The sequence below is a fragment of the Streptomyces mobaraensis NBRC 13819 = DSM 40847 genome (assembly GCF_017916255.1).
Taxonomy (GTDB): Bacteria; Actinomycetota; Actinomycetes; order Streptomycetales; family Streptomycetaceae; genus Streptomyces; species Streptomyces mobaraensis.
Map to the genome: position 1 here is coordinate 7,330,713 of NZ_CP072827.1, position 57,671 is coordinate 7,388,383.

43 protein-coding genes and 4 pseudogenes (2 of these 47 cut by a window edge) are annotated in these 57,671 nt (G+C 75.9%); 22 read left to right on the plus strand and 25 right to left on the minus strand.

Annotated features, from left to right (window positions below):
- Window positions 1-2,354 carry the 3' portion of an AfsR/SARP family transcriptional regulator gene (locus tag J7W19_RS31715; RefSeq protein WP_078588153.1) on the plus strand. 1,417 nt of this gene lie to the left of the window's left edge, so the window shows 2,354 of its 3,771 coding nt (coding positions 1,418-3,771); its start codon lies off the left edge, out of view; its stop codon occupies window positions 2,352-2,354.
- Window positions 2,355-2,417: 63 nt separating this feature from the next.
- Here the strand turns inward: J7W19_RS31715 and J7W19_RS31720 are convergent, their stop codons facing one another.
- The gene (locus J7W19_RS31720; RefSeq protein ID WP_004949762.1) at window positions 2,418-3,377 is read right to left on the minus strand and encodes an aromatase/cyclase; all 960 of its coding nucleotides are present in this window, start codon (window positions 3,375-3,377) and stop codon (window positions 2,418-2,420) included.
- Between the two features lie 609 nt (window positions 3,378-3,986).
- Here J7W19_RS31720 and J7W19_RS31725 point away from each other — a divergent pair.
- Entirely contained in the window at window positions 3,987-4,775 is a 789-nt protein-coding gene (locus J7W19_RS31725; RefSeq protein ID WP_004943521.1) for a hypothetical protein, read from the plus strand.
- A gap of 157 nt (window positions 4,776-4,932) precedes the next feature.
- Window positions 4,933-5,184, plus strand: a complete 252-nt coding sequence (locus tag J7W19_RS31730) for a hypothetical protein (protein WP_152264675.1) — start codon at window positions 4,933-4,935, stop codon at window positions 5,182-5,184.
- A 323-nt stretch (window positions 5,185-5,507) separates the two neighbouring features.
- Here J7W19_RS31730 and J7W19_RS31735 read toward each other — a convergent pair whose 3' ends face one another.
- Together J7W19_RS31735 and J7W19_RS31740 are read right to left on the minus strand one after the other, a co-directional pair.
- Window positions 5,508-6,011, minus strand: coding sequence for a helix-turn-helix transcriptional regulator (locus J7W19_RS31735; protein ID WP_004943514.1), 504 nt, complete (start codon window positions 6,009-6,011; stop codon window positions 5,508-5,510).
- Window positions 6,012-6,298: 287 nt separating this feature from the next.
- A complete protein-coding gene (locus J7W19_RS31740) occupies window positions 6,299-7,030 on the minus strand; it encodes a TetR/AcrR family transcriptional regulator C-terminal domain-containing protein (protein ID WP_004943511.1) in 732 nt (243 codons plus the stop codon).
- A 345-nt stretch (window positions 7,031-7,375) separates the two neighbouring features.
- Between J7W19_RS31740 and J7W19_RS31745 the strand changes: the two genes are divergently transcribed.
- Together J7W19_RS31745 and J7W19_RS31750 are read left to right on the plus strand one after the other, a co-directional pair.
- The gene (locus J7W19_RS31745; protein WP_004943507.1) at window positions 7,376-8,848 is read left to right on the plus strand and encodes an MFS transporter; all 1,473 of its coding nucleotides are present in this window, start codon (window positions 7,376-7,378) and stop codon (window positions 8,846-8,848) included.
- A 168-nt stretch (window positions 8,849-9,016) separates the two neighbouring features.
- Window positions 9,017-9,250, plus strand: a complete 234-nt coding sequence (locus J7W19_RS31750; RefSeq protein WP_004943504.1) for a hypothetical protein — start codon at window positions 9,017-9,019, stop codon at window positions 9,248-9,250.
- Here the strand turns inward: J7W19_RS31750 and argF are convergent.
- The gene (argF, locus tag J7W19_RS31755; protein WP_004943502.1) at window positions 9,222-10,214 is read right to left on the minus strand and encodes an ornithine carbamoyltransferase; all 993 of its coding nucleotides are present in this window, start codon (window positions 10,212-10,214) and stop codon (window positions 9,222-9,224) included. The genes J7W19_RS31750 and argF overlap by 29 nt on opposite strands.
- A gap of 309 nt (window positions 10,215-10,523) precedes the next feature.
- Complete coding sequence (locus J7W19_RS31760) at window positions 10,524-11,345, minus strand: LysR family substrate-binding domain-containing protein (protein ID WP_040889386.1); 822 nt, start codon at window positions 11,343-11,345, stop codon at window positions 10,524-10,526.
- Between the two features lie 53 nt (window positions 11,346-11,398).
- Here J7W19_RS31760 and J7W19_RS31765 point away from each other — a divergent pair, with 53 nt between their 5' ends.
- From J7W19_RS31765 to J7W19_RS31780, 4 genes are all read left to right on the plus strand, one after another.
- Window positions 11,399-11,800, plus strand: a complete 402-nt coding sequence (locus tag J7W19_RS31765; protein WP_004943495.1) for a DUF5997 family protein — start codon at window positions 11,399-11,401, stop codon at window positions 11,798-11,800.
- Window positions 11,801-12,139: 339 nt separating this feature from the next.
- On the plus strand, window positions 12,140-13,240 hold the full coding sequence (locus J7W19_RS31770; RefSeq protein ID WP_004943491.1) for a mechanosensitive ion channel family protein: 1,101 nt from the start codon (window positions 12,140-12,142) through the stop codon (window positions 13,238-13,240).
- Between the two features lie 222 nt (window positions 13,241-13,462).
- Complete coding sequence (locus J7W19_RS31775; RefSeq protein WP_004943488.1) at window positions 13,463-16,270, plus strand: helix-turn-helix transcriptional regulator; 2,808 nt, start codon at window positions 13,463-13,465, stop codon at window positions 16,268-16,270.
- Window positions 16,271-16,581: 311 nt separating this feature from the next.
- Window positions 16,582-17,127 (plus strand): hypothetical protein, encoded by a 546-nt coding sequence (locus tag J7W19_RS31780; RefSeq protein ID WP_004943486.1) that lies wholly within the window; start codon window positions 16,582-16,584, stop codon window positions 17,125-17,127.
- A gap of 20 nt (window positions 17,128-17,147) precedes the next feature.
- On the opposite strand, the gene J7W19_RS31785 is transcribed toward J7W19_RS31780, so the two are convergent.
- The 9 genes from J7W19_RS31785 to J7W19_RS31825 form a co-directional block, all read right to left on the minus strand.
- Window positions 17,148-17,957, minus strand: a complete 810-nt coding sequence (locus J7W19_RS31785) for a hypothetical protein (protein WP_004943483.1) — start codon at window positions 17,955-17,957, stop codon at window positions 17,148-17,150.
- Between the two features lie 174 nt (window positions 17,958-18,131).
- Window positions 18,132-19,325 (minus strand): thiopeptide maturation pyridine synthase, encoded by a 1,194-nt coding sequence (locus J7W19_RS31790; RefSeq protein ID WP_004943480.1) that lies wholly within the window; start codon window positions 19,323-19,325, stop codon window positions 18,132-18,134.
- Complete coding sequence (locus tag J7W19_RS31795) at window positions 19,322-20,341, minus strand: lantibiotic dehydratase C-terminal domain-containing protein (RefSeq protein ID WP_004943476.1); 1,020 nt, start codon at window positions 20,339-20,341, stop codon at window positions 19,322-19,324. Before J7W19_RS31795 ends, J7W19_RS31790 begins: the two co-directional genes overlap by 4 nt.
- Entirely contained in the window at window positions 20,328-22,925 is a 2,598-nt protein-coding gene (locus J7W19_RS31800; protein ID WP_004943473.1) for a lantibiotic dehydratase, read from the minus strand. The genes J7W19_RS31795 and J7W19_RS31800 overlap by 14 nt, the downstream gene beginning before the upstream one ends.
- Before the next feature lie 15 nt (window positions 22,926-22,940).
- Window positions 22,941-24,884, minus strand: coding sequence for a TOMM precursor leader peptide-binding protein (locus J7W19_RS31805; protein ID WP_004943471.1), 1,944 nt, complete (start codon window positions 24,882-24,884; stop codon window positions 22,941-22,943).
- 127 nt (window positions 24,885-25,011) lie between these two features.
- Window positions 25,012-25,194: a hypothetical protein gene (locus J7W19_RS31810; protein ID WP_004943468.1), complete on the minus strand. Its 183-nt coding sequence runs from the start codon at window positions 25,192-25,194 to the stop codon at window positions 25,012-25,014.
- Window positions 25,195-25,353: 159 nt separating this feature from the next.
- Window positions 25,354-27,285: a nitroreductase family protein gene (locus tag J7W19_RS31815; protein ID WP_004943465.1), complete on the minus strand. Its 1,932-nt coding sequence runs from the start codon at window positions 27,283-27,285 to the stop codon at window positions 25,354-25,356.
- The gene (locus tag J7W19_RS31820; protein ID WP_004943462.1) at window positions 27,278-29,188 is read right to left on the minus strand and encodes a YcaO-like family protein; all 1,911 of its coding nucleotides are present in this window, start codon (window positions 29,186-29,188) and stop codon (window positions 27,278-27,280) included. Before J7W19_RS31820 ends, J7W19_RS31815 begins: the two co-directional genes overlap by 8 nt.
- Before the next feature lie 232 nt (window positions 29,189-29,420).
- Complete coding sequence (locus J7W19_RS31825) at window positions 29,421-31,790, minus strand: chitinase C-terminal domain-containing protein (RefSeq protein WP_040889396.1); 2,370 nt, start codon at window positions 31,788-31,790, stop codon at window positions 29,421-29,423.
- Window positions 31,791-32,179: 389 nt separating this feature from the next.
- Between J7W19_RS31825 and J7W19_RS31830 the strand changes: the two genes are divergently transcribed.
- Complete coding sequence (locus J7W19_RS31830; RefSeq protein ID WP_004943457.1) at window positions 32,180-32,470, plus strand: GlsB/YeaQ/YmgE family stress response membrane protein; 291 nt, start codon at window positions 32,180-32,182, stop codon at window positions 32,468-32,470.
- 365 nt (window positions 32,471-32,835) lie between these two features.
- Here the strand turns inward: J7W19_RS31830 and J7W19_RS31835 are convergent, their stop codons facing one another.
- From J7W19_RS31835 to J7W19_RS33310, 3 genes and pseudogenes are all read right to left on the minus strand, one after another.
- A complete protein-coding gene (locus J7W19_RS31835) occupies window positions 32,836-34,077 on the minus strand; it encodes an MFS transporter (protein ID WP_004943454.1) in 1,242 nt (413 codons plus the stop codon).
- 87 nt (window positions 34,078-34,164) lie between these two features.
- Window positions 34,165-34,386 carry a hypothetical protein gene (locus J7W19_RS33305; RefSeq protein ID WP_004943451.1) on the minus strand — a complete coding sequence of 74 codons (222 nt, stop codon included), beginning with the start codon at window positions 34,384-34,386 and terminating at the stop codon, window positions 34,165-34,167.
- Window positions 34,387-34,478: 92 nt separating this feature from the next.
- Window positions 34,479-35,165, minus strand: a pseudogene (locus J7W19_RS33310) (SDR family oxidoreductase); the annotation flags it as partial.
- Between J7W19_RS33310 and J7W19_RS31845 the strand changes: the two are divergent.
- Together J7W19_RS31845 and J7W19_RS31850 are read left to right on the plus strand one after the other, a co-directional pair.
- Window positions 35,164-38,472, plus strand: a complete 3,309-nt coding sequence (locus J7W19_RS31845; RefSeq protein ID WP_051072567.1) for a BTAD domain-containing putative transcriptional regulator — start codon at window positions 35,164-35,166, stop codon at window positions 38,470-38,472. The pseudogene J7W19_RS33310 and the gene J7W19_RS31845 sit on opposite strands and share 2 nt — an antisense overlap.
- Window positions 38,473-39,058: 586 nt before the next feature.
- Window positions 39,059-40,234 carry a PP2C family protein-serine/threonine phosphatase gene (locus J7W19_RS31850; RefSeq protein WP_004943445.1) on the plus strand — a complete coding sequence of 392 codons (1,176 nt, stop codon included), beginning with the start codon at window positions 39,059-39,061 and terminating at the stop codon, window positions 40,232-40,234.
- Window positions 40,235-40,258: 24 nt separating this feature from the next.
- Here J7W19_RS31850 and J7W19_RS31855 read toward each other — a convergent pair whose 3' ends face one another.
- The gene (locus tag J7W19_RS31855) at window positions 40,259-42,286 is read right to left on the minus strand and encodes a CASTOR/POLLUX-related putative ion channel (RefSeq protein WP_040889394.1); all 2,028 of its coding nucleotides are present in this window, start codon (window positions 42,284-42,286) and stop codon (window positions 40,259-40,261) included.
- A gap of 524 nt (window positions 42,287-42,810) precedes the next feature.
- Here J7W19_RS31855 and J7W19_RS31860 point away from each other — a divergent pair.
- Both J7W19_RS31860 and J7W19_RS31865 read left to right on the plus strand, forming a co-directional pair.
- Window positions 42,811-44,195, plus strand: a pseudogene (locus J7W19_RS31860) (amidase family protein).
- Window positions 44,196-44,229: 34 nt separating this feature from the next.
- Window positions 44,230-45,144 carry a tetratricopeptide repeat protein gene (locus tag J7W19_RS31865; protein WP_004943437.1) on the plus strand — a complete coding sequence of 305 codons (915 nt, stop codon included), beginning with the start codon at window positions 44,230-44,232 and terminating at the stop codon, window positions 45,142-45,144.
- Window positions 45,145-45,175: 31 nt separating this feature from the next.
- Here the strand turns inward: J7W19_RS31865 and J7W19_RS31870 are convergent, their stop codons facing one another.
- Window positions 45,176-45,592: an ArsR/SmtB family transcription factor gene (locus tag J7W19_RS31870; RefSeq protein ID WP_004943434.1), complete on the minus strand. Its 417-nt coding sequence runs from the start codon at window positions 45,590-45,592 to the stop codon at window positions 45,176-45,178.
- Window positions 45,593-45,755: 163 nt separating this feature from the next.
- On the opposite strand from J7W19_RS31870, the gene J7W19_RS31875 reads away from it, so the two are divergent.
- The 7 genes and pseudogenes from J7W19_RS31875 to J7W19_RS31905 all read left to right on the plus strand — a co-directional run bounded on the left by J7W19_RS31875 (window position 45,756) and on the right by J7W19_RS31905 (window position 51,963).
- Complete coding sequence (locus tag J7W19_RS31875; protein ID WP_004943430.1) at window positions 45,756-47,198, plus strand: MFS transporter; 1,443 nt, start codon at window positions 45,756-45,758, stop codon at window positions 47,196-47,198.
- A 274-nt stretch (window positions 47,199-47,472) separates the two neighbouring features.
- Complete coding sequence (locus J7W19_RS31880) at window positions 47,473-48,063, plus strand: DsbA family oxidoreductase (RefSeq protein WP_004943427.1); 591 nt, start codon at window positions 47,473-47,475, stop codon at window positions 48,061-48,063.
- Window positions 48,064-48,218: 155 nt separating this feature from the next.
- Window positions 48,219-48,845, plus strand: coding sequence for a hypothetical protein (locus tag J7W19_RS31885; protein ID WP_004943423.1), 627 nt, complete (start codon window positions 48,219-48,221; stop codon window positions 48,843-48,845).
- A 290-nt stretch (window positions 48,846-49,135) separates the two neighbouring features.
- Window positions 49,136-49,450, plus strand: a pseudogene (locus J7W19_RS31890) (AAA family ATPase); the annotation flags it as partial.
- Window positions 49,428-49,968 (plus strand): annotated as a pseudogene (locus J7W19_RS31895) (VWA-like domain-containing protein); the annotation flags it as partial. The pseudogenes J7W19_RS31890 and J7W19_RS31895, both read left to right, overlap by 23 nt.
- Window positions 49,965-50,837, plus strand: a complete 873-nt coding sequence (locus J7W19_RS31900; RefSeq protein WP_004943417.1) for an endo alpha-1,4 polygalactosaminidase — start codon at window positions 49,965-49,967, stop codon at window positions 50,835-50,837. The pseudogene J7W19_RS31895 and the gene J7W19_RS31900, both read left to right, overlap by 4 nt.
- A 142-nt stretch (window positions 50,838-50,979) precedes the next feature.
- On the plus strand, window positions 50,980-51,963 hold the full coding sequence (locus J7W19_RS31905) for an LppY/LpqO family protein (RefSeq protein WP_004943414.1): 984 nt from the start codon (window positions 50,980-50,982) through the stop codon (window positions 51,961-51,963).
- A 21-nt stretch (window positions 51,964-51,984) separates the two neighbouring features.
- Here the strand turns inward: J7W19_RS31905 and J7W19_RS31910 are convergent, their stop codons facing one another.
- The gene (locus J7W19_RS31910; protein ID WP_004943412.1) at window positions 51,985-52,488 is read right to left on the minus strand and encodes a metallophosphoesterase family protein; all 504 of its coding nucleotides are present in this window, start codon (window positions 52,486-52,488) and stop codon (window positions 51,985-51,987) included.
- Between the two features lie 118 nt (window positions 52,489-52,606).
- On the opposite strand from J7W19_RS31910, the gene J7W19_RS31915 reads away from it, so the two are divergent.
- Entirely contained in the window at window positions 52,607-52,867 is a 261-nt protein-coding gene (locus J7W19_RS31915) for a DUF6332 family protein (RefSeq protein ID WP_004943408.1), read from the plus strand.
- Between the two features lie 63 nt (window positions 52,868-52,930).
- Here the strand turns inward: J7W19_RS31915 and J7W19_RS31920 are convergent, their stop codons facing one another.
- The 5 genes from J7W19_RS31920 to lanL all read right to left on the minus strand — a co-directional run.
- Complete coding sequence (locus J7W19_RS31920) at window positions 52,931-53,842, minus strand: glycoside hydrolase family 19 protein (protein WP_040889390.1); 912 nt, start codon at window positions 53,840-53,842, stop codon at window positions 52,931-52,933.
- Window positions 53,843-54,197: 355 nt separating this feature from the next.
- Window positions 54,198-55,283: a lanthionine synthetase LanC family protein gene (locus J7W19_RS31925; RefSeq protein ID WP_004943402.1), complete on the minus strand. Its 1,086-nt coding sequence runs from the start codon at window positions 55,281-55,283 to the stop codon at window positions 54,198-54,200.
- A gap of 260 nt (window positions 55,284-55,543) precedes the next feature.
- Window positions 55,544-55,675: a hypothetical protein gene (locus J7W19_RS33580; RefSeq protein WP_260630472.1), complete on the minus strand. Its 132-nt coding sequence runs from the start codon at window positions 55,673-55,675 to the stop codon at window positions 55,544-55,546.
- 32 nt (window positions 55,676-55,707) lie between these two features.
- Window positions 55,708-55,863: a hypothetical protein gene (locus J7W19_RS31930; RefSeq protein WP_158688768.1), complete on the minus strand. Its 156-nt coding sequence runs from the start codon at window positions 55,861-55,863 to the stop codon at window positions 55,708-55,710.
- Between the two features lie 44 nt (window positions 55,864-55,907).
- On the minus strand, window positions 55,908-57,671 hold the 3' portion of the coding sequence (lanL, locus tag J7W19_RS31935; RefSeq protein WP_004943399.1) for a class IV lanthionine synthetase LanL. It continues 1,020 nt past the right edge of the window; the window shows 1,764 of its 2,784 coding nt (coding positions 1,021-2,784); the start codon falls outside the window, past its right edge; the stop codon is at window positions 55,908-55,910.

Below are 57,671 nucleotides of genomic sequence, written 5' to 3' on the forward strand. Positions count from 1 at the left end.
GCACGTACCCGGCGTCGCCCCCGTCCGCGGGCCTGCGCCCCGCAACCGACCCGCACCCGGCCGCGCACCCCGTGCCCATCCCGTATTCGGGCCCCGCGCCCGCCCCGTACCCGGGCCCCGCGCCCGTCCCGCCCCCGGGCGCGTACCCCCTGCCCGTGCTGCCGCCGGCCCCCTACCCCGCGTCCGTGCCCCCGCGTTCCCTGCCGCATGATCTGCCCGACTTCACCGGGCGGGAGGAGGAGACGCGCCGGCTGCTGTCGCACGCCGGACGGGAGGCGGAGCGGCCGGCGGCGGTGATGGCGGTGGACGGCATGGCCGGGGTCGGGAAGACCGCTCTGGCCGTGCACGCCGCGCACCGTCTCGCCCCGCACTACCCGGACGGGCAGATCTTCCTCGATCTGCACGGCTTCACCGCCGGCCGCGCCCCGTTGACCGCCCACACCGCCCTGGGCGTCCTGCTGCGGGCGGTCGGCGTGCCCGACCGGCAGCTGCCCCCGGGGCGCACGGACCGGGAGCAGCTGTGGCGGGCCGTCACCGCCGGCCGGCGCCTGCTGCTGCTGATCGACAACGCCGCCGCCTCCGAACAGGTGCGCCCCCTCGTCCCCGGCACCCCCGGCTCCCTGGTGCTCGTCACCAGCCGGCCGCGCCTCTCCGCCCTCGACGGCGCCGTCCACCTCAGCCTCCAACTGCCCCCGCCGGGCGACGCCCTGCGCCTGCTGGGCGCCGTCCTCGGCCGCGAACGGCCGCGCGCCGAGCCCGAGGCGGCGGCCGACCTCGTGACCCTGTGCGGACGCCTCCCGCTGGCCCTCCGCGTCGCCGCCGGTCGGCTGCGCAACCGCCCCCAGTGGACGATCGCCGCCCTCAACGACCGGCTCCGCGACGAGTCCGCCCGCCTCGCCGGCCTGGTGGCCGAGCACCGTGCCGTCGCCACCGCCCTGGACCTGTCGCGCACCGCCCTGCCCACCCCCCACCGGCGCTTCTTCCACCTGCTCGGCCTGCACCCCGGGCCGGACTTCGACGCGCGGACCGCCGCCGTCCTCACCGGCACGTCCCCGGCCGCCGCCGAGGCGCTGCTGGAGGACCTCCTCGACGCCCACCTGCTCACCCAGCACACCCCCGGCCGCTACGCCTTCCACGAACTGGTGCGACTCCTCGCCCGCCACCACCCCGACGCGCCGCCGCCCGCGACCGTCCACCGGGCGGTGCACCGGCTCCTCGACCACTACCTGCGCACCGCGACCCGGGCCGCCGAACTGATCGACGCCCCCGCCCGGCCCGCCCTCCCGGCGGAAGCCGCGCCTGCCGACGAGCCGCTCGCCGACGAACCCGCCGCCCTGGCCTGGTTCCAGGCCGAGCGGCCCGGCCTGCTGTCCGCCCTCGCCCTCGCCGAGGAGCGGGGCCTCGACCGGCACGCCGTCCGGCTGGCCCTCGCGCTGGCCCCCTGCCTCCGGCTGCGCGGTCACACCGAGGACGAACGCCAGGTGCTCGGCGTCGCCGCGGCCGCCGCCCGCCGCCTGGGCGACCACGAGCGGCGGCTGACCGCCCTGACCGACCTGGCCGCCGCGTGCTGGCACCTCGGCCGCGTCGCCGAGGGACTGGAGAGCGCCCAGGAGGCCCTGGCCCTCGCCGAGGAGCTGGACGACGGTCCCGGCACCGCCCTGTGCCTCAGCCGGATCAGCATGTTCTCCACCACCCTCGGCCGGTACGAGGAGGCCATCGACTTCCTGCACCGCGCCCTCGCGCTGCTCAGCGGCACCGGCGCCGACGGCGAGGAGGGCACCGCCCTCGCCTGCCTCGGCACCGCGCAGAGCGCCCTGGGCCGGCACGCCGAGGCGCTGCAGACCAGTCGTCTGGTCACCCTCGGGAGCAGGACGGCCGGCGACGCGCACGGCGAGATCACCGGCCTCACCGGCGAGGCCGCCTCGCACGCGGCGGCCGGTGCCTTCGACACGGCGCTGCGCCGGCTGGCCGAGGCGTCCGCGCTGGCCCACCGCATCGTCACCCCGCACGGCCAGGCCGTCGTCCTCGCCCGCTACGCCGACGTCTACCGCCGCCAGGGCCGCCACGACGAGGCGTTGCGCGCCGGCCACGCCGCCCTGGGGCTGCTGCGCACCGTGCGCCGCCCGGCCCTCGCCGCCACCGTGCACAACGTCCTGGGCGCGGTGCACCGCGCCCGCGGCGACCTCGACCTGGCCCGGCGCCACCACCAGCAGGCCCGCAGGCTGGCCCGGTACACCGGGCTGCGCAGCGAACTGGTCCTGGCCCTGGACGGCATCGCCAAGTCCCGCGCCCCCCGGGCCGGTCACCGGCCCGGCAGGCCCCGCACCGCCCCCTTTGTCTCTTCTCCCAACTGACACCCCTCTCTCAACTGACGTGCCTCTCCCAACCGACGCCCCTCTTCCTACGCCGCCGGCCGCTCACCGGAGACAGCGCGCCTCCGCGTACTCCTTGGCGTACCGCAGCGTCAGCCGGCTGTCCGTGCGCAGCGCGGTCCGGACGACGTCCTTGGCCTGCGCCACGCCGGCGCCCTCGCCCAGCACCGCGCCGATGGCCGCCGGGTCGACCGCGACGGTGTGCCGGGAGGTGACCGTCACCGCGTCCCCGCACGGCGTGAACAGCCAACTGCCCGTGTGCAGGCTGAGCAGCGCGGGCAGCCGCGTCTGCTTGAAGACGATGCGCCGCGGCGGGAAGCACACCCGGACCGTGCCGTTCCGCCCGGCGTTCCGGCCGTCGGCACCCGCCCGCCCCCGGCCGCACGGAGTCCGCCCCCACGCCCGCGCGGCCAGCGCGGCCGCCGAGCCGCCGGCCGACGGCAGCCGGTCCGACCACAGTTGGGCCTCGCGGACGAAGGCGTAGGCGTCGGCGGCCGAACCGGCGATGCGGACGCTGTCCTCGAACGACAGCAGCAACTCATGCCCCCGCAGCCCCAGTTCGGCGCTGCGCCGCAGCGCCTCCAGCTCGGCGCGGGCCCGGCGCACCACCGTCCGGCCGATCCGGGCGAGCTGCCGCGGATCGTCGTCGACGGCGCGGTACTCGTGCCACAGCCGCACCCGGCACTCGCGGGCGGAGACCGGTTCGAACTCCCACCGGCCCCCGAGGAAGGCCAGCGGAGGCGCCGGCACCTCCTGCCGGAAGCCGATGCAGCGCCGGTCCGGCGCCAGGACGCGGCGCGAGACGCAGCCGCGCGGCTCGCCGTCCGCGACCGCCCACACCCGGATCACGTCCCGGCGGCCGGTCCGTTCGAGGCAGTCGACGTGCACCAGCGGCGGGAAGACCCGCGGCCAGTCCTCGGCCGCGGCCACCAGCCCGTAGACCCGGTCGACGGGAGCCCGCACGGTCATGGTGTGCTCGGCTCCGCGCCGGTCCTCTCCTGCCATCGTCGTCAGTCTCCTTCGAGTCCGTGGACGGCCGGCGCCCGGCCCGCCCGCGCCGGTGGACCGGGGCGGGCGGGCCGGGCGCCGGCCGCCGGGGTGCCCGCCCGCGCGGCGGCGGGCGCGACGGCGCGCGGCCGGACGCGGCCGGGGCGCGGGCGTCGCCGCGGGCGAGGGGCGGTACGGGTGCGGTGCCCGGTGTGAACAGGGGTACGGGACGCGGTCCCCGGGCCGGCGAACGGGCGGCGGGGGCCGGGCCCGGCACGTCCGCCCCGCGCCGACCGGTGGAAGGGCGCGGCCGGGGCGGGAGGGGCAAGAGGGGGCAGTCCGTCCTCGTCCCGGTGCGGAGGGTGCAGGGGCACCAGTGTGGTGGGCATCGTCTTGGCTCCCTCACCCGGTGTCAAGACCGCCTCGGCGCGGAGGAGACGCTTCCGCGGGGCGGCGCCGACAGCCGGGGACGGACGCGAGGGACGGCCGCGGGACCCCGGGGGAGCGGGGCCGGGAACCGGCCGGGAACGGCGGGAACGGGGCGGGAACGGACCGGTACCCGCCCGGTAACCGGCTCCGGCAGGCTCGGGCCCGGTCGCACAATCCACCCGCCCCATGGAGCCCCGGATGACGCACGCACCGATGCCACACGCCCCGATGTCACACACCTCGGCCCCGGTCGACACCACCCCGGCCCGCCGCCGCCTCCTCAAGGACCTGGCCGTCCTGCGGTGGCTGTACGACGAACTGGCCGGCGCCCTCACCCGGCCCCGCAGAGTCGTGGAAAAGGTCAGCGAGCGCGGCTCGCCCGGCATCCCGCTCGACACCCGGGTCCTGGACGCCAGGTCCGACATCCGGTCGGTGCTGACCGGGTGGGCGGCCCTGGTCCGCGAGCAGCGCGGCGTCGTCGCCCCGGAGCGCGACACCGCCGCGCTGACCGCCTTCCTCGCCCGGCACGCCGACTGGCTGGCGGCCCATCCGGCCGCCGCCGACCTCGCCGCCGAGACCGGGGAACTGATCCGGGCCGCCTGGTCCGCGCTCTCCGGCCACCGCGACCGGCACGTCGTCGTCGGCGCCTGCGTCCGGCCGGGGTGCCCCGGCCGGCTGGCCGCCCGCCTGGGCACCCGCGCCGCCGCCGGCGAGGCCGCCATCGTCTGCTCCGCCGACACCGGCCACACCTGGTCGCCGGAGCTGTGGCACACCCTGGGCCCGCGCGGCGAACGCCCGGGCCCGGGCGCGGGCTTCACGGCCCAGGAGATCTCCGTCCGCTGGGGCGTCGCCTCCGGCACCGTCTACTGGCTGGCCAGTACGCACGGTTGGGGCCGGCGCAAGGAAGGGCGGCGCGTCCTGTACGACCGCGCCGACGTCGTCGCCACCATGCGGGCCCGCGCGACGGACCAGGCCCTGGCCGGCTAGCGCCGGGCGCGGGATCCCTCCGAATGGCCGCCTCTCTTCGAACGGAACGGCCGGGCGAAGCGTTTCCCCGCCCGGCCGGGCTCGTTGAGCGGTGACGGGTCACCCCCTGTTCAGGCTGTTCAGGAAGACGAAAAGCGGAGGAATGCCTGTGTACCGGATGAGTGTCGTATCGGCCGCGGTCGTCGTGCTCGGAGCCCTGTCCCTGCCGGCCGTCGCCCAGGCCCGACCGGCCGCCGCGCCGATTCCGTCGGCCGGACCGGTCGTCCACGCCGTACCGGCCGACCAGCCCCCCTTCCCCTACGCCGACTGCATCAGCGCCGCGAGGAAGAAGGGCGAGTCCGCCTCGTACGCCAAATGGCACTGCGACGAGCTCGTGAAGAAGGGCTGGGTCAAGCCGCCCAAGCGCTGACACCGCGTCGCCCGCGCCCTCCCGCCCCTCCGGAGCGGGAGGGCGCGCGGCGTGCGGGCCGCGGCCGGTTCTCAAGGAGCCCGGCGGCGGAAACCGGCGGGTGACACCGGCCGTCCCCGGGGAAATCGGCGGGCCGCCACGGTCCGGCACCCGCGGACGGAATTCATGGTGGGCGGCGGTGCCGGTCCTGACAAGGGAATCTGCGGCGCCCTCGGCCGGGGTGGCGGGAATCTGGCAGGAACGCCTGCCATCCCGCGCGGAGCGGGAAAACGCCTGCCATTTCCGCGCGTACGGCGACTGGGGCGGGCTCTCACCGCGCCGCTTCAGGAGATCCCGTACGGCATGCGGGTGCACAGCTCCTTGCGGTTGGCGACGCCCAGCGCCTCGTACACGCGCCGTATCCGGCGGTACATCGACCGCTCGGAGCAGTAGAAGCGGCGGGCCATCTCCCCGACCGGGACCCGTTCGCGGAGCATGCCCAGCAGCGCCCGCTCCTCGTCGGAGAGCGCGCTCACCGGCGCCTCCGCGCCGCCGGGCGCGTGGGCGGCCGACGCGGGCCGGGCGGGCGGGGCGCCGACGGCCGCGGCGTGCTGGAGCAGCGGCCCCCGCAGGACCCGGAACGACTCGGAGGGCTGCACCAGGACGCACGGGTCGGCCGCCGGGCCGGGGACCGCGCGGCGCCGTCCCGGCGGGGAGTGGTACGACGAGCAGATCCGCGGTACATGCCGGTTTCCTTCGTCGGCCGACAGCAGGCGCCCGCTCCGCGCACGGGGGCCGGAAGCGCGGCCCGCCGGGCGGACCCGGGAGCCGTATTCCGTCCGGCGCATACTGAAAACCAGCGCCAGGATTCCAATATGCTGTCACTGCATGGCAGTTGAAGGCAAGTGGCCGTCGCGGGCGCCGGCGCCGCGCACCGCATGGCCCCCCTGTCGGGGGCCGTTAGGCGTCGAGCCCGGGCGTCGGCCGTATTCGGCGCATTTACCCGCACGGTTTCCCTGTTTCTCCGGGCGGCCCGGTTTCCGGCCGGGCGGCCCGGTTTCCGCCGCGCGGCGCGCCCCGGCGGAAAAGCCGCCCGCGATTCACCAGCGTTTACGCCGGGCGGCGCGGACGGCCGTCAGGGCCGCCCCGCCCCCTGCCGCGCTCCCATGCCGTCGAGCAGGTACTCCAGGCCCGCCGCGAAGTTCCCGTCCCAGTCGTCGTCGGTGATGTAACTGTGGGCGGCGACGGTCGGGTACCGCTCCCGCCGGCCTTCGAGGTAGTCCCGTCCGGCCCGTGCCTCCTCGGCGGAGAGCCGCAGGCTCGACTGGGCGGCGGTGGCGCCCATCACATGGTTGTACAGCGCCCAGGTGGCGGCGTTCAGCCGGTCCTCGCCCAGCCCGGCCCGGAGCAGCGCCGACTGCAGGAACTCCATCCAGGCCAGGAAGTTCGGCCCCAGCAACGGCCGTCGCCGCGACGGCAGTTCGGCCGACCAGGGGTGGCGCAGCACGGCCCGCCGCCAGTCGTGGAGCAGCCGCGCGATGTCGTCCCGGGGGCGGTCGGTGGGCCGGTCGGGGACCGGCGTCTCGCCGAAGATGGCGTCGACGGCCAGGTCGACGACGTCGTCCTTGGTCGTCACGTGCCAGTAGAGCGTGGTCGCCCCCGCCCCGAGCCGTTCGGCCAGCCGGCGCATCGTCAGCCGGTCGAGGCCCTCCTCGTCCAGCAGCGCCACGGCCGCCCCGACGATCCGCTCCCGTGTGAGTGGCGCCTCCGTGCTCCGGCCGGCCCGCGCGGGCCGGAGCCAGACGCTCCCCACGCCGCGGTGGGCCCGGCCGTCCCGCGTGTGCTCGCTGTCGGTGATGGCCTCCACCTCCCCCTGTGCATGACCACCCCTGGGTGATCACCCCGAAAAACGCGCACAACGTATCACCCGGCGCCGCGCGTCCGGCCACCGCCGCCGGGCGCTCCGCGCGCGGCCGCGGCCTGTTCCGGAATGCGACGGGACGGCCGGTGCGGACCCCGCTCCGGAAGCCTCCGCGTCCGCCGCGACCAGGGCCGACGCCCTCCCGCCCGGCCTTGTCCACCTCCGCCGTCCACTCCGCAACTCCCGTTCTGAGTACGGCATTTCGACCTTGTCCGCCCGAACGACGGTGTAGTACGCTCGCCGCCCGCTCGACCAGCGTTCCAGTAACTCGACCGATGTACGAGGTGACGCATGGTGCTGCCCGAAGTCCCGGTGTCCCCGGCCGACTCCAAGCGCTGGCGGACCCTGCCGGTGGTGAGCCTCGCCCAGCTGATGGTCGTGCTGGACGCGACGATCGTGAACATCGCCCTGCCCTCGGCACAGCACGACCTGGGCATGTCCGACACCGACCGGCAATGGGTGATCACGGCCTACGCCCTCGCCTTCGGTGGACTCCTGCTCGTCGGCGGCCGGGTCTGCGGCGCCCTCGGCCGCCGCCGCGCCTTCCTCACCGGCCTGGTGGGGTTCGCCGCGGCCTCCGCCCTCGGCGGAGCCGCCGGCGACGCCGGCACGCTCTTCGCGGCCCGCGCCCTCCAGGGCCTGTGCGCCACACTCCTCGCCCCGGCGGCCCTCTCCCTGCTCGCCCTGACCTTCACCGACGCCCGCGAACGCGGCCGGGCGTTCGGGGTGTTCGCCGGCGTCGGCGCCGGCGGCGCCGCCCTCGGCGTGGTCGCCGGCGGCCTGCTCACCCAGTACGCCGACTGGCGTTGGTGCCTCTACATCAACGTCCCCATGGCCGCCCTCGCCCTGGCCGGCACCCCGTTCCTGCTCCGCGACCGGCCCGACCGCGGCCTGCCGCGCGTCGACGTGCCCGGCGCGCTGCTCAGCGCCGCCGGTCTGGTCGCCCTGGTCTATGCCTTCGCCCAGGCCGAACCGCGCGGCTGGACCGACCCCGTGGTCCTCACGCTGCTGACCGGAGGCGTCCTGCTCCTCGCCCTCTTCGCCGCCGTCGAGACCAGGGCACCCCACCCGCTGCTGCCGCCGCGCGTCCTGCTGCACCGCGCCCGCGGCACCGCCTTCTCGTCGGTCTTCCTCATGTTCGTCGCGATGTTCGGGTTCTTCCTGTTCGTCAGCTACTACACGCAGACGATCCTGGGCTACTCCGCCGTCCGCGCGGGCATGGTCCTGCTCGTCAACGCCGTCGGCGGGATCGTCGGTTCGGTCGGCGTCGCGGGGCGGCTGCACCGGCGCACCGCTCCCCGCGTCCTGATCGTCGTGAGCCTGCTCTCCGCCGCCGCCGGGATGCTGGTCCTCACCCAGCTCACCGCCACCAGCTCCCACGTCTTCCTCGTCTACCTGCTGCCCGCCCAGATCCTTACCGGCCTCGGCCTCGGCTGCCTCCTGGCCACCGCGACCGACCTGGTGACCGCCGGCATGGGCCCGGCCGACGCCGGCATCGCCTCCGCCGCCTACAACGCCGTCCAGCAACTGGGCGCCGCCCTCGGCACCGCCCTGCTCAACTCCGTCGCCACCAGCGTCACCGCCGGCTACCTGGACCGCCACGGACGCGGCCGCGACGCCGTCGACGCCGGGACCGTGCACGGTTACACCGTGGCCCTCTGGGTCGCCTTCGCCGTCCTCGTCTGCGGCGCGCTCACCGCCGGCGCGCTCTCCCCGAGCGGACCGGCCGGCAGCGGCGCCCACGCCACCGGACCGGCCTCCTGAACCGCCAACAAGGCGTGACCACCGAGGAGTTGACAGATGCAGCCGGCCCGCCGTGGCCGTCCCGCGCGGGCCGCGGCTACCGTCGTCCGGCGCCGCCGCCGGCCGGTCCGCGCCGGGAGAGCGCGCACCGACGGATCCACGTACTGTCCGGCAGGAGGGCGAGGGACCATGCGGAAATCGGCGCACCACGACACGATCAGCGCGCGGTACCAGTCCGTGAGCAGCCGCTACGACCTGGTGAAGAACCTTCCCTACGCCTTCGCCGAACGGGAGACCCTCCTCGCGGCGCTGCCCGACCTCACCGGCCGGTCCGTCCTGGACGCGGCGTCCATGCGGCCATTCTCACCGCCCCCCGGTCCCGTCCCGCCTCCGCTCAGACCGCCCGCCGGCGGGCCGCGGTGATCAGGGCGTGGAGCACCGCCTGGGCGGTGGGGAGCCGGTTGGCGGCCTGCTGCCAGGCGAGGCAGCGGGGGCCGTCGAGGACCTCCGAGGTGATCTCCTCGCCGCGGACGGCGGGCAGGCAGTGCAGCACCACGGCGTCGCCGGGGGCGTGGGCCAGGAGCCGGTCGTCCACCCGGTAGCGGGCCAGGCGCCGACGGCGCTCGTCGGCCTCGTCGCGCCGGTCCATGGGCACCCACACCTCGGCGTAGACGGCGTGCGCGCCCCGGACGGCGTCCTCCGGTTCCTCGGTCACGGAGACGGACCCGCCCGTGCGCCGCATCGTCTCGCGGGCCTCGTCCAGCAGGCCGGGATCCGTCGCGTAGCCGGCGGGACGGGCGATGGTCAGGTGCATGCCGGTGGCGGCGCAGGCGGAGAGGAAGGAGTTGCAGGTGTTGCTCCCGCCGTCGCCGACGAAGGCGGCCCGCAGGCCCTTCAGCGTCCCGAAGTGCTCCCGCAGGGCGAGCAGGTCGGCGAGGGACTGACACGGGTGGTGGCTGTCGCTCAGCGCGTTGACGACCGGCACCTCGGACACCTCGGCCATCCGCTCCAGCACGCGGTGTTCGAAGGTGCGCACGGCGACGGCGTCGAGGTACGACGAGAGGACCCGGGCCGTGTCGGCGACGGTCTCGCCGCGGCCGAGCTGGAGCTCGTCCCGGTTCAGCACCACGGCGGCCATGCCGAGCCGCTGGGCGGCGGCGGCCAGCGACACCCGCGTCCGCGTGGACGGCTTCTCGAAGACGCACCCGACGGCCCCGCCCCGCAGACCGTCGGCCCACCCCAGTGGCTCCCGCTTCATCGCCTCCGCCCGGTCCAGGAGGGTCCGCAGGGTCTCCGGGGCCAGGTCGCCGACGCGCAGCAGGTGGTCCGGAATCTCGCCGTCCGCGGCGGGGGCCGCCCGGCGGGCCGCCGGTGGCGGTCGGGTCATCGCGCGCCTCCGGGGGCAGGGGTCCGGCGACACGGGTCCGCCGACGGGGGCGTCGACGGGGTCCGCCGACGGGCTCCCCCCGAGTCTGGCCCGGGGGCGGGGGACCGGCACCCCGCCCGTGCCGCGCGGGTGAACCGTCCGCGGGCGCTCTCGGGCACGGGGGGTCGCGGGCGCGGCGCGCTTTCGGGTCGCGGGCGCGCTTTCGGGCGCGGGCCCGTTCCGGCTTCCGACGCGGGTCCTTTCCGACGAGGGCTCTGTCGGACGGCGGCCCTTTCGTCGGACGGCGGCCTACTCAGGCGACGAGGACGGTCAGCGGCCTCCGCGCCGCCGGCCGCCGGTGCCGCGCTGGGCGCCGCCCTTGCCCGCGCCCTTCGCGGTGTTCTTCCCGGCGCCCTTCTTACCGCCCTGCCCGACGGTCTTCCTGCCGCTCTGCCCGGCGGCGGCCTTCCGGGGCGCGCCGCCGCCCTTCCGCCCGGCGGTCCCCGCCCCGCCCGTCCGGCGCTCCTGGGCCGCGGGCAGCTGGGGCCCGCGCGTGCTGTTGGGGGTACGGCCGCGGACGACGCCGATGAAGTGCTCGACGAGCTCGGTGGTCCGCTCCTCGGGCCAGGACAGGGCGACCCGCGACTGCGGGGCGTCGGTCAGCGGCCGGTAGGTGAGGTCCTTGCGGTGGTGCAGTCGGGCGAGGGACTGCGGGACGACGAGGACGCCGATGCCGGCCGCGACCAGCTCGACGGCGTCGGCGGTCGTGGCGGGCCGCTCCAGCGCGGGCCGCCCCGGCAGCCGCTCCCAGCCCAGGGCGTCGTCCAGCGGGTGCAGGACGATCTCGTCGGCGAGGTCGGCGACCGCCGCCTCGTCCACCGCCGTGAGGAGGTGGTCCTTGGGGACGATCACCACGGTGGTCTCGGTGTACAGCGGGATGGCGCTGAGGTCCGTACCGTCCACCGGGAGCCGGAGCAGCGCGGCGTCGGCGCCGCCGGCGCGGAGCACGCCGGGCGCCTCGTGCGGGGGCACCGACAGCAGGGTCAGCGGCACCTCGGGCAGGCGTTCGTTCCAGATACGCACCCATTTGTCGGGTGTCACTCCCGGGACGTAGGCGAGCCGGAACGTGGGGGAGTCTTGCGAGCCTGTCACCCGCCCAGGTTACCGGTCACGGAGCGTGCCGATCGCCCCGTACCCTTGGTCGCATGACCACGCACAAAACCGCCCAGACGATGAAGCCCGCGACCGCGGCGAAGAAGCTGGGGGTGTACCTGGAAGCCACCCCCGCCTCGTTCCGGGAGGGTGTGGTCTCCCGCCAGGAGCTGAACGCGCTCCAGGCCGACCCGCCGGAGTGGCTGCGTGACCTGCGGCGCGACGGGCCGCACCCGCGTCCCGTGGTCGCCGCGAAGCTCGGCGTCTCCATCGCGGGCCTGGCCCGGGGCGGCGTCACCGAGGCGCTCACCACGGAGCAGATCGAGGCGCTCAAGGAGGAGCGGCCCGAGTGGCTGGAGCGCGAGCGCGCCACGCAGGCCGAGGTCCGCAAGGAGGCGCAGCGGATCAAGGAGCGGAACGCCCAGCGGGCCGCCGCCGAGTCCGCCGGTTCCTGATCGCTCTTCCCGCTCTCCGCACTACCGCCGGCCCGGCCCGGGATCCTTCCCGGGCCGGGCCGGCCGTCTTTTCGGCCGCCTTCCGGCCCTTCCTTCCGCGATCCGTCCGAATCAGCGCGTCCGGTTTGATGGCTTGTCTTCGGCTATGCCCTGACGGCCGGTCAGAACCTGTCCCGGCCGTGGTGCAGGATGGCGTTTTGTGCCGGGTCATGTCTGTGTCCTGGCACTTTGACGATCGTTCCGGACAGGTAGGTAGGACGAAGTGACGGTTGGCTGTGTCGGACTGCCGGTGGCGCTTGGCGCCGCCGGCACAGGGTCCGGGAACCGCGGAGGGCGCCGGTGACCGGGGATCTGACGTTGCACGACGGGATCACCGCGGGCATCGCGGTGGTCGCCGGGCTGCTGGCGGCCGTGCTGCTGCGGATGATCCTGCGGTGGCTCGCCGAACGGGCCCTGCGGACCCGCTGGATCGGCGACGACATCATCGTCGACATCCTGCGCACCCTCGCCCCCTGCGCGGCGGTGGCCGCCGGCGTGGCGGTGGGCGCCGCGGCCCTGCCGCTGAACCACCAGGTGCGGCACACCGTCAACCAGACGCTGGTGGCGGTGGTGATGCTCAGCGCCACCTTCACCGCGGCCCGCGTGATCAGCGGTCTGATCCGGACGGTGACGCAGTCCCGCTCCGGAGTGGCCGGCCAGGCCACGATATTCGTCAACATCACGCGCATCACGGTCCTGGCGATGGGCTTCCTGGTCATCCTGGAGACCCTCGGCATCTCGATAGCCCCGCTGCTCACCGCCCTCGGCGTCGGCGGTCTGGCCATCGCCCTGGCCATGCGGGACACCCTGGCCAACCTCTTCGCCGGTGTGCACATCCTGGTCTCCAAGACGGTCCAGCCCGGCGACTACATCCGGCTCAGCAGCGGTGAGGAGGGCTATGTCGTCGACATCAACTGGCGCAACACCGTCGTCGAGCAGCTCTCCAACAACCTGGTCATCATCCCGAACGCCCAGCTGGCCGGGACCAACATGACCAATTTCAGCCGGCCCGAGCAGCCGCTGACCGTCACCGTGCAGGTGGGCGTCGGCTACGACAGCGACCTGGAGCACGTGGAGAAGGTCACCAACGAGGTCGTCGCGAGCGTCATGCGGGACGTCGACGGTGCCGTACCCGACCACGAACCGGCCGTGCGCTTCCACACCTTCGGCGACTCCCGCATCGGATTCACCGTGATCCTCGGGGTCGGCGAGTACAGCGACAAGTACCGCATCAAGCACGAGTTCATCAAGCGCCTGCACCAGCGCTACCGCGCCGAGGGCATCCGCATCCCGGCCCCCGCGCGCACGGTCTCCCTCCAGGGCGGCGACGCCGACCCACTGATCCCACACCCGCGCACCCCGTCCGACACCGCGGCCGACCGCCCGGCGCCCCGGCGCTGACCTCCCCGGTGGCAGCCCCTCGCCTGCCCCGGAGGCAAGGGCCCGGCGGGAAAGGGCCATTGAAGCGAGTACGACACACGCTGTACTGTCATGGGACGGGGTTGGTCGTTTCGTCGTACATCGTGATAAACGGTGTGCAATGGGTCTGTCGGGTCATACATCCATGCGGCCGTGCCCCCGCCCTGAACCGGGAGCACGGCGGCTTCCGTTCGGGAGGTGCGGATGGCGTCGGTCGGCGCGACCGGTCGGGGGAGCGAACTGGCCCGCTTGGCGGGCCTGTTCGACGAGGCTCGCGCGGGGCGGCCGGTCACCGTCCTGGTCCGGGGCGAACCGGGAGCCGGGAAGTCCGCCCTGCTGGAGGCGGCCGCCGGGCTCGCCGCCGCCGCGGGCTTCCACGTGGCCGTGGGCGACGCGCGCGGCCTGCCCGACAGACCGTTCGCCGCCGCGGGCTGCCTGCTCGACCGGTTACCCGGCCCGGGGGATCAGGACCGGGCGCAGGCCCCCGCCCCCGGTGCCGACCCCCTGGGCGAACTCGTGGAACGGGCCCGGCGGCAGGCCGCCCGCGCGCCCGTGGCCCTGTGCCTGGACGACGCGTCCCGGTTGGACACCGGGTCGCTGCGCTGGTTACTCGCCCTGTCCCGGAGCATGCCGCCGGCCCGGCTGGCGATCGTGCTGGCGGCCCGGGACCTGGCCACGGCCCCCGGAGCCGAATTCGCCGTCGCAGCGGAGGTCCTCGACCTCACCGGCCTGCCGGCCGACGCCGTCACCCCCTTCGCCGAGACCCGCTGCGGGGTCTCCCTCGACGCGGCGGCCGCCCGGGCCTGTCACGAACTGACCGGCGGCAACCCGGCGTTGCTGCTGGCCCTGCTGGCCGGACGATCGGGATCCGCGCCCGCCCCCGACGACCTGCGCCCCGCCCCCGGCGCCGCCGCGCTCCCCGGAGCCGAGCGCTGGCTCGGCGGACTCACCCGCCCGGCCCTCGAACTGGCCCGGGCCGTCGCCGTCCTCGGCGCCGACGCCGAGATCACCCAGGCCGCCCGGCTCGCCGGCCTCGACGTCGGGGAAACGCTGCCGGCCGTCGACGAACTGGTCGGCCGATGTCTGCTCGCCAACCGCACCCCCCTGACCTTCCGGCATCCGCTGCTCGCGACCATGGTCACCGAGCGGATCCCCGCCGGCACCCGGGCCGCCCTGCACCTGCGGGCGGCCGAACTGTTGCGGGACGGCGGTTTCGGCGCCACCCGGGTGGCCCGGCACCTCGTCGCGGCGGGACCGCTCGGCCTGAGCTGGACCGTCGAACCCCTGATGACGGCCGCCCGCCGACTGGCCGGCGAGGGCAGGACGGAGGAGGCGGCCCAGCACCTCCGCGGCCTGCTCCGCGAACGGCTGCGCCCCCGCGTGCGGGCGGCCGTCCGCTGTGAACTCGCCCGGCTGGACGGGTTCGTGAACCCCGACCGCGCCATCCGGCTGCTGGACGCCGCCCGGCGCGAGGCCGAGGACCCCGCGGTCGCCACCGACTACGCCCTCGACCTGGCCGCGCTGCTGGCCGGCTGCGGCAGACCGGTGGACGCGGTGGCCGTCCTCGACGACACGGCCGACCGGATCGGCCCGGCCGCGCCCGGGCAGCTCCGGAGACTGCGGCTGCACCGCGCGCTCGTCCGCGTGGCCGGTCCGGCCCGGCTGTTCCCGGAACGCGAACGGCCCGACGGCGCGCCCGCCGACGAGGCCGGGACCGCCGGAGCCGTGGATCCCCCGGACGCCCCGGAATCACCGCACTCACCGCACTCACCGGACGTCCCGGACTCCCCGGACACCGCCGGCCGGCCCGCCGCCCTGCGCGCCGTACACGCCGTCCGCGCCGGCGAGGACCGTGCGGGCGCCGTCCGGTACGCCCGCGAGGCGCTGGCCGCCGGCGGGGACGGCGGCACGGCCACCGTCCTCTGGTACGGCTGCCGCACCCTGATCCACGCCGACGAACTGACCGAGGCGGCGACCTGGTGCGGGCGCTACCGGCCGGTCCGCGGGGCCCGGCCGGGGCGGTGGACGGACGTCGCCGTGGACCTGCTCCGGGCCACGGTCCGCCGGGTCCGCGGCGACCTGCCGGGCGTGATCGAGATGCTGGCGCCCCTGACCGAGCCGCTGTGTACGGAGCCGGGCGCGTCGCACGTGCTCGCCCGGCTCGCCGTCGCCGCCCTGATCGAGGCCGGCGCCATGGCCGGCGACACGGACACCGCGCGGACGCTGCTGACCCGGTGGGGGCTGGACGGCGAACAGCGGCCCCGGCAGGACACGGTGGGGGTGCTGGCCGCCCGCGCCGTCCTCCGGTCGCGGACCGGCGAGGTGCCGGGCGCGGTGGAGGACTGGTACACGGCCGGCCGGATGCTCACCGAACTCGGCGTGCGCAACCCGGCGGTCCTGCCCTGGCGGTCCCGGGCGGCCCACCTGCTGGCCGCCGAAGGGGAGACCGCCGAGGCCGCCCGCCTGGCCCGCGCCGAACTGGAGGACGCCCACCGCTGGGGCACGCCCCGGGCCGTGGGCACGGCCCTGCACGCCGTCGCGATGACGGAGACCGGGCCGCGCCGGATCGAACTCCTCGACAGCGCCGTCGCCCTGCTCGGCCGCTCGCCCGCCCGGCTCGGCGTCGCGGCGGCCCGGCTCGACCTCGGACGCGCCCTCGGCGCCGCCGGCCGTGCGGAGGAGGCGTGCGACGCGTTCACAGCCGCGTCCGCCGGAGCCGAGAGCTGCGGCGCCCGTCCCCTGGCCCGGCGGATCGCGGCGGCGCGCCGGGAGATGTGCCCGACGGAGGAGCGTGAGACCCTGCCGGCGACCCTGACCGGCCTGACCCCGCAGGAACTCCGCATCCTCTCCCTGGCCCGCGACGGCCACACCAACCGGGAGATCGCCGGCCGGCTCTTCGTCACCCTCCGGACCGTGGAGTTCCACCTCTCCGGCGCCTACCGCAAACTCGGCATCTCGGGCCGCCGCCAGCTCGCCGAGGTCATGCCGGCGGAGTCCCGGACGCCCGCGTGAGGGCGACGGTCGCCGATGACCGTCGCGGTTTCCGCACTGGCGTTCAACTGAAACAAAGGTCCTTACCCGCCAGCCGAGTTGCCGTATACGATCCTGCGTACCGTCAAGAGGCCGCGTCCCATGAGTGGTCTCCTGGCGCCGTGGGCAGACGACGTCTGTTCAGTACACAGCTGTGCGTTCCTTACGGGGGCCGCGGAGCACCGGAGCGCCGCGATGAGCGGTCCACGCCCGTCCCGGGCGGGGACGGCCGCGTCACGTACGCGAGTGACGCGTCGGCCGAGCACCGGTACCAGCGGAAGGAGACAAAGGGTATGAAGCACCAACGACAGGGCGCCGCGTCGGGCCTCGCGCGCCGTGCGGGAGTCGTGGGGGCGGCGGCGTTCATCGCCGTCGTCGGCGGCGTGTCGACGGCGGGAGCGGCGACTCCCGGCCCGGGCTCGGACCAGGTCCTCGCCAAGACGGAGTACACGTTCCACCCGGCGGGCCAGGACAGGTCCGTCGCCGCCTCGCGGCGGGTCATCCACTGCGAGATGGTCTTCGTCGGAGCCAACCACGGCGCGCCGCACCACTCCGGTCACGTGCCGGGCACGGTCAACGTCCGGGTCCGCGTGACCTGTACCCAGCCGGTGCGGCTGATCAAGGGGAAGGTCGGTCTCTTCAGCAACCACGGCTCGAAGATCAAGGAGTACGGCAGCACCGGCCGGGCCGCCGCCAAGGGCAACGCGGCCCTCGTCTGCCGGTCCGGCTACTACCAGGGCGAGTCGGCCGCCAGGATCGTCGCGCCGGTCGGCTACAACCCGCCCACCGCGGACATGGCGGCCAGGACCGCCAAGGTGCACCTGACGAAGTGCAGCTGACGCGGCGCTGACGCCGGGCGTCAGCGGTTGATCTCGTCGCTGTCCGCCCACACGGGGTCGGTCACCTCGACCCGGACGGCCTCCAGGCGCTCGTCCGCCAGCACGTCGGCGACGAGCGCCGCCGAGCCGCCGAGGTAGGTGGAGTCGAGGTCGGTGTCCGTCGCGACACACCAGGCCCGGTCGTCGGGCCAGAACAGGTTGGGCGACTGCGGGAAGAGGGACACCGCCAGTTCCCCGGCCGCGTCGAGCGGGCCCTCGAGCAGGAGGTAGCTGCGGTTCGGCAACTCCACTCGAGGGCTGTCGGCGACGCCCGCCGGGAACTCCGGGGGAAGCAGCTCCGGGTCGGGCCGCCCGGCTCCCTCCTCCGGCCCCTCCGGCTCCTCCGGCGTGAAGGAAACCCTCGCGCGGCCGTCCGCCCCGGGCCCGTACCCGTCCCAGACGCAGAACCGGCAGAGGCCGCCCGACGCGGTGTGCCGGCCCAGGACGTCACACAGCGCCGCCAGCGCGGCGGGGGAGAGCGTGCCCGGTTCGGGATCCTCCACCCAGGGCCTCTCCTCCCGGAGCCGCGCCGCCCGCGTGTCCGGCGCGGGGGTGGCGAGCGCCCGGAACTGTACCCGGGGATGCACCGTCCTGCCCGTCCACGCGGCCACCTCCGCCCAGGTCACGGGGGTGTCGTCGGCCGCCGACGCGGGGTGCAGGATCCGGGCGTACGCCTCGAACCCCCGGGGTACGAGGCCGCCCACGCCGGACCCGAACGGCCCGATCCCCGCGACCACCCAGCCGGCCGCCGCCACCTCCCCGACCGGCCGCAGCCGTGAACGTCGTGCCATGGTCCGCACCTCCCGCGACCGTCACCCCGGCCTGGTCCGAAGCCTTCACCGACCGACCGCTTCCCGTCCCGGCGGGCCGCTGGGACCACCGGAGCCGACACAGCGTAGCGTGCGAACCGACACCGTACCCGGCTTTGAAAGGCCCTGCGGCGGGCGGCACTTGAACCGCCCCCTTCACCCCTGCCGCTCGGCCGGCGCCGAGCCGGCCGCCCGGCCCCACTCGGCGGCCAGCCGCCGCCACTCCGGGACCTGGTCCCGGGACGGCGGGAGGACGTGGCGGCGGAAGACCTCGGTGGCGGTGACGCCGTGGACGCCCTCCACGGTGGAGGCCGCCAGGTGGCACAGGAGAGCACGGTCGGCCGGACCCAGGCCGAGGCGGTTGAGGTGGACGTAGAGGTAGTTGACCACCAGGCGGAAGGAGGCGAACCACGGGTCGGTCCAGAGGAAGTCCTCCTGCCCGTGGCCCGACTGGAGCAGCCGGTGGAAGCCGCTCACCTGCCGGGCCGGCGGTCGCGGCGCCAGGCCGGCGCCGCGCATCGAGACCGCGCCGGAGGCCAGTTGGGGGTAGGCGATCCGCTGCCGGCGGCGGATCGCGGCGGCCCAGTCGGCGACGAACGGCACGTCCTCCCGCCGCCCGTCCACCGCCTCCTGCACCGCGCGCAGCCGCGCGCCCAAGGCATCGGCCTGGCGGTGGTACCGGGCGTCGAACGCGGCCCGATGGGCCGCCGGGTCACGCGTACGGGACAGGAACGCGTCGGCGTGCGAGCGCAGCGACAGGTAGCCGCGCACGATCGGCGGAGCGCCGGTCTCGAACGGGACCGCCGCCACCGCAGCGGTGGTCCACATCAGGTCCAGCGCCAGCGCGGCCGTCGACCCGCCCGCCGCCCGGCGCTCGTACATCCGGAACGCCAGGTCGTCGGTGTCGGAGAGGAATCCGGCCAGCAGCTCGCTCGCCCGCGGCGAGCCCAGGACCGGCAGCCGGTGGTCGTAGGGGCGTTCCAGCACCGTGTTGTCGGGGACCCAGGGGTGCCGGGCGCCGGTCTCCATCTCCAGTTCGGCCAGGCGCGCGTGCACCGGCGCCAGCGCCGCCTCGTCCAGCCGCACCCGCGACGGCCGGACGCGCAGGTACGCCTCGATCCGCTCCGTCACCACCGGACGGATCCTGGCCTCCCACACCGGGCCGGGCGCCCGGAAGTTGAGGCGCAGGTGCGGTCCGCGCAGCCAGTGCCGGCCGAACCAGGTGCCCCGCGTCCACGGCCGCACGGCCTCGAACGCGGGGCGGACGGCGTCCAGGACGAGCGCGGGCTCGGCGTCCGCGTCGTGGTGGTGGACGTGGAGACTGTGCCACCGGGGCGCCGGCCGGCTCATGGGGCGGCCAGCGCTTCGGGGAGCTCGGCGAGCACCCGGCCCACCAGGAACCGCACCTGGTTCTCCTGCCACAGGGTCAGCCCCAGCCGGTTGTTGACGAGGTGCGCGCAGCGCAGCAGCACCAGACTGGTGGACGGGTGCCGGGTGGCGGCCAGGTCGAGGGGGACGGCCAGCGGGGAGTCCGCCCAGGCGGTGGTGAAGTCGCCCGCGTCCTCCAGGGCGTGCAGGGTGTCGCGCAGCCGCCGGACCGAGTCCAGCCAGTACGTCCGCTGGTCCGGCCGGGCGGCACCCTCCTCGGCGACCCGCCAGGTGCGCAGCGCCCGTTCGCGCAGCGGCTCGCGCTGGGCCCGGTAGCGGGGTTCGAGGTCCTCGGCCTCCGGTCCGCTGCCGAAGGGCAGCGGCGGCCCGCCGGCCCGCGCCCACCGGCCGCGGATCTCGTCGCACAGCGCGAACACCCCGACGACCAGGTCGAACGCCAGCAGCGCGCGCTGCTCGACGGTCGTGCCCGCCGCCACCACCGAGAAGGCCAGCTCGCTGGACTCGGCGAAGTGCCGCTCCACGGCGGCGATCGCGGGACCGTGCCCGTAGTCCTCGTGCTCCCGCTCGTACGGCAGGAACTCCACCGTGTTGTTGGGCCGCACGGCCGTGTCGTGCCCCGGACGGCCCTCCAGGCCGGCCAGTTCGGCGGCCACCCCCTCGAAGCGGGAGCGGTCCACCACGTCGGGCGCCGGGTGGCGTTCCAGATGGGCGCGGATCCGTTCACCGGCCAGCCGCTCGACCTCGGCCCGGTCCGCCCGGCGGGCGGGCAGCAGGCGCAGCCGCACATGCGGTCCGCCCTCCCAGTAGCGCAGGAAGAACGACCGCCGGACGAGCCCGGCGCGGGTCAGCTCCTCGGCCAGCGGCCGGACGCAGCCGGTCAGCAGTCCGTCCTGGTCGGTGTCGTAGAAGACGTGCGCGGCCACCCAGTCCGCGCCCGCGGCCTCCTCGGGCGGCAGGGGGTCGCTAGCGGTCGGCATGCCGGCCTCCGTTGATCTCGATGAGGTATTCGGTCACCCGGGGCGCGCCGTCACCGTGGTCCGGCAGGCCGGACGCGTCGGGCAGCGCCTCCTGGAGGAACAGGACGTGGTCCGGCTCGGCGAGCATCCGCTCGAACAGGCCGACCAGCAGGAGGTTGGCGAAGTCCACGGCCAGCGGCTTGCGGGACTTGACCCGCCACACACTGCCGTCGGCCACCGCGCCGGGGTCCAGGGCCCGGACGAAGCAGCGCCGCGGCATGCCGTGCGCGCGCAGCCAGCCGGCCAGGCGCGTCAGGTACGCCGCGTCGCCCTCGCCGGGCCGCCGCGCCGGCGCGGCACCGGCGGGGAACACCCACTGGCGGCGGCTCACCACCGTCCGCCCGACCACCACCCGCGGCTCGGACCGCAACTCCCGCACCAGGGACGGCGAGGTGTCGCCGAACATCCGCCGGCCGGGGATCAGCAGGTTGGACGTCGCGCCGAACACCTGCAGGAGCAGCCGGACGGCGGGCGGCAGCCACATCTCCGCGATGAGGTTGGGGTGCACGGGCCGCACCTCGACACCGCGCGCCAGGGAGCGGAGCACGAGCAGACCCGCCTCCGGGTCGTGCCGCACCTCCAGGTCGCCCAGCGGGATCCGGTGCTCCGCCGGGCGGCGGCTCCAGCCGCCGGGGACGTCGATCTCGTCGGCCACCGCCGAACACCGCAGCCCCACGTTGCTCCCGTAGTGCCGGCAGGTGTCCGCGACGAGGACGCCGTCGGGCGGCGGCGCGGTGTGCGCGTCCGCGGCGGTCCCGGCCTGGGCGAGCAGCCGCCGGATCCGGTCGCGCCCGCGCCCGTGGCCGGAGTTGACGGCGTTGACGACGAAGCCGGGGTCCGCCGGGTCGCCGAGCGGCTGGCCGTAGTACGTCACGGAGTCCGGCGGGCGCAGCCAGTGCGGCCAGCGGGCGGCGCGCGCGGCGAGCGGGCCGGGGTCGAGCCGCAGGACGCCGCCCGCGTCCGGCCGTCCGTCCAGCGCCTCCGCGCACAACTCGGCGCGCAGCCGGGCCAGTTCCCTGAGGCGCGGCAGCCGGTGGCCGGACAGGGCGCGGTAGCCGTGCGTGGTGACGGACAGGACGTCCAGCAGGCCGGGATCCTCGCGCACCCAGCCCTGCACCGTCCGGTGGAAGGCCAGGAACGGCATCGCGGCCCCGGGCCCGACGCGCTCGGCGACGAGGTCGGCCAGCGCGATCCGGCCCGGCTGCGCGGGGTCCAGCACGCCGTGCAGCCGGCGGACGACGTCCAGGTCGCGGAGCACCGGGTCCCAGGCCCGGCGGTCGAGGGCGGTGGACGGGGGCACGAGCAGGGCGTTCTCGACGACGCTGTTCTTGCCGGGCAGCGCCACCCGCTCCGGGCCGACGAGGGCCGCGACGCGGCCCAGCGCCGACTCGACGCCCCGGACGCTCGCGAGCCGGTCCGCCGGATCGGTGAGCGTCGGGTACGCGTCCAACCGCGCCGCGAGGGAGGCGATTTCGGCGCCGAGGTCGGAGAGGCCGGCGCCGGACACCCACGCGTGGAGCGCCCCCAGCGGATCGGGATCCTGGTCGGGGAAGGGCCGTTCGGCCTCCAGCAGCCCCAGCTCGACCAGCTTGTCCAGGTAGGCGGTGGCCGCCTCCGGGGTGCCGCCGGTCAGCTCCGCGACCCGCCGGGCCGCCTCCGCCCGCGTCCGTCCGCCGGCCACCGCGTCCACGCACGCCCGGACCGGCGGGGAGGCGGCCAGGCCGCGCAGCGGTTCCTCGGGCCCGGGACCGAGGAACTCCCACCGGTCGCCGGTGCGCAGCGCGGCCGGGCTGAGCCGCAGCCGGACCCCGGGCGCCAGCGCCGGATGCCGGGACAGCTCCCGGACGAACTGCTGCACCACCCAGATGTTGACCTCCGCCACGGTCCGCACCGCGGGCGGGGCCGGGGGCCCGGCCACCGGCCCGTCCCGCCAGGTCCCCAGACCGCTGACGGTGAACGTGCTGAACGGGGTGGTCTTGAGGGCGACGCGGGAGAGGTACTTGGTCAGCCGCAGCGCCAGCCGGCGGTCCGGGACCGTCTCCTCCGGCCGGGCCAGCCACCGGCACACGTCGGCGTGGAGATCCGGGCTGCTCAGCACCAGACCGTGCCGGAACGCCGGGTCGCTCACGGCCTTCCGGAGTGGGACGTGCCGGGTGCGGGCGTGGTGCTCCACCTGCTCGGCGAGGCGCGCCCGGTCCCGCTCGTGCTCCTCGCGGAGCCGCAGCCAGGCGTGGACGCCCTCGGTGACGGCGGCCGGCAGCAGGGCGCGGACGGAGTCGTTCCAGCACCGGTCGGTGAGCGGCTTCCGGTTGTGCACGGCGCGGCGCAGGGCGACCAGCGCCGGCCGGCCCTCCGCCGTCCGCCCGATCGCCGCGAAGAGGGCGTCCGACAGCTCCGCCGCCCGCGCGGCGAGCCGCTCGTCGCCGTCGAGCACCGCCTCCACCCGCTCCCACAGCGCGGGGGAGCGCATCGCGTCCAGCGCCGCCACCGGGAGCCCGCCGACGCGCACGCCGAAGGTGTCCGGGGTCGAGAAGTCCGGGTCCATGGTCACCTCCGGGTGTCAGGGGAACGGGTGGGGGTGCGGATTGACGTCGTCCGGGCCCAGCGGTCCGGCGCGGTGGCCGAGGCGGGCCGGCAGGTCGCGGAGGCGCGGCAGGCCGTGGGTGCGGCGCATCCGGTGGCCGAAGGTCATCGGCAGCAGTCCCGGCACGATCACCTTGGCGCAGGCGAAACCGCCCGCCCGGTGCTCGTCGGTCGTCTGGTCCACCACGACGACGTCGAGTCCGGCGCCGGTGAACCGGGCCACCACCTCGGCCAGGTCGTCGCGGAGGTCGTCCCCGCGCGGCCGGAGGCCGGCCCGCGCGAACGCCTCCCGCACCGGCAGCGCGGGCGCGTCGCCGAACAGGAAGCCGAAGCGGTCGAAGGCGGCGGGGTGGCAGTAGAGCAGCGCGTGGTCGCGCATCTCCCGTACCAGCTCCGGGTCGTCGACCATCGCGGCGATCCGGGCCGTCTCCTCGCGCCACGCCACCCGGTTCCAGCCGAGGTTCGCGGTGAGCTCCAGCAGGCCGTTGAGCAGCGCCCGTTCGGGATCGAAGTGGGCGCCGGCCGCGCAGACCGCCGCCGGCTCGCGGCCGGGACGGGGGTGCACGGCCATCACCCAGACGCTGGGGACGCCGTGGTCGGGCGTGGTCGCGAAGGCCACGACCCGGTGGCCGCCGTCCTGCCGGATCCGCTCGGCCAGCACCGGGATCCGCGGGTCGGACACGGTGCCGAGGTCGATCCGGGGGACGGGCAGCCGGGCGTACCAGGTGAGCAGGAACGCGTCCCGCTCCGCCAGCTCCACCAGCCCGTGCAGGGCCGCCTCCTCCAGGCAGCCGCCCAGGGCGCAGCCGTTGGACACCTCGTAGGCCAGCGGCCGGGCGTGCGGGCCGTCGTGCCGGGTGCGGTAGTAGGCGTAGTCCTCGGGGACGAGGACGGGCGCGTCGCGGGCGAAGGAGTGCCCCCATACCCAGGAGAGTTCGAGGCCGGGGTCGAACGGCGGGTAGGGGAAGCCGGGTTCCGCGTACCGCTCCGGCGGGTAGAGGCCGAGGTCCGGCGGGTGCAGCGCGTGTCCGGCGACGTCGCGGTAGGGGGCCCGTACGGTCGGGCGCCGGCCGCCGGGGCGGGCCCCACCGAGCCGCTCCAGGGCCTCCGCCAGGGCCGTCCGGGCACAGGACGCGTAGTCCAGGTCGCGGCCGAACCCCGCCTCCTGCTCGCCGCCGGGCAGGTGGAGGGGGGCCGACACCATCGGGTACGGGTAGTCCGTCCGCACGTCGAGCTGGCGCACCACGCCGGTGCGGCCGTCCACGAAGGTGTCCCGCAGCGCGTCCCAGCCGGCCGCGAGGTCGCGGGTCCGGTGGACGTCCGGGGCCGGCTTGGGGCGCGGTACGTCCATGAGGACGGGCGGCCGGTCCGGGGGCAGCCCGCCGCAGGACGGGCAGTCGGGCACGGGCAGGAAGGGGTGGACGCCGGCCGTCAGGGCGGGCAGCGCGAGCATGAGGACGGCCCGGTCGGTCAACCGGTGTTCGCCGGAGGTCAGTTCATGGGTGACGAGGGCGGCCACCGTGTCGCGCGCCGGCGCGGGCAGCAACGGCGTGTCCCGGTCGGCCAGCCGGTCCCCGTGGCGGCGCACCAGCTCCGCGCGGGGGCTGTCCGGGCCGAGGGCGCGGGTCCGCCGGGTCCGGGCGCAGCGGGCGCAGCCGGGGCGGCCGGGGACGACGTACGGCCCGATGACGACGGTCCCGAGCTCGACCCGGACGGGGAGCCACGGGACGCCCGGAACCTCAGGTTCCGTCGCCGGGTTCCACCCGTCGTCCACGGTCACCACGGCGGAGCGGCCGGTGCCCGGCTCGGGGACCAGGAGGCCGGCGCGGCCGAGGGCGGTGCGGACGGCGGTGGCGAGCAGGCCCTTGCCCAGCACGGCGGCACCCGCCGGAGGGGGCGCGTCCGGAGCGGCGTCGGTCACGGTCTCGTTCCTCGCTGGTGGTCGTTCCCGGCCGGTGGTCGGTGGTGCCGTGTCCGGCCGGTGGTCGGTGGTGCCGTGTCCGGCGGGCGGTGAACACGCCCGCCGGACACGACGCGTTGCGGCCGCGTCAGCAGCAGCAACAGGAGCAGCAGCTCGCGGGCGTACCGCGCGAGGTGCAGTTGGACGCGCCGATCTCGACCATGGCGTGGCCGACGTTGATCGACTCCAGGCCGGCACCCGGCGAGGTGGGCAGCACGTCGAGTTCCTCGACGCTCAGGTCGCCGAGGTCCAGTTCGAGCTTCGCCTCCATGGGTCCTCCTCTCGTTCGGTGGTGACGTGCGACGAACGGCTCCGGCGGGGGCCGGATCCGCTGTCGATCCTCGGCCCGCGACCGGCCCGCGGTCCCTACGGGCGGACCGCAGGAAGACCCGTAGGTTCCGGTGCGGCCCGCCCCCTGTGGTGCCCGGTCTCACCAGGTCAGCGGCGGTTCGTACTGGGCCGTGGGCCGGCGGCGGCCGAGGACGAGGGCGAAGACGGGCACCCGCTCCGGGCCGGCGCCGAGCAACTCGCGGACCATCCGGTCGTCGTACCCGTTGGTGATCCGCGCGGACACCCCCTCCGCCGCGGCCAGCACACTGATCCGCTGCGCCACCACGCCCGCCTCCTGGTGCAGGATCCGGTACCCGCGCGGGCCGAGGACACGGTCGCCCGCCTCCCGGTCCACCGTCAGGAAGACCAGGGCGTTGGCCTTGGCCGCGTTCACGGACGGCGTCCGGTCGCAGACCATCGCCACGACGGCGGAGCCGTCACGGTGGGGGAGCGGGACCAGGGAGGGCGCGGGCCCGGGGTCCAGCCCGTAGAGCCCGGCGGGCACCCCCGCCACGTTCCGGACGAGGACGTGGCAGTCCACCAGCGGCCGGCGGGGCCCTCCGGTGTGGTCCGACGGAACCGGCTCCAGCGCGTGCCGCAGCGGCCCCGCCAGGGCGGCGGCGGGCAGCTCGGCGTCGGCCGGCAGGAACATCCGCCCGCCCGAGTCCCGGGCGCGCAGCGCCTCCGCCAGCTCCCGCCGGCCGGGCGCCGCGCCGCCCAAGGGCAGGGCCGCGGCCTCGGAGGCGGCCTGCGGCGCGTGGAAGGCGGACGTGTCCAGCGCGGCGCCCGGACCGGACAGCCGGGCCGCGCGGTCCAGCGCCGTCAGCCCCGACCAGGCCGCCGCGTCGGCGTGGCACGTGCGCACGTACTCCGGCCGGATGACGCCCAACGGCGCCTCGGGCACACCGGCCCCCGGCGGAGGCCCGCCCGCCGCGCCGTACAGGTCGACCACGGCGAACGCGGTCTCCTCCGTACCGTCCAGGCCCAGCGCCCGGTCGACCACGGCGTCCCCGAACCGCTGGTGGACCCTCCCCTCCAGGCCCAGCGCCGCCGCGACCATCAGGGCGTTGCCGACGGTCATGCCCGCTTCCTGGGCGCCCAGCCGGTACGCGTAGTCGCGGTAGCGGAACGCCGTCTTACGGAAGTGGACGGCCGCCACCAGCAGCGCCAGCGTGCCGCCCCCGGCCCGCCCGGTGCCCGCGGCGGCGTGCAGCGCGGCCGGGATCCCGCCGGTGCGCAGCCGGGTCAGCGCGTGGTGCGCGGGATCGAAGTGGTAGCAGCCGGCGGGCAGTTCCCCGGCCGGCGCCGCGAGCCACAGGTACAGCTCCACCGGGTGGAAGCAGCGGGCGGACGGGACGACGCGGTGGTACGGCCACGACGCGTGCGGCCCCAGCTCGATCCGGGCCAGCCCGTACGTGTGGTGCGTCAGGGCGGACACGGCCGGTTCGTCCAGCGCGGCCCGGCCCGGGACGCCGTCGGGCCGGCTCCGGCGGAAGCCCTCGAAGGACCACCGCGCGTCCCCGATCCGCCGCGCCGGCGGGCTCAGCACGTGCCGCGGCAGCCCGCGGTACGTCTTCACGGGCAGCGGATCCCCGTCCCCGCCCTCGGCCCCCTGCCCCTCCGCGAACAGCTCCCGCACCCCCTCGAAGGTGCGCCACCAGAAGCGGAGGCCGGGAGTGCCGGGCTCGCTCTCGGGCGGAACGGCCGCCGGACCGGGGCGAGGCGCGCCTTCCGGATGCGCGGGGTGGAGGACGAGGCCGTCCGGCCGGGTGCCGGGCGGGGCGCCCGGGGGCGGATCCGCGGGGACGCCCGCCGCCGACGGACCGTGCTCCCCCGCGGGTTCCGGCCGGACGGGTGCCGGGCCGTCCGGCGGAAAGGCCGAGGTGCGGGCCGGCGGGGTGCCCGGTCGGGGCCGGAGGGTGCCGGGCGTCGGCGGGCGCGGCCCGGCGGAGTGCGTTCCCGCGGCGGCACCGGCCCGTTCGCTCTCTCCGCCCCCGCCGGTCCCCGGTGTCCCCGGCACGTGGTCACGCATCGGCCGTCACGACCCGGAGCACGGACGGGAGGACGTCGTGGACGGCGGGGTCGTGGTCCAAGGGGACCGCCACGGGGCGCAGGCCGCGGGAGCGCAGGGCGGCCGGCAGGGCGGCGCGGTCCGGTGCGGCCGGCCAGGCGGCGGTCGGGGCCGGTTCCGGTGGGTCGCCGAGGCCGGGGACCGGCTCCGGCGCGTACGCCGGCTCGTCGGTCATCGCCGACTGGCGCGCCAGCAGGGTCCGTTCCAGGCCCTCCGCCGCCGCGTCCGGGCCGCAGGTCACCGCGACCGGGCGGCCGTCGAGCCACCAGGCGAGGACCGGTACACCGAGCGCGCCACCGATGTCCGCGACCCGCGCGGTGCCGCCGGCGGCCCGCAGCAGGCCGAGGTACCGTGCGGTCCGCTCGTCGGCCGGTGCCTGGGTGAGGTCCAGCGGGACGGGGCGCGTCCGGCCCGCCGCCACGTCCTCGGCCGCCAGCCGGGCGCAGTGCTGCCCGAGGCCGTCGTCCACCGCCTCGTCCCAGGACAGCCGCGCCGCCAGGCCGGTGCCCGCCGAGAACGCCGTGTCCGCGGGGACCCGCACCGGCTGCCCGTCGGCGAGGTCCCAGCCCCACACCGTGGCGCCGGGGCCGAACCGGCGCGGGTCGGGCGAGGCCGCCGCGTGCCGGGCGATCCCCCGGAGCGCCGCCCGCCGCCTGGCCTCGGCGAAGTCCGGTCCCGTGCCGAAGACCCGGGGACCGCCGGAGTCGGCGAGGTGCGGGACCGCTTCGGTGACGTGCAGCGGGATCTGGGTGAAGTCCCCCTCGTCCAGGGTCCGCAGGACACCGGTGTACGGGTCGAAGCAGGCCGCCGCGGCGGCGGAGAACTCCTCCGCGCTCAGGGGCGCCGCCGCGCGCAGCCGGCCGATCCGGGCCGTGAACGCCGCCGCCGGCTCCGGTCCGGCCGGCCGCGCGGCCGGGTGCGGCAGGAAGGCGTGCGTCGAGGTGCGCAGGGTCTCGAGGTCGATCCGGGTCAGCGCGGCCCGCGCGCCCGGCTCCTCGATGCCGGCCAGCGCGCGGAAGGCGGCGAGCCCGAGGTGCCCGGCGACCACCGCCGCCGCGGGCCCGGTCAGGAACGTACCCGTCCGGTACGGCGGCCGGGCGCGCAGCCGCGACCAGGCCGACGCCCAGTCCGGCCCGGGCGGCCCCAGCCAGGCCACGTCGTCGAGCACCACGCCCTGTACCAGCAGGGTGCCCGAGGTGCCGCACAACCGGTCCAGCCGCGGCGCCCGTTCGACCGCCGGGCCCGCCGCCACGTGCAGCACCGCGTCGGCGGTCGCCAGCCGGTCCTCCTCCGCCGCCGAGAACGGCACCCGCTCCAGCGTCTGGTCCGGGTCGCGGAGCGCCGCCTCGGCGGCCAGTTCGGTCAGCCGGTCCGCGTCGGCGGCGGGATCCGTGCCCGTGTCCGGCGTGTGGACGGCCCGCAGCCGCCGCACGCCCGAGCGGAGCGCCGAGCAGACCAGGGCGGTGAACACCGGTCCCGCGCCGACCACCGTCACCGCGCTGTCCCGGTAGGTCTGGAACCGGCGGGCCGCCGAGGTGGCGTGGTACTCGACGAAGGCGATCTCGGCCGCATACGTGTCGAGTTCCCGGGCGGTCAGACCGTGCGGCAGGTCCGCGGCCGCGTCGATGAGGCAGCCGGCCGACTGCAGCCGTCCGACCAGCCGTTCCACGGCGGTGCGGGTGCCGTCCGGCAGACCGCGGACGAGCGCGTCGAGTTCGGTCGAGCCGTCCAGGTGCGGTGCGAGCCGGTCCAGCAGCCGGTAGGCGGCCGGCCCGCGCAGCGCGACGTCGGCGCCCGCCCCGAAGACGTGGGCGCCGTCGGGAGTGGGCACGTACAGCACGTCGGACTTCAGTTTCGGTAGCATCCCAAGCTTCCCCAGCCCTCGCGTCGGTGATCCACCCGAGTATGGGGAGCCGCCGGGCGCGCCGTCCCGACGGCGGAACCACAGGATCGACCACAGGATTCGGCGCCTGGGGCTTGCGGGCGCGGCGGAAACGTCCACCTGGCGGCCGAACGTCCCTGGCGGCCGAACGCCCCCCGGCGCCCGGGCCTTTCGGCCCGCGCCGGGGGGCGGGAACAGCGGTACGAAGCCGGGGTCAGCAGGTGCCGAGGTCCTGCCACACGCCCCATTCGCCGGTGGTGCCGGGCTCGTCGCCCTGCGTCCACCACTTCGCCTTCCAGGAGTGCGCCTTCCAGGAGACGGTCGCGCCGCCCGTGTAGACCGCCGCCTTGTCCCACGCCGGCGCCGCGCAGGTGCCGCCCGTCGGGGTCGCGGTCGGGCTCGGGCCGCCGGTGGGGCCGCCGGTGGGCGTGGCCGTCGGGGTGGGGGAGGGCCCGCCCGGGTCGGTGACGGTGGTGCCGCGCGTCAGATCGCCGGCCAGGGCCCAGGTCTTCCCGCCGAAGCTCACGGTCCAGTTGGACGGAGTGGACGTCGGCAGGTAGTAGACGAGGTCGAGCACGGCCGTGGCGCCGGGCGCGAGCGGCTGCGAGGCCGGGAGCTTCACGGACGTCCGGTTGTAGTCACCCTTGAGGCCCCCGATGTTGCTGGGAGCCGTGTGATCGCTGCGGATCACCTTCAGCCCCCACCCGGACTGGTCCCGGGCGTTCCCCGGCGCGGAGTTGGCGTAGTCGAACTGGAACTCCGTGCCGCCGGGCAGCGTGGTCTTCGTCCGGTTGGTGATGCGGACCTTGGGGTTGATGGGGTAGTTGCTGTCGCCGAGGGGGAAGTCGGTGAAGGCGACGTCGATGTCGAGGGCCTGGTCCGGCAGGTCGGTCGTGGCGCGCCGGGCGCCGTAGGCGGGCGCGGCCTTGAACGCGTCGTTCATGACGGACGTCAGGGTGTCGCCCGGCTCGTACTGGCCCTTGCCGGCGTTCCACCCGTAGTCGCCCGCGAGTTCCCAGATCATGGTGCCACCGAGGCCCTTGTCGACCACGTACTGGGCCTTGGCCTTGACGGACTGCTCGTCCTCCGTGGAGAGGAACACCTTCTTGTCGGCGTTCCACAGCCAGGGCGCGGTCAGGGTCGCGTCGTACTCGCGGGCGTAGGTGCCGGTGGGCTTGGTGCCGGCCGGGAAGCCGTACTTTGTCAGATAGTCCCCGGCGATGCCCTTCTCCAAATTCTTGGCGTGCCACATGGGGTTGGAGCCGGCCGGGGACTCCTTGCCGTCGTCGTCCTTGTCGTGCCACAGGTTGTCGATGCCGACGGCGCCGTCACCGCAGCTGGTGAGCCCCGAACCGGCCGGGCAGGTGGTCGCCTTGGCCGTGCCCCACAGACCGTCGGTGCCGCCCGTGACGTTCTTCCAGCCGCGCGTGTAGTACGGCAGGCCGAGGTTGATCCGGCCGGGCGGCAGCGCGCCGCGGAAATAGTGGTACGCCCAGTCGGCGTTGAGGTAGCCGATGCCGCCGTACTGCGGGGTGGTGTAGACGCCCCACTTGGCGAGCTCGGCGTCCTTGCCGTCGTCGTACAGGGCGGCGTTGGGGCCGACGAACTCGTTCCAGGCGCCGTGCAGGTCGTAGGACATGATGTTGACGTAGTCCAGGTATTTCGTGCTCTGGTACGTCTCCATGCCGCGCAGCAGGTAGCCGGAGGACGGCGCGGCGACGGACAGCAGGTAGTGCCGGCCGTCGGCGGCCCCGGCCCGGTCGAGGCGTTCGCGGAGGGTCTTCATCAGCGCCGCGTAGCCCTTGTTCAGGCCGCCGCGCCGGGCGTTGGCCAGGGGCCAGTCCTTGGGGTGGCCGGCGTCCTTCATCGACGTCGGGTACTCGTAGTCGATGTCGACGCCGTTGAAGCCGTACTTCCTGACGAACGCGACCGCGGAGTCGGCGAACGTGTCGATGCCCTGCTGGTTGACCGAGCCGTCCGCGTTGGTCGCCGTCTTGTAGAAGCCGCCCGAGTCGACGCGCTTGCCGTTCTCGTCGATGTACCCGCCGGTCTCGGCCCAGCCGCCGACGGATATCAGCGTCTTCACCTGAGGGTGCTGCTTCTTGAACTTGTTCAGCAGGTTGAAGTGGCCCTTGTAGGGCAGGCCGGGGTCCATCTCCGCGCCCTTGACGCCCGGCCAGGTCATCCCGGTGGCCGGGTTGTCCGCGCCGTCGGCCCCGACGGAGATCCGGTCGTCCGGGCCGACGTGCGCGAAGGCGTAGTTGAGGTGCGTGACCTTGTCCCAGGGGATGTCGGAGGCCAGATACGCCGGGGTGCCGTCCTTGCCGGTGCGCCAGCCGGTGAAGTAGCCGATGACGCGGCGCTGGTGGTCCGCGCCCAGCTTCTCGCGGCCGGCGGTGTCGTAGACGGTGCAGTAGGGGACGTCGACGCCCGGCGTCGCGTACAGGCCGTCGGGGCGGCAGGCGGCGTGGTCCTCGGCGGCCGAGGAGGATCCCGTCTGCAGCGTGGCGGCCAGCAGCCCGGCCAGGGCCGCGCCCGCGGCGGCCCCGCGGCGCGCGCGGGTGCCGGTACAGGATCCCGGCAGGGATCGTTCCAGGAGTCTTCCCAGGGGTCTCCCCGGGGGGAGCAGGTCTCGGAACAACACGATCGGTCCTCCAGTGGGGGGGGGCTCGTGGAGCGGGTGGGGGGTGCCGTGCCGTGGCCCGGGGTGTGCGCGCACCGGCGGGCCGTACTCCTCGGAGGTGTGGCAGAGGTTAAAAGGACTAGACCAGTGCGTCAATAGGTGCGGACCAATGTGCCGACGGTGTGTCAGGCGCGGGGGAGGGGCGGCAGCGAACGTGCCCGGTCCGGAAGATGGGCCGCCGCGCTCGGCAGGGCGGCGGCCGGCGCGCCGACGACTCGGCCGGCGAAGGGTGTTTGCGGGCGAACCGGCAGGTTAAGCGCCATGCAGCACCGACCAAGGAGGGACACATCATGGGAATTCTCGCGTGGGTCGTCATCGGTCTGCTGGCCGGAGCGATCGCCAAGGCCCTGATGCCGGGCAAGGATCCCGGCGGTGTGCTGGTGACCATGCTGATCGGTGTCGTCGGCGGGCTGCTGGGCGGCTTCCTCGGCAAGGTGATCTTCGGCGTGGAGTCGATCAACGGCTTCTTCCACCTGTCCACATGGATCGCCGCGATCGTCGGTTCCGTCATCATCCTGGCGCTCTACCGACTCGTCACCGGCCGGAACGGACACGGTCACGGCCGCCACTCGCACGCTTGACACGGGCGCAGGCCCGGGGACACACCCGGGCGCGGCGGGCCGGGCGCGTGACGCCGCCGGGCGCCTGCCGCACGAGGGCCGGTCCGACAGGGCCGGCCCCCGGCCGAACCGGGCCGATGCTCCTGAGGGACGCGTCGGCCCGGCTCGGGCCTTTTCCGGGCCGGGTCGTTGGGGCCGGCGCATTCGGCTCGCGTCCTGGACGGCACAGTGGGCCGGGCCCTGGAGACGGCGGTCACCGTTCCGTGGCCGTTGCCCGGGGGACGGGCGGTGCGGAGTAGGAGCGGAGGCCGCCGACCAGGGGCGAGGTCGAAGACGTCCCCGGGGGCCGGGCCTGAGCCGGAGCGGGTTCGGGAACGGGGAGCGGATCAGGCGGCGCCGTCCGCTCGCCTCGTCGGGAACCCGTGGGCGCGGGCGCCGACCACCACGGCCAGCACCGGCACCAGCAGCAGGAGGACCGACCACGGCAGCGAGAGGTGGCCGAGCCCGTCCAGGAGGAGGCCGCCGACGACCCCGCCGGCCGCCATGGCCACGTTCCAGAGGGTGACCAGCAGAGCCTGCGCGGCGTCCGCCGACTCGCCGCCGGCCTGGCCCGCGGCGGTCTGCAGGAGGGTCGGGACGCCGCCCCAGCCCAGGCCCCACAGGGTGGCCGCGACGTAGACGAGGGCCGGGACGTCGGAGAAGACCGCGAAGACGGCGGCGGCCGCGGCGACCAGGAGGGTGGAGGCGACGGTGAGGGCCCGCAGCCGGCGGTGGATGCGGGCGCCGACGAACCAGATGCTCACCAGCGAGGCCACACCGAAGGCCAGGAGGACGAGGTCGGCCGAACCACCCATCCCCAGGCGGTCGAGGAAGGTGGCGATGTAGGCGTAGAGGACGGTGTGGGCCAGGACGAAGACCGTGGTGACGAACAGGACGGGAGTCACTCCGGGCACCTTCAGCACCCGCAGCATCGGCGCGCGTGCGCCGCGCGGCCGGCCCGGATAGTCGGGAACCGCCGTCGCGATCCAGCCGAGGACGACCACGGTCAGTGCGGTCATCGCCAGGAAGGCCACCCGCCAGCCGAGGGCCGTGCCGAGGAACGTCCCTGCGGGCACCCCCAGGGAGAGCGCCACCGGAATGCCCGCCATCGCGATCGCGATCGCCTTCCCCTCCAGCCTGGCGGGCGCCATACGGCGCGCGTATCCGACCAGCAGCGCCCAGGCCAGCCCCGCGGCCACACCCGCCACCGCGCGGGCCGCCATGGTCAGTACGTAGTTCGACGAGAGGGCGGTGACCGTGTTCGCGACGGCGAATCCCGCCATCGACGTCAGCAGCAGGCGCTTCCGCCGCCACCCCGCCGTGGCCGCCGTCAGGGGGATCGCCGTGAGGAACGTGCCGATCGCGTAGACGGTGACGGTCTGGCCCGTCGCCGACTCGCTCACGCCCAGGTCGCCGCTCATCGCGGGCAGCAGGCCGGCCGGCAGCGTCTCCGTCAGGCTGGTGATGAAGACGGCCGTGGCGAGGGCGAGCAGGGCGAGGAGCGGCAGCTTCCGGCTCCGGTCCGTGGCCGTTGTGGCCGCGATGGTGGAACGGGTGGGCGACGAGGTCGTCTGTTCTGCCGTGTGCATGGTGATGGTCCCAACTGTCTCTTCCGCCGGGCGCGACAGGGCGCGACAGGGCGCGGCGGTCGGTGGACGGGTGCTTCGGGTGTCCGCCTACGAGGGCGTGGTGAGCGGCGGCCGGTGGTCCGCGCCGTGACCCTCCCGCGCGCCCGCGCCCGGAGGCCGTGCGCACGGTGGGGCCGGAGCCGCCCCCTGCCCGGCCGCCCGGCCGAGCCCGCCGTCGACGGCGAGTGCGGCGCCCGTCGTGTACGTGGCCTCCACCGCCAAGAAGAGGGCGGCGCGGGCCACTCCGCCGACGGTGCCGGGGCGCCGCATCGGCACGCGCTCCCGGCGATCCGGCCGGCCGGGCCCTCGCCGTCCGGCAGGGCGATCAGGCCGGGCGCGACGGCGTTGACGCGGACGCCGCTGTCGGCGAGTTCGGCGGCCGGCGACCGGGCGCAGGCCCACGGCCCGGCGTCCGCCTCCGGCGTGCCGTCCGGCGCGGACGGCGCGGACGGCGCGACGAGGGCGGGCAGGGCCGCGGCGGTGAAGACGACCGCGCCCCCGTCGTGGACGAGCGGGAGCAGGGCCCGCGCGGCGCGGCAGGCGCCCGGGACCGGCGCCGCGGACGGACCGCCGTGGCTCCCCGCCGCACAGGGCGGATCCGACGGGCCGGCGTGGACGAAGAGGAAGCCGACGGAGCCGAACGCGCCCTCGACGACGGGGAGCAGGGCCTCCGGCGACGCGGCGGCACCGGCCGGGCCGGTCCCGACGACCCGGGCCCGCGAGCCGAGCGCGGCGGCGGCCGCGGCGAGTTCCCCGCCCCGCGCCCGGCCGGTCAGCAGGACCCGCGCACCGCCTTCGACGAGCCGCTTGGCGACGGCCGGACCCAGCCCAGTCGTCCCGTCGAGGACCATGGCCTCCCTGCCTCCGTACCTGGTCATGCGCCCCTCCTGCCGTGTGGTCCCCCCTGCGCGGTTCCGCCGTGCCGGTCCCGCCGTCGGTCCCCGCTGACGGGGAGGAGCATGCGGCCGGGCGCTTCGGGAGCGCTGAGGGTCCGCTGACGGGCGGCTGACGACCCTTCCACACGGGGAACATGTGTACGGTTTCCGCATGCGATACGGGGTGCTCGGTCCACTGGCGGTGTGGGACGACCGAGGCGAACCGGTCAGGGTGCCCGAGGCGAAGGTCAGGGCACTGCTGGCCGACCTGCTGGTGCACGAGGGACGGCCGGTGCCTGCCGACCGGCTCATCGACGACCTCTGGGGCGACCACCCGCCCGGCAACCCCGCCAACGCCCTCCAGGCCAAGGTCTCCCAGCTGCGCAAGGCGCTCGGCCGCGACCGCGTCGTACGCCGGCTCCCCGGCTACCGGCTGCGCCTCGACCCCGCCGGCGACGAGGTGGACGCCGACCGGTTCCGGTCCCTGGTCGTCGCGGCCCGCCGGGAGACGGCGCCGCGCGCACGGGCCGCCCTGCTCACCGAGGCCCTGGAACTCTGGCGCGGCCCCGCCTACGCCGACTTCGCCGACGAGGAGTTCGCCCGCGCGGCCGTCCACCGGCTCGACGAACAGCGCCTCGCCGTCCTGGAGGAACAGGCCGAGGCCCGCCTCGAAGCCGGCGACCACCTGCTGCTCACCGGAGAACTCGCCGACCTCGTGGCCCGCCACCCCCTACGGGAGCGCCTGCGCGCCGTCCAGCTCCGGGCCCTCTACCGTTCCGGGCGGCAGAGCGACGCGCTGGCCTCCTACACGGATCTGCGGAACCGCCTGAGGGGCGAACTGGGCCTCGACCCCGGCCCCGAACTCGTCGCCCTCCATGAGGCGATCCTGCGCCAGGACGCTTCGCTCGCGCCCGGAGCGGGGCCGGGGGCGGGAGCGGGAGCGGGGACGGACTCCGGACCGGCGGCGTCTCCACCCGCCCCCCGCACCCCGTCGAACCTCCCCGCCCCCCTCACCGCGCTCATCGGAAGGGACCGTTCCCTGGCCCGACTCGACGGGCTCCTCCACACCGAACGCCTCGTCACCCTCACCGGCCCCGGAGGCGTCGGCAAAACGCGGCTCGCCGTGGAGGCGGCGGCCCGCCTCCCGCACGCCGCCGCGCCGGAGGCCCCGGGCCCCGCCCCCGACGGCGTATGGCTCGTGGAACTCGCCGGGCGGCACGGCTCCGCCGCGGTCCTCGCGCAGGCGGTCTGCGCGGCCCTGGGCATCCGCGACGACGCCCCCTCCGGGTTCCCCGCCTTCGGCGGCGCGGCCCCGGCGCCCGTCGAACGGCTCGCGGCGGCCCTCCGCGACCGGCGGACCCTCCTCGTCCTGGACAACTGCGAGCAAGTCATCGACGCCGCCGCCGAGTTGGTGGCCCTGCTGCTGCGCGCGGCGCCCGGGCTGCGGGTCCTGGCCACCAGCCGGGAGCCGCTCGGTCTCGCGGGGGAGACGGTGTTCCTGGTCGAACCGCTCGGCCCGGCCGAGGCCGCCGAGCTCTTCGCGGCCCGGGCCGCCGCGGCGGCACCGGGGTTCTCCCTCGCGGAGGCCGACGACGGAACGCACGACGCCGTCGCCGAGATCTGCCGCCGCCTCGACGGCCTCCCGCTCGCCCTCGAACTGGCGGCGACCCGCGTACGCGCCCTGGGCGTCAAGGAGTTGGCGGCCCGCCTCGGGGACCGCTTCCGGGTCCTCACCTCCGGGCGCAGGGGCGCGCCGGCCCGGCAGCAGACCCTCCGGGCGGTGATCGACTGGAGCTGGGAGCTGCTCGGCGCGCCGGAACGCATCGTCCTGCGGCGCCTGGCCGCGCACGCCGACGGCTGCGCGCTGGACGCCGCGGAGGCGGTGTGCGCGGGGGACGGCGTGGCCGCCGAGGAGGTCCTGGACCTGGTCACCCGGCTCGTCGACCGCTCCCTGGTCGTCCGGGTGGACGGCCCGCCCGGCACGGGACCGCGCTACCGCCTGCTGGAGTCCGTGGCCGCGTACGCCCTGGAGCGCCTCCACGAGATGGAGGACCTCGCCGGCGTACGGGACCGGCACCTGCGCCACTACCTGGACCTCGCCGAACGGGCCGAACCCCGGCTCCGCGGCGGCGACCAGCGGACGTGGCTCGCCCGCCTCGACGCCGACGCCGCCAATCTCCGGGCGGCGCTCGACGAGGCGGTGCGGCGCGCGGAGGCGGGCGGCGGTACGGACGAGGCGGTCCGCCTCGCCACCGCCCTCTGCTGGTGGTGGCTGCTGCGCGGACGGCTGCACGAGGCCCGGCGCGCTCTCACGACCGTCCTCGCGGTCGCCCCGGACGCGGCCGCGCTCCGCGCCCGGCATCGGGCCTTCGCCCTGCTGACCGGGGACGTCTCCGGCCCCGAGGCCGTCCCGGAAGCGGGGGACGACGACCCCGTCCGGGACGGCCGGACCCTCTGGCTCCTCGCCCACGGACTGTTCGCCGCGGGCTCCGTCGCCGCGAGCGAGGAGCTCAACGCCCGTGCCCTCGCCCTCTTCACCGAGGCCGGCGACCGGTGGGGCACGGCCGCCGCCCTCGGACTCCGGGCGACGCACGCGCTGGCCCGGAGCGACCTCGACACCGTCGCCCGGGACGGGCTGCGCAGCGCGGCTCTGTTCCGTGAACTCGGCGACCGCTGGGGCGAGTTGCAGACCGTCCAGCCCCTCGCCGTCCTCGCCGAGATCAAGGGGGACTACGCGGACGCCGCCCGCCGCCACCACGAGGCGCTGCGCATCGCGCACGACTTCTCCCTGCACACCGAGATCTCGGCGCGTCTCTCGGGGCTCGGTCGCCTCGCCCTGCTCGCCAAGGACTGGGACCGCGCCCGCGACCTGCACGAACGCGCCCGGCGGCTGGCCGTCGAACAGGGCTACCGGTACGGCGAGATCCACTCCGACATGGGGCTCGCCCTCGGAGCCCGCCGCTCGGGGGACCTCGATGCCGCCGAGACGTTCCTGACGCGCATCCGCGACGGACACGCGGACGTGTCCTCGCCCGCGGGCGACCACCTGCTCCACGCCGAGTTCGGCTTCACGGCCGAACTGCGCGGCGACGCGCGGGCGGCTGCCGCCCACCACTTCGCCGGTCTGGACATCGCCCTGGACCTCGCCGAACCCCGCGCCCTCGCCCTCTCCCTGGAGGGCCTGGCCGGCGTGGCGGCCCTCATCGGCGGCCCGGACCACGCCACCCACGCCGCCTGGCTGCTCGGCGCCGCCGACGCCGCCCGCCGCGGGGTGGGCGCCCCGCTCCCGGCCGCCGAACGCGGCGACGTCGACCGCGTCACCGAGACCGCGACGACCGCGATCGGCCCGCACGCCTTCGCCGACGCCTTCCGAAAGGGCGCCGCCCGGCCCCCGGAGGAGGCGGCCCTGGCGGCACGGGTCCTTCTGGCTCCTGAGGGCGACGGTTGGGGCGGCTCGGGCCCTGCTCGCTCCCGGGGGTGACGGTCCTGGCGGGGCGGTCTTCTTTGCTCCTGGGGGCGTTCCTGGTGAGACGGGACGCCCCCTTTCTCGGGGGTGGGGGTCCTGCTTGCTCTCGGGGGCGGAGGCCCTGCCGAGACGCGTCCTGCTCGCTCCCGGGGTGACGGTCCTGGCGTTCTCGGGGGTGACGGCCCTGATGGCTCGGGTCCTCCTCCCCCGGGAGCGACGGACCTGGCGGCCCGAGGTCCCTTCGCTCCCAAGGAGCGGCGGGCGGCCACGCGTGATGCCGGCGCCGCGCCGGCCGCCAGGGCCGTGGACGGGGAGCGCGCCCCGGTCAGCCGCGGTGGCTCCGGCGGTGTCGGTCGTGCCGCCGCGGACGGAAGCGCGAAGCGTGGTCGGTACGCCGTTGCCGCCGGCCGGGGACGGCACGCTCACGCACGGTCATCGGCCCGCCGGCGTCGCCGGCGCGGCAGCGCCTACCCGCGCCGTGCGCCCCCCGACCGCGGGTGCCTGACTGGCGGCTCCCGACCGGCCCGGGGATGCTGGGACGAAGTGGTGGCACGAGGCAGGGCGGACGCCGGGCAGGGCAGGCACGGGCGGGAGCAGGCGGGTGAGGGCACCGAACGCGCGACGCGGTACGACCGCCGGGCGCGGGCGCCCCGGACGGCCGCCGCTGCGGCCGCTCCTGCCGCTGCTGCCGGTCCTGCTGCTGGTCGCCGGCGCCCTTCTCGACTACTCGACCTCCCCGCACTTCAGCGCGGAGGCGTTCTACACCGCCGCGCCCATGACGGCCGCCGCGCTGCTGTCCCTGCGCGCCACCGTCCTCGCCGGGCTGGGCGCCTGCCTGGTGGACGCCGCGTTGCTGCACCACTTCGGCTTCCTGGGCGACTCGGGCGGCCGTAGCGAGCTGGCGGCGGTCGCCACCGTCTGGGCCCTCGCCGTCCTCGTCAACCGCCTGATGTACCTGAGCGACGTACGCCTCGCCTCGGCGCGCCGCGTCGCCCTCGCCGTCCAGCGGGCCGTGCTCCCACGGCTCCCGCCGTCGATCGGCTGCCTGCGGATCGCGGTGCGCTACCGGTCGGCGGTGGGCGACGCGGAGATCGGCGGCGACCTCTACGGCGTGCAGGACTCGCCGTACGGGGTGCGGTGTGTGATCGGCGACGTGCGCGGCAAGGGCCTGGAGGCGGTCAAGGCGGTGGACGTGGCGCTGGGCGCCTTCCGTGAAGGCGCCGAGGACGCCCCGGCCCTGCCCGGCCTCGCGGCCCGGCTGGAACGCGCCCTGCGCCGCGAGGCGAGCGGCCGCAGCGGACCCGAACGCGTCGAGGGGTTCGTCACCGGCGTCCTGGCCGAGTTCCCGCCCGCGTGCGCCGAACTGCGCCTCGTCAACCGCGGCCACCCGCCGCCGCTCCTGCTGTCCGACGGGACGGTACGCACCCTGGAACCGTCCGAACCCGCCCTCCCACTGGCCCTGGGCGACCTCGGCGCCGTCCCGGACCGGACCGACACCGTGCCGTTCCCGCCCGGCGCGACGCTGCTCCTCTACACCGACGGCCTCACCGAGGCGCGCGACCGGGACGGTGTCTTCTACGACCCGGAAACCACCCTGGCGGGGCGCCGGTTCGCGGGGCCCGACGCGCTGCTGGAGGCGGTGCTCGCCGATGTGACCCGGCACACCGGCGGCCGCATCACCGACGACATGGCCCTGCTCGCCATTACTCGCGACGGGAACGGGAACGGGAACGGGAACGGGGAGGAGGGCGAGGACATGGACGGCCCGGAGGCGTGAGCCCCACCGGCCCACCTCCTCCCCTCAGCCCTCCTCCGCACCTCCCAACCGGACCGTCGCGACGACGATGACCTCGTCCCGGTCCGCCCACCGCCGTGCCGTCTCCTTGTGCGGGTTGACCCACAGCCCGTAGCGCGGGCCGTGGGCGGCGCCGGCGTGGTCGCGGTAGCCGATGGCGCACTCGCCGTGCCGCCGGGCGGCCTCGACCACCGTGGCGAACGAGGCCGTGGCGCCGGCCCGGACGTAGTGGGAGGACGGGCGGAGCAGGATCTCGTTCCCGCCGGCGGAGAACAACTCGTGGAAGACGGCGGCCAGATGACGGTTCTGCGAGATCTGTGCCATCAGCAGGCCGATGAGCTTGCCGCTGACGATGAAATCGGCCCCCGGGCTGACCGGGGCCAGGGCCCGGTTGCGGTCGTCGGTCATCTCGGTGACCACCGGCAGCTCCCGCCCGGACGCCGCCTCCAACGCGCGCAGCAACAGCAGCGTCACCAGGGTGCGGTCGTCCGGTTCCTCGGTGACGCCGCCCGGGCCGGGCACCGGATCCGGGCCGAGGACGATCACGCTGTCGTACGACCCGGCGTCCACCGCGTCGACCGTCCCCTGGTCGGCGGGGTCGCCGGGCCGCAGGGCGACGGACAGGGCGGCCCCGGCGTCGGTGTCGGCGGCGCGCACGGCGGCGGCCGTCGTGACCGTGGCCTCGGCGACGACGTCCACGACGGAACCCGGCGCCGTGTAGCGACGCAGCCGGCCCACGATGAGCGGGGCCCGCCGGTTCCAGCCCAGCAGCAGCACCCGCTCCGGCCGCCGTCGCTCCGCGGGGACGTCCGTGACGATCACCGCTTCGTCGACCACCGGCGGCCGTTCCGCCAGGACGGCGGTGTCGTCGTCGCGGGTGACGACCACGATCCGGTCGTCCGCGCCGATCACCGCCTCCGACGGCGGGTTGAGCGCGAGCGCGCCGTCGGCGCGGACCAGGCCCACGGCGGACGACGTCGCGTACGCCAGGAGCGCCTCCCCGAACGTCCGCCCCGCCAGGGCCGGTTCGCGGACGGTGTAGAACTCGTCGCCCTCGAAGTCCAGGAGCTCCTGGTAGACGAGGGACAGACCGGGCCTGCGGGCGGACTGGACGATCAGCCGGGCGGTGATGTCGTCGGTCTCCAGGACCACGCCGCCTTCCCCGGCGGCCAGGGAGGCGGCGAGCCGGTAACGGGCGTCCCGGACGGCCGCCACGACCCACACGCCCGTCCCGTTCGCCGTGCCGTCCGCCACCCCGTCCACATCGCCGTGCCCGCCGTCCTCCCCGCCCGGGGGAGCGGCCGCCCCGGCGGCGTCCGGCCCGTACGCGGCCCGGGCCGCCGCCCGCAGCGCCAGCAGCGTCTTGACCACCTCGGCGTCCCCCGAGGGCCCGTCCCGCGGCAGGACGAGGACCGCGCCGGCGGTGTGCGGACTCACCCGGGGCAGGACGGCGGGATCGGTGGTGGAGCCGCTGCGGCAGATGAGCCTGGTGCCGCCGGTCGGGCCGACCTTGATGTGCAGCGCGTCCTCCATGGCCGTCTTGTCCCGGTCGGCCAGGACGGCGACGGCGGCCCGCCGCTGATTGGCGTTGGCGGCGACCAGCTCCGCCACCACGGTGAACACCTGCTCGGACCAGCCGAGCACCACCACGTGCCCGTCCTCCAGCACCGTCGACCGGCCCCTGCGCAGGGCCGCCATCCGCTCGTTGACCCCGGCGGTGATCAGACCCACGAGGGCCGAGACGTAGATCAGGGCGACCAGGGCGAGGATCACGGACAGCAGTACCTGCGCCGGTGGTCCCACCAGCCCGCCCAGCCGCAGTGTGTCGCCCGCGTGGTGCCAGACCCGGGCCAGCTTCCCCGGCAGGGTGGCGGGCGCGTCCCGCGCCGTCCACACCATCAGCGCGCTGACCGGGACGACCACGGCCAGGCAGGCCAGGACCAGCCAGCCGATGAGGGCGTAGGCCCCGCGTGCCAACGTGTTGTCGAACCAGTAGCCCGCCCGTTTCCCCCACCGTGAGCGCCGCCGCGCCATGACCGCCCCCTCGCCTGCCCGGCCGTCGCCCACCCGGCCCGGCCTCCCCCCTCGCACACCGCCGCCCCCGGGCTCGTGGGAGCCCGATCGCGTGGTTACAGCGTGACAGGGTGAGGCCAGGAGAACGGACGTACGGATGCTTTTTCACTCCTTCGGGGGGCGCGTTCCCCTCTCGCCCCCGCCGTCGCCGGAGCCCCGGCGCTCGCGCACGAGCGCCGCGGCACCCTTGCGCCCGCCCGCGGACATGCAGTGCGCTGGCGCGCATGAAGAGAAGCGACACGAAGAGAAGCGACACGAAGAGAAGCGAGTGGAGCACGAGACGAACGAGGCGACGGTCGACCGCCGCCCTGGTCACCGTCCTGGCCACGGCCGCCCTGTCGGCCGGAGCGGCGTACCCGGCGACACCTCCGCCCGCCGCCCGCCACCCGTCGGCACCGGAACCGCCGCGACTCGCGCCGCCCGGGCCGCCGGGACCGGCGGGCATCGACCTGGACACCGCGACCATCCCCCGGCTGCAGGCCCGCATGGCCGACGGCACCCTGACCTCGTCCGCGCTGACCCGCGCCTACCTGCGGCGGATCGCCGCCGTCGACCCCAAGGTCAACGCGGTGCTGCGCACCGACCCGACCGCCTTGCGGCAGGCGGCGGCCAGCGACGCCAGGCACCGGCGCGGCACCGCGCGCGGGCCCTCGACGGGATCCCCGTCCTGCTCAAGGACAACATCGACACCCGGGACCTGCCGACCACGGCCGGATCGGCCGCCCTCACCGGGAAGCCGCCCCGGGCCGACGCCCCACTGGTGACCCGGCTGCGGGCGGCGGGCGCGGTGATCCTCGGCAAGACGAACCTGTCCGAGTGGGCCAACTTCCGCGCCGACAAGCCGACGTCGGGCTGGTCGGCGGTGGGCGGCCAGACGCACAACCCCTACGTCCTCGACCGCAACCCGTGCGGCTCGTCCTCCGGTTCGGCCGCCGCGCTCGCCGCCTCGCTGGCCCAGGTGGCGATCGGCACCGAGACGGACGGCTCCATCGTGTGCCCGGCCGGGATGAACGGGGTGGTCGGCCACAAGCCCAGCCTGGGGCTGGTCGACCAGGCCGGCGTGGTCCCCATCTCCGCCGAGCAGGACACCGCCGGCCCCCTGGCGCGTAACGTCACCGACGCCGCCCTCACCCTCGCCGTCCTCGCCGGCTCCCGCGTGCCCCAGGCGCCCTCCGGGCGGGAGGACCTGCGCGGCAAGCGGATCGGCCTGTGGCGGCTGCCCGAGCTCGGCCCCGGCGTGGACGCCCTGATGACCCGCACGGCCCGGACCCTGCGCGCCGCCGGAGCGGAGGTCGTCGAGGTGACGCCGCCCTACCAGCGGCGCCTCGCCGAGCTCGAATACCCCGCCCTGCTCAGCGAGTTCCACCGGGACATCGACGCCTACCTCGCCACCCGCGACGGCCCGCGCGACCTCGCCGCGCTGAACGAGTTCACCCGGACCCACCCGGCCGAACGGACCTGCTTCGCGGGCCGGGAACTCTTCGAGCGCGCCCTCGCCGCCCCCGCCGCCGGCAGCCCGGAGCACCGGGCGGTCCGCGCCGAACTCAAGGACCTGGCCCGGCGGTCCGTCGACGAGACCCTGGCCGCCCACCGGCTGGACGCCCTCGCGGCCCCGGCCAACCCGCCCGCCTGGACGACGGACTGCGCCCGTGGCGACAACGACGTCATCCCCTCCTCCACCCCCGCCGCCGTGGCCGGCTACCCCTCCCTGGCCCTGCCGGCCGGGTTCGTCGGCGAACTCCCCGTCGGCCTGCTGCTGACGGCCGGTGACCGTCAGGACGCCCGGCTGCTGTCCCTGGGCGCGGCCGTCGAGCACCGGCTGCCCGCCCGGCGCGCGCCGCGCTACCTCCCGACGACGCCCGTCCCGTAAGTCCCGGCCGCACCGCGCCGGTTACGATCACCCGATGCGCAGTACACCCGCCGACCGGCACGACCTCGCCGCGGCGGCCCGGTCCGCCGCCGGCCGCCTGGTCGCGATCGACGCGGCGCGGGGCGCCGTGGCCGCGCTGCCCGCGCTCCGCGCGGCGGCGCGGCGCTTCCCCGACCCCTTCGCCACGGGCGGTGCGCACCGGTGGGACGGGGACCGGCTCGCGGCGCTGGCCGAGCTGTACGAGGTGACGGGCTGGATCCTCTTCGACGCCGGCCGCCCCCGGCACGCTCTGCGGGCCAACCGCGGGGCGCTGGCCCTCGCCCACCTCTCCGGCGACCGGTGGACGGCACGGCTGGTGCTGCTGAACGACAGCATGCTGATGAGCCATCTGGGGCGGCCGCGGGCGGCCCTGGAGGACGCCGCCCGGGTGCCCGGCGCGCGGCGGCTGCCGGCCCTGGTCGACAGCCTCGTCCTGATCCGCCGGGCCCACGCGGTCGCGGCCCTGGGCGGGGAGCGCGAGGCGGTACGGCTGATCTCCCGCGCGGAGAGCCGCTTCCTGGACGGCGCCTCGGCGTACGACCCGCCGTGGGCCTGGTGGATCGACCACCACGAGGTGCTGGGCCACCGCGGCTGGGTCATGGCCCGGCTGGGCCGCTGGGACGAGGCGCTCCCCCTCCTGCACCGGGCCGCCACCGCCCCCGGCCCGTCCTACCGGCGGCTGTTCACCGCCCATTTGCTGGCCGCCCTCGTGCGGGCCGGCGCGTGGCGCGAGGCGGAACGGCTCGCCGACGACCTCGCGCCCCGCGTCGCCGGGATCGGCTCGGCCCGGACGCTCGGCGCCCTCCGCGCCACCGCGACGGCCCTGCTGCGCGGTGACGGCCGGCCGCCCGCCGCGCTGCGGGAGGCGGCCGGCCGGCTGCGGGAGGCACTGCCCGCCACCGGCGAGTGAACTCCGGCGGGCCGTGACGCTTCGACGCCCGCTACCGCTTCCCGCCGGCCACCGCGTCGTCCTCGCGCAGGACCAGGCCGAGCAGCCCGGGGAAGCGGGCCTCGAACTCCGGGCGGCGCAGCCGGTTGAAGCGCTTCGGCCCGGCGTCCCGCTGCTCCAGCAGCCCCGCCTCGCGCAGGACGGCGAAGTGCCGGCTCAGGGTCGCCTTGGTGACCGGCACGTCGAAGCTTCCGCAGGGGCGCTCCCAGTCCCCGGCCGCCGCCAACTCCCGTACCAGCGTTCGCCGTACGGGGTCGGCGAGGGCGAGGAGCGCCGTCTCCAGGGGCACCTCGGCCGGGTCGGTGTGGACGGGTGCCGCGCGGTGGTGGGCCGCCCGCGCTCCTTCGGGCTCCCGCGCCTGCCCGGGCTCCTCGGCCCGCTGTTGCCGCGATCGCGTTCCTGCCGACATGTCCTCTTCTCCGTTCTCCGCCGGGCCGCACCGGATTGCCGAGTGTTCGATGCTGTGCGTACACTCTGAGCTGTTCGCTTCTCGGCGAACACTCTAGCGGGGTGTGCCGGACTGCGCGTGCCCCCAGCCGTTCCGCCGCTGTCCCGAGGCAAGGAGAAGGACCATGTCATCCGCCCCGCCCGCGTCCGGCCACCGACCGGACCGCCCCACGCTCACCCTCCTCGCCGCCTGCCTGGGATTCGTCGTCGTCATCCTCGACGTCAGCATCGTCAACATGGCCACGAAGGCGCTCGCCGGCGACTTCGGCGGCAGCGTCTCCGGCCTCGAATGGGTGATCAACGGCTACACCCTCACCTTCGCCGCCTTCCTCCTCACCGCCGGCGCCATGGGCGACCGCTTCCACCCCGGCCGGATCTTCGTCGCCGGCTTCGGCCTCTTCGCCGCCGCCTCGCTGGCCTGCGGCGCCGCTCCCTCGCTCGGGGTGCTGGTCGCAGCCAGGGTCGCGCAGGGCGTGGGCGCCGCGCTGATCGTTCCGTCCTCCCTGTCGCTGGTGAACGCCGGCTTCCCCGACCCGGCCCGGCGCGCCCGCGCCATCAGCCTGTGGGCCGCCGCCGGCGGCCTCGCCCTCGCGCTCGGCCCGGTGGTCGGCGGCCTGCTGGTGGACGGGCTCGGCTGGCGGTCCGTCTTCTACGTCAACGTGCCCCTCGCCGCCGTCGGCATCCTCCTGGCCAGGACCGACGCCCGCCCCGCCCCCGTCCGCACCGCGTCCCGCCGTTCCCTCGACCTGCCCGGCCAGCTGTTCGCCGTCGTCGCCCTGGGCGCTCTCACCGCGGCCGCCGTGGAGGCCAACTCCCGCGGCCTGACCTCGGCCACCGTGCTCGGCTGCGCCGCCCTCTTCGCCGTCGCGCTGGCCGGCTTCGCCGTGGCGGAGCGGCGCGGCACCGACCCGATGCTGCCGCCGCGGCTGTTCCGCGACCGGACGTTCACCGCCACCACGCTCGTCGGCGCCCTGCTCAACTTCGCCTTCTACGGCCTCGTCTTCGTCTGCGGCATCTTCTTCCAGCAGGCGTGGGGCTACTCGCCCACCGCCGCCGGTCTGGCCTTCCTGCCCATGACCGCCGCCGTCATGGCCGCCAACCTGGCCTCCGGCCCGCTGGTCCGGCGCCACGGCGCCCGCCCGGTGCTCGTCGCGGGCAACCTGCTCGCCGCCGTCGGCTACCTGGCCGCCGCCCCCGTCGTCGGCGCGCACTCCTACGCCGCCGTCGCCGCCCAGTTCGTCGTCGCGGGCGCCGGCCTCGGCCTGGTCGTGCCGGCCATGACGAACGCGATGCTCGGCGCCGCCGACCCGGCCCACGCGGGCGTCGCCTCCGGTGTGCTCAACGCCTCCCGACAGGTCGGGGGACTGCTCGGCGTGGCCGTGATGGGCCTGCTCGTCGGCGACGGCGCCCCGGGGCAGCTCGTCCCCGGCCTGCGCGCCGCGCTGCTCTGGGCCGGGGGAGCCCTCGCCGTCGGAGCCCTCCTCAGCGCGGTGGGCGTCCGCGTCACCGCGCGGACGGCCGCCACGGCCCCCGCGGAGGCACGCCGTGCGCCGGTCCCCGTGCGCTGACGCCTCGTCGGCACACCGCGCCGCCCACGGGCTCCGGCTCGCGGGCGGCGCGGCGGCCGTCGTCCGGCCGAGGAGTCCCGGCCCGCCGGGCTCGGGAACGGGCCGGGCGGACGTCGTGCGCCCACCGCTCGCCACCACGGACCGGCCCCGGCTGCCGGGCGCCGTGACCAGGGCGGACGAACCCCGTCATCCGACAGATGCGGCCCCTTCCGGCGCCCCCGTAGCGTCCTGGACGTACCAAGCCCCACCGCTCGCCTCGAGGGAGTTCACCGTCATGAAGGTCCGTATCGTGCTGGACGTCGCCTGCGCCTGGTCGTTCCTGGGATTCACCCACTACCTGCGGGCCGCGGAGCGGTTCCGGGCCGAGGGCGGGGTCGTGGAGACCGAGTTCCTGCCGTTCCAGGTGGCCCCGGACGCCTCGGCGGACGGTGAGCCGCTGCGCGAGGTGCACCGCCGGGTCTTCGGGCCCTCGGCCGAGGAGCGGACCGCCGAGTTCGCCGCGATCGCCGCCCGCAGCGGCCTGGACGTCCGCTTCGACCGCGCGGTCTTCGCCAACACCCGCCCGGCGCACGACCTCATCGCTCGGGCGACCGCCCAGGGCGCGGGGGAGCGGGCCGTGGCCCTGCTGTTCGACGCCTACTTCACCGAGGGCCGCAATGTCGCCGACCCCGCCGTCCTGCGGGACGTCGCCGCGCGCAGCGGCGTCGACGCGGCCGCCGACGTGGTCGCCGACTTCCGCGCCACCGCCGAACTCGGGGTGCGCTCCGTACCGTTGTTCCTCTTCGAGGACGGGACCACGATCAGCGGCGCGCAGTCTCCGGACGCCTTCCTCACCGCCTTCCGCGGGGTCCTCGTGGGCCGCTGATCGAATACCACGCCCCCTCTCGTTCGCGCGTGCGTTCGAGTACGGTGACGCACTTCTCACATCCGCGTCCGGCCTGATGACATTCCCGTCCCGCTCCGGTGTTCTTACCGCCGACGACAGCCCTGATATGGGCATGACGAGGGGATCGGTGGGAAATGGACAGGCAATTCCGGCCATGGCGGACCCTGAGACGACTCGCTTCCCGGACGCCGGGAGCCGAACGGACGCCGGGAACCGACCGGACGACCCCGCGCGGCCGGTTCGCCGCCGCCGTGGCCGCGGTCGCCCTGCTCGTGGCCGGCCTCACCGGCGTGACGGCGGGCGAGGCCGCCGCCAGGGACGGCAAGTGGTCCTGTTCGGGAGCCCCCGTCCCGGACGGCTGGGTCATCACCGGTTACGACCGCAACGGCTGCCAGGGCGCGGGCTCCTGGTACCAGCAGCCCGTCAAGGACGGCATCTGGACGTGCTCGGGCTCGCCGGTCGTGTCCGGCTACGTCATCACCAACTACGACCGCAACGGCTGCACCGGCATCGGCGCCTGGTACCACCAGCTCGCCCGCGACGGCCGCTGGACCTGCTCCGGCTCCCCGATCCCGGCCGGTTACGTCAACACCAACCACAGCACCACCGGTTGCAACGGCATCGGTTCCTGGTACCAGGAGCAGATCCGCAACCGCATGTGGGCCTGCTCCGGCTCCCCCATCCCGCCGGGCTACCGCAACACCACCTTCTCGGCGACCGGTTGCAACGGCGTCGGCGCCTGGTTCATGGTGCGCACCTGAACGACACCCGCCGGGCGCGACCACACCACGACGCGCCCCCGCGGCCGGCCCGCCCCGAAGGGGAACGGGCCGGCCGTTCCGTGGAGGGCGCGAATTTCCCTGGCGGCCGTCCGCCGACGGCCGATACGGCCACCGCGACGACTGCGTACACCACTCACAGATCGGAGGTCCCGTCCACGCGAGGTGAATGCTGATGACCACGCACATCGCGAACGGGAACTCCCGCTTCTCCTGCCGGCCGCGCGCCCGCGAGTCCGCCGTGCCGCCCTCCGTGATCGAGACCGCCACCGCCCGCCGGCACGCGGGCGACTGGGCGGGGCGACCGGCGGCAGGCCGTGCTCGACGCCGTGGTGGCGGCGGTCCGCGACCGGACCGAGCGGTGCCGCCGGGACGCGGCCCGGACCCTCCTGGCCCGGGCCGCCGAGACCGCCGCCCCCGACCTGGTGGTCGTCCCCGCCACCACGCTCGCCGCCCTGCGCCGGGCGGACTGGGACGTTCCGACGGCCATCGAGGGACTCGCCGGAGCGGTGAACCCCTCCCGACGGGCCGACCGGGCGGCAGACCGCGCGGCGCGGCGCACGGCGGCCGGCGCGCCGCTCGGCCGGGGTCCCCGGCGCGGTGCTGCCGAGCCTGCGCCGCCGGCCGTCCCGGGTGACGGTGGTCGTCGGCACCTCGGGTTCGTCAGCGACTCCGAACTGGGCAGCGCGCTGCCGGAAGTGGCCGCGATCTCCCGCGCCGTCGGCGGCCGCCACGACCTGGTCGGCGTCGTGTCCCGCGACGCGGCGGGGCGGAACGTGCACTCCCTCTGCCGCGCCGAGGGGATCCCCCTGGCGGGCGGCGGCGGTACCGACCTTCGGACGGGGTTCGCGAGGCGCTCGGAGCGTCGCCGCGCCCCGACGCCATCGTCGTCCTGACGGGCGATCAGACACCGTGGCCCGACGTCCGGCCGCCGTGCCGGACCGTGATCGGCCTGTTCGGGCGGCCGGACGCGGGGCCGTCGTGGGACGAGGACGACCCGGACCACGTCCCCGACGCGCCGCCCGCCCGGGCGCGGGCGGTGGAGATCGGGGTGTTCCCCGGGCGAACGGGCCGGTGGCGGACGGAACGTAAGGTGGCTTCGTGACGATTCTCCGCTCCCGCGCCGCAATCGCCGTCATGGTCCTCTCCACGGTCCTTGTCACGGCTTGTTCCGCCACCGGATCCGACGAGGACGCCGACTCCGGGGCGTCCGCGCACGCCGACGCCCCGGAGAAGGCACGGACACCCGCGAAGGTGCGGATACCGGACGCGAACACCGTCTTCGACTATCAGCTCGGCGGCGCCTACCCGCCGCCCGGCGCCGTACGTGCCGTCTCCCGCGACCGCACGGCCAAGCCGGCCGCCGGGAAGTACAACATCTGCTACGTCAACGCCTTCCAGACGCAGCCCGGCGACGCCGTCGACTGGTGGAAGAAGCGCCACCCGGACCTGCTCCTGAAGAACGACGACGGGGACCTGATCGTCGACGAGGACTGGCACGAGCCCCTGCTGGACATCTCGTCCCCGGCCAAGCGCGACGCCCTGATGGAGATCGTCGGCCCCTGGATCGACGGCTGCGCGGCCTCCGGCTTCGACGCGGTGGAACCGGACAACCTCGACTCCTACGAGCGCTCCGACGGAAAGCTCACCCCCGAGCACGCCGCGGCCTTCGCCCGCCTCCTGGCCGCTCGGGCCCACCGCAAGAACCTGGCCGTGGCCCAGAAGAACACCGCCGACCTGCTGCCCCGGCGCGCGCACATCGGCTTCGACTTCGCGGTCGTCGAGGAGTGCGGGCGCTACAAGGAATGCCCCGACTACAGCGAGGCGTATAACGGCCGGATCTTCGACATCGAGTACGTGAAGAAGGACTTCACCGCCGCCTGCCGCTCCTGGGGCGGAAAACTGTCCATCACCCTCCGCGACCACGACGTCCGGCCCGCCGGTTCCCGGGGGTACGTCTACGCGTCCTGCTGAGCCCGTCCCCTCGGCCCCCTCGTCCCCCCGTCCGTGACGCGCGGACCCGGCTCCGCGCGCTGCCCCGGACGGGCGCTCCCGTATCGCCGCCCCGAACGTCCCGGTGTGGGATGAGAGAACGGCAACCGGAGCGGAGGCGTTCATGCGAGACGGCCGACTGTACGGCGCGGACAAGGGAAGGCGGAGGGCGGCGCGGCGGTCCCTGGTGGCCGGGATCGCGCTGCTCTCCGTGCTGTTCACGGCCGGGGCCGCGCGGCCCGGCGACGCCCACCACGCGGGGCGGATCGAGCCGTCGGTCACCCGGGAGTCCGACTGGCGGGACGTGGCGACGGCGCTGGGGCACCAGGGCGTCCTCGTCGACCGCCGGGCCTACGGGATCGGGTTCCCCCGGGCCGACCTCGACGTGGTCAGCAAGGGCCACCACGTCAAGGCCATCGGGTCGTTCGTCTCGTTCATCCGCTACCCGGACCGGCAGACCATGATGATGGGCGAGCTGGCGGTGACCGAACGGGAAGTGCGGAAGGTGCTCGACGTCCTGAACGCCCACGGCTTCGCGCAGACGTCCCTGCACAAGCATCTGCCCACCCACAGCCCGGCGCTCTGGTGGGTGCACTTCCACGCCATGGGCACCAAGCCGCTGACCCTGGCCCGGGGGCTCAGGGCGGCGCTGGACGCCACCGGCACCCCCGCCGTCTCCGGCACCCCCAGAAAAGTCGCGCTGGACCTGGACCAGCCCGCCGTCGACAAGGCGCTCGGCGCCAGAGGGCGCGCACAGGGCCGGGTCTACAAGGTCACCTTCGCCCGCAAGGAGACCGTCGCCGACCACGGCCGGGTCCTGCCCCGGATGACCGGCGCCACCTCGGCGTTGATCTTCCAGCCCGTCGGCCGGGGCAAGGTGCTCCTCAACGGGGACATCGCCGTCGTCGCCAAGGAGGCCCCGGCCACCATGAAGGCGCTCCGGCGCGGCGGCGTGGACATCATCTCCTTCCACAGCCACATGCTCACCGACGAGCCCCGGCTGTTCTTCCTGCACCTCTGGGCCGTCGGCGACCCGGTCCGCATCGCCAAGAACCTCCGCGGCGCCATCCGCCACACCAACGCCGCGGCCACCGCGACGGTGTCCTGACGGACGAGGGGGCGCACGCCGTCACACCCGCCGGGGCAGCGCGTGCAGCCGTACGCCGGTGAGCCGGCCCTCGGCCACACGGGCCGTCATGTACGTGCAGTGCGGCTGCCGGCGCCGGTCCGTGGGGGAGCCGGGGTTGAGCAGCCGCAGCCGGCCGTCGGCCGTCGAGTCCCAGGGGACGTGGCTGTGGCCGAAGACCAGCACGTCCAGCTCGGGGAAGCGCTCCGCACAGCGCCGTTCACGCCCCTGCGCCGCGCCGGTCTCGTGCACGACGCCGAACCGCAGCCCGCCGAGTTCCGCGTACGCCACCTCCGGCAGCCGGGACCGCAGTTCGGGACCGTCGTTGTTGCCGTACACGGCGAGCAGCCGCCGCGACCGCTCCTCCAGCAGGTCCAGCGTGGCCGCGTCCACCCAGTCGCCCGCGTGGATCACCACGTCGGCCCGTGGTACGCGGTCGAGCAGCTCCGGCGGCAGGGCCTTGGCCCGCTTCGGCAGGTGGGTGTCGGACATCAGCAGCAGCTCCACCCGGCCGACGCTAGCCCGGCCGCCGCCCCACCGGCGGCAGCCCGACCCGCCGTGTTCCGGCCACGTTCGGCCGGAAGCGACCGTCCGCGCCCCCCGCCGGTGATGAGAGGCTGGGCGGATGGGGAGCGGAACACGGAGTCAGGCGGAGCGGGACGCCGTCACCGTCGAGATCGGGTACGCGCTGCTGAGCGCGTGCTTCGTGGGGTTCGTGGTGTTCGCGGCGGTCGCCGGGCCGACGCTCGTATGGGACCTGCCGACGGCGGTCGGGAAGGCGCTGGTGATCGCCGGGACGGTGCTGGGGTCCGTCCTCGGGGTGGTGCGCGTCGTCCGCGTGCTGTGGCGGTTCGCCGGGGCGCCGGCCGGCCCCGGGGACGGCTGAGGCGTACGGACGTGGGGGCGCGGGTGCCCGGAGCGCCACGGACCGTCCCGCGCCCCCGCGGGCTCAGCAGTACAGGTCGCCGCCCGGCGCCACGCCGAGGATCTGGGCGAACTTGCGGTAGCTGTCCACCCGGTGCTGCACCTGGGCGGGGTTCCGGCCGTCGCACTCGGCGGCCCCGTTGATGCTGCGGATCGTCTGGCCGAAGCCGCGGCCGTTGACCATGGCGTCGTGCGGCGTCATGGTGCCCGGGCCGCGCTGGGTGTTCCAGTACCAGAGCGCCGTCTTCCAGGCGACGGACGCGTCGTTCTGCACCAGCCACGGGTTCTTCAGCAGGTCCAGGCCGAGGGCGTCGCCGGCCGCCTTGTAGTTGGTGTTCCAGCTGAGCTGGAGGGGCCCGCGCCCGTAGTAGGCGGCCTGGCCCGCCGGACAGCCGTAGGGCTGCCTCCAGTCGCAGTACGTCGGGTAGTTGGCGGTGTTCTGCTCCACGATGTGCACCAGGCCGCCGGTCTCGTGGTCGACGTTGGCGAGGAAGGCCGCGGCCTCCTGCCGGCGGACCGTGTCGCTGCCCGTGCCGGCGAAGCCCGGGTATGCCTTGAGCGCCGCGACCAGGCCGCTGTACGTGTAGAAGCCGTTCCGGTTCGGGAACATCTGCTGGAACTGCGCCTCGCTCACGACGAACCCGCCCGGCTGCGGATTCCCGCCCGAGCAGGTGTACGGGTCCCAGTACCAGGTGCTGATCAGCGGGTCGTACCCCGGGTTGTCATGCTCCGCGATGTAGTACTTGCCGTCCGTGTAGCGGACGACCGTTCCGGCGGGATACCAGGTGCCCGCCGTCCAGTTGGGCGCGTTGTCGCAGGTGCCCGCGGTACGCGCGGTGGGCGCGGCCGGTGCGGCGGAGGCCGACGGGGCGGCGACGGCCAGCCCCGTCGCGGCGACGACGGCCGTCAGCAGTGCGGCTAAGCGGTGTCTCACGATCACGGGAACTCCTGGGGTCGGAGGGGCGGATGACCCGACTGCGGCGGGTACGGCGGGCGCGGTCAGGGCGCACGGCGGTCGGACGGCAGGGCTTCCGGGGCGGGCACGGGACGAGCGCCGTCCGCGGAAGCCGCCGGGGAAGGGGTGCCGTGACACGGAAACGGCGTCACACGCATGCGTTTCCGTCCCGCCACATGACCGGCTGCTCGCACCGGGCAGTGAACAGCCTTCGTTGAAAACTTGTCAACGCACTGCCGCACCGGGTCGCGAAATCAGGCCACAACGGAAACGGGCCGCACTATCGGACGGAGGGCATGTCACTGTTCTTTTCCGGCCGTTCGCCCGGACGGTCGTGTCACGCGAGGAGGAGCGCCCGGTCCCACCGTGGCGCGACGTCCGTGGCCGCGCCCAGGAGGGCGAGCGCCACCCCGGCGGCGCCGTCGAGGAAACCGGGGCCGCCGCCGGAGGGGAGCGGACCGGCCGCCAGGCGGGCGGCGGCCGTGGTGAGTTCGGGGTCGCCCGTGTCGTGGGCGAAGCGCGCGGTGATGTGGAGGAGCCCGGTCACGCCGTGGCAGAGGCCGGGGTCGCCGTCGACGCGCCGCCGTCCGGGAGGGCACCGGAGAGCGGCCTTCAGCGCCCGTACCGCGAGACCGCGCAGCTCCTCGTCGTCCAGTGCCGTACCCGCCAGCCACAGGGCGCGGGCGGTGCCCGGGCCGCCCCGGCACCACGAGGCGCGCAGCGGCCGGCCGGTGTCCGGGCCGGTCCAGTGCGGGCCCCAGGCGTCGTCGGCACGGCCGGCGACGAGTGCCGCGGCCAGCCGGACGACCGCCTCGCGCTGGCCCGGAACGGCGACTTCCGCCGCGAGGGCGAGCGCGAGAAGGGCGAGCGGACCGGCGGTCCCGTGCGCCATCCCGGGGTCGGGCCGCTCGGGGAAACGCGTCCGGGTCAGGGCGGTGAGCACCGTCCGCAGCGCTTCCGCCGCCGCCGGGTCGTCCCGGCGGCACAGCAGGTACGCGCCCGCGCCCGTCAGGCCCGCGACGAGGTCGACGTCCCGGGACGAGTACGGGGTGCCGGCCGCCCGCCGGGCCCGCGCGGTCGCCTCGTCGACGACCCGGCGGTGCGGCGCCTGGTCGCCGTGCGACAGCGACCAAGCGGCGAAGGCCAGTCCCGCCGCCCCGCCGAAGAGGCCCGAAGAAGCGCCGAGCCGCGCGTAACCCCGCAGCGCCGCGGCCAGATAGCCCTCGGCGAGGGCGCCGTACCCCCGCCCGGGCAGGGCGCGGTCGAGCCAGTGGTACGCGAGGGCCGGCCCCGCGCCGCCGTCGGCCAGGTCGGGCCGGACGCAACGGGGCACACGGTGCGGCCGCGCGGCGGCGACGAGCCGGTCGAGAACGGCGGCGCGGTCGCGGGCGGGAAGCACGGGGGCCCATCCCGCGTCGGTCACGGGGCGCCTCCGTTCGGGTCGCGAGGGCCGGGGCGTCGGGCGGTGAGACGGTGGTCCGGTCCGATGGTGCAGTGCCCATGCCGTGGCGTTCACCTGAAGCTTCGTGCGGCGAGGGCGGTGCCGTGGGTGCCGTCCCGCGTCGGGGACGTGGCGTGTCTCCGCCCCGGGCGCGTGGGACGTGCGCTACCGGCCCGGCCGCGGCCGGGGTTCCGCGCGGGCGGCCCGACGGCGCGGCCGGCCGCGCGGAACCGGCGATCGGCTTACGGCGGACAGCGCGGCGGGTCCGTGCACTGGCCACTCGTGTGATCCGTGTCGCAGCACATGACCGGTTCCAGCGCCTGCTCATCCGTCTCGGGCAGTTCCTGGAGTTCCAGAACGGCGTCCTCCATCATCCTCACCTCCCTTCACCGCGGCCCACGGGCACTCAGAAGAGCGGGCAGCGCGGGGGATCCGTGATGTCCCAGCTCGTCTCGGCGGTGTCGCAGCACATCCACGGCTCCCGCGCCGGAGCCTCCGCCTCGGGCAGTTCCTGCAGCGCGAGGACGTTCTCGTCCACGGCCGCCCCCCTTCTCTCCGGCACGGGGTCACTCCTGGCAGCGGGGTGTGTCCGTGCAGCAGTCGGTGTCACAGCGGCTGGTCGTCAGGCTGACCTGGCAGTGCAGGGCCGGCTCCAGCCGCTGGCCGTCGGTCTCCGGCAGCTCCTGCAACCGGAGCACCAGTTCCTCCATGTCCGTCACCTCCTCGGGGTCCGCCCGGCCCGTCGTCCACCATCCAGGGGCGCCCGCCCCCGTGCGCCAGCCGCAGCAGCAGGTCCAGGGCACCGGCCAGACCGACCTGGTAGCTCACGCAGAACTCGCGCAGCGTGTCGTCGGGGACGAGCAGCCGCCCGTCCCGCCGCGCCGCCCGCGCGGACAGGCAGAAGGCGGCCTCCGCGGCCCGGGCGCGGTAGCCGGCGTCACCGGTCAGTTCGGCGACGTCCAGCAGGAACTGGGCGTTCCCGGCCACGCCGTGGCACGCGCCGGTGCCGACCCGCCAGCGGTCCGCGTACACCGCCCGCGCCGCCCGCTCGGCGTACTCCCGGAACAGCGGCTCACCGGTCGCCCGCCACAGGCGGACCAGCGTCGTGCCGATGCCGGAGGCGCCGTTGCACCAGAAGTCGAGGCCCATCCGCTCCGTACGGCCCGGCCCCTTCGGCCACACGGCGATGTCGCCCCGGCGCTCCGCCACCGCGCACAGGGCGTACCCGCCGCCGGCCGCGACGTCGACGAGTTCCGGCCGGCCGAGGTCGCGGCCCGCCGCCAGCAGGAACGCGGCGTTCCCGGCCACCCCGTGGGCGAAGCCGTACAGGGCGGAGCCCGCGAGCTCCCGCCGGTGCTCCGGGCCGAGCGGCCAGTCCACCCCGCCGTCGGCCGCGGCGGTACGGCGGAGCACGTTGTCCGCGCACCGCGCCGCCCGCTCGGCGAAGCGGGGGTCGCCGGTGGCGTGCCACAGGTGCAGCTGGGCCAGCCCGGCGCCGGCGAGGCCGTGGCAGACGTCCGGGTTGTCCCACTCCAGCGGGATGCGCAGGGCGAACGCGCGGGCGCGTGCGGACAGTTCGGGGTCGTCGAGGGTCAGCGCCGCGTCGTGCAGCGCCCACGCCGTGCCCGAGCGGCCGAAGTAGAGCCCCGGCAGGACGCGGCCGGGCAGCGCGAGCCGGGTGGCGATCCAGTCGGCCGCCGTGCGCAGCAGCGGTACGAGCCCGGGCGCCCGGCCGGTGCGCACCGCCCGGTCGAGGAGGGCCAGGACGCCCGCCGCGCCCTGCTGGACGTTGCACGGGTCGCCCTCGGGCAGCGAGCGCGGGCGGGGCCAGAGATGCACCTCATGAGGTGTCACCGTCGCGGCGATGTGGGCCAGCCCGTCGTCCAGCAGCCGGTCGAGCGCCGCCCCCTCCAGGGCGGGGCGGGTGGCCTCCGGCGCCTCCTCGGCCCCCTCCGCGTCGAGGAACGCGGCGGCCCACTCCGGCGTCCGGCGGCCGGCCGCCTCGGCGGTGAGGCCGAGGACGAGCGGGGCGAGCGCGCGCAGCGCGGGGCGGTCGGTCGCCGCCGCCCGGATCAGCACGGCGAGCCGGTCGCCGGCGGGCCGGGCGGGCGCGGTGTCCGGCGCGAGCAGCGGGTTGATCCCGGTGACGGCGTGCAGCAGGGTGGTGCCCAGGCCGAAGCAGTCCACCTCCGGGCCGGGCACGGGCACGGTCCCGGTCAGGGAGAGGTACTCGGGTGCGGTGAAGCCCTGGGTGCCCGCCACGTGGGCCGTGCCCCCGGCGCGGACCGCGCACTCCAGGTCGACGAGGACGGGCGTGCCGTCGGGCCGGATCACGACGTTGGTCGGTTTGAGGTCGCGGAGGACGAAGCC

Coding starts and splice junctions, on each gene's coding strand:
- argF (WP_004943502.1), bottom strand. CDS start 10,214: ATGACCCGACCGCCACCGGCGGCCCGCCGGGCGGCCCCCGCCGCGGAC.
- J7W19_RS31765 (WP_004943495.1), top strand. CDS start 11,399: ATGACCACGCACAAAACCGCCCAGACGATGAAGCCCGCGACCGCGGCG.
- J7W19_RS31845 (WP_051072567.1), top strand. CDS start 35,164: ATGCGATACGGGGTGCTCGGTCCACTGGCGGTGTGGGACGACCGAGGC.
- J7W19_RS31745 (WP_004943507.1), top strand. CDS start 7,376: ATGGTGCTGCCCGAAGTCCCGGTGTCCCCGGCCGACTCCAAGCGCTGG.
- J7W19_RS33580 (WP_260630472.1), bottom strand. CDS start 55,675: ATGATGGAGGACGCCGTTCTGGAACTCCAGGAACTGCCCGAGACGGAT.
- J7W19_RS31875 (WP_004943430.1), top strand. CDS start 45,756: ATGTCATCCGCCCCGCCCGCGTCCGGCCACCGACCGGACCGCCCCACG.
- J7W19_RS31790 (WP_004943480.1), bottom strand. CDS start 19,325: ATGAGCCGGCCGGCGCCCCGGTGGCACAGTCTCCACGTCCACCACCAC.
- J7W19_RS31815 (WP_004943465.1), bottom strand. CDS start 27,285: ATGCGTGACCACGTGCCGGGGACACCGGGGACCGGCGGGGGCGGAGAG.
- J7W19_RS31735 (WP_004943514.1), bottom strand. CDS start 6,011: ATGCGCCGGACGGAATACGGCTCCCGGGTCCGCCCGGCGGGCCGCGCT.
- J7W19_RS31750 (WP_004943504.1), top strand. CDS start 9,017: ATGCGGAAATCGGCGCACCACGACACGATCAGCGCGCGGTACCAGTCC.
- J7W19_RS31800 (WP_004943473.1), bottom strand. CDS start 22,925: ATGGACCCGGACTTCTCGACCCCGGACACCTTCGGCGTGCGCGTCGGC.
- J7W19_RS31820 (WP_004943462.1), bottom strand. CDS start 29,188: ATGCTACCGAAACTGAAGTCCGACGTGCTGTACGTGCCCACTCCCGAC.
- J7W19_RS33305 (WP_004943451.1), bottom strand. CDS start 34,386: ATGCGGCGCCCCGGCACCGTCGGCGGAGTGGCCCGCGCCGCCCTCTTC.
- J7W19_RS31885 (WP_004943423.1), top strand. CDS start 48,219: ATGGACAGGCAATTCCGGCCATGGCGGACCCTGAGACGACTCGCTTCC.
- J7W19_RS31730 (WP_152264675.1), top strand. CDS start 4,933: ATGAGTGTCGTATCGGCCGCGGTCGTCGTGCTCGGAGCCCTGTCCCTG.
- J7W19_RS31810 (WP_004943468.1), bottom strand. CDS start 25,194: ATGGAGGCGAAGCTCGAACTGGACCTCGGCGACCTGAGCGTCGAGGAA.
- J7W19_RS31725 (WP_004943521.1), top strand. CDS start 3,987: ATGACGCACGCACCGATGCCACACGCCCCGATGTCACACACCTCGGCC.
- J7W19_RS31785 (WP_004943483.1), bottom strand. CDS start 17,957: ATGGCACGACGTTCACGGCTGCGGCCGGTCGGGGAGGTGGCGGCGGCC.
- J7W19_RS31830 (WP_004943457.1), top strand. CDS start 32,180: ATGGGAATTCTCGCGTGGGTCGTCATCGGTCTGCTGGCCGGAGCGATC.
- J7W19_RS31780 (WP_004943486.1), top strand. CDS start 16,582: ATGAAGCACCAACGACAGGGCGCCGCGTCGGGCCTCGCGCGCCGTGCG.
- J7W19_RS31855 (WP_040889394.1), bottom strand. CDS start 42,286: ATGGCGCGGCGGCGCTCACGGTGGGGGAAACGGGCGGGCTACTGGTTC.
- J7W19_RS31880 (WP_004943427.1), top strand. CDS start 47,473: ATGAAGGTCCGTATCGTGCTGGACGTCGCCTGCGCCTGGTCGTTCCTG.
- J7W19_RS31720 (WP_004949762.1), bottom strand. CDS start 3,377: ATGGCAGGAGAGGACCGGCGCGGAGCCGAGCACACCATGACCGTGCGG.
- J7W19_RS31870 (WP_004943434.1), bottom strand. CDS start 45,592: ATGTCGGCAGGAACGCGATCGCGGCAACAGCGGGCCGAGGAGCCCGGG.
- J7W19_RS31865 (WP_004943437.1), top strand. CDS start 44,230: ATGCGCAGTACACCCGCCGACCGGCACGACCTCGCCGCGGCGGCCCGG.
- J7W19_RS31905 (WP_004943414.1), top strand. CDS start 50,980: ATGCGAGACGGCCGACTGTACGGCGCGGACAAGGGAAGGCGGAGGGCG.
- J7W19_RS31795 (WP_004943476.1), bottom strand. CDS start 20,341: ATGCCGACCGCTAGCGACCCCCTGCCGCCCGAGGAGGCCGCGGGCGCG.
- J7W19_RS31835 (WP_004943454.1), bottom strand. CDS start 34,077: ATGCACACGGCAGAACAGACGACCTCGTCGCCCACCCGTTCCACCATC.
- J7W19_RS31775 (WP_004943488.1), top strand. CDS start 13,463: ATGGCGTCGGTCGGCGCGACCGGTCGGGGGAGCGAACTGGCCCGCTTG.
- J7W19_RS31915 (WP_004943408.1), top strand. CDS start 52,607: ATGGGGAGCGGAACACGGAGTCAGGCGGAGCGGGACGCCGTCACCGTC.